Source organism: Rhizobium rhizoryzae (assembly GCF_011046895.1).
GTDB lineage: Bacteria > Pseudomonadota > Alphaproteobacteria > Rhizobiales > Rhizobiaceae > Neorhizobium > Neorhizobium rhizoryzae.
This window is the reverse complement of sequence record NZ_CP049250.1, coordinates 3,290,682-3,345,768: the sequence shown is the minus strand read 5'-3', so window position 1 is coordinate 3,345,768 and position 55,087 is coordinate 3,290,682. Positions and strand designations below refer to the sequence as shown.

At 59.2% G+C, this 55,087-nt stretch carries 59 protein-coding genes (2 of these 59 only partly in view); 36 read left to right on the top strand and 23 right to left on the bottom strand.

All coding sequences use genetic code 11. From position 1 onward, the window contains the following. The 3 genes from G6N80_RS22055 to G6N80_RS22045 all read left to right on the top strand — a co-directional run. Positions 1-1,321: the 3' portion of an MDR family MFS transporter gene (locus G6N80_RS22055; RefSeq protein WP_165136857.1), read on the top strand. It extends 194 nt beyond the left edge of the window; only the last 1,321 of its 1,515 coding nucleotides appear in the window; the start codon falls outside the window, past its left edge; the stop codon is at positions 1,319-1,321. 40 nt (positions 1,322-1,361) lie between these two features. Beyond that, on the top strand, positions 1,362-2,372 hold the full coding sequence (locus G6N80_RS22050) for a ligase-associated DNA damage response exonuclease (protein ID WP_062552946.1): 1,011 nt from the start codon (positions 1,362-1,364) through the stop codon (positions 2,370-2,372). Positions 2,373-2,625: 253 nt separating this feature from the next. Next, a complete protein-coding gene (locus tag G6N80_RS22045) occupies positions 2,626-4,275 on the top strand; it encodes a cisplatin damage response ATP-dependent DNA ligase (protein ID WP_165136854.1) in 1,650 nt (549 codons plus the stop codon). A gap of 43 nt (positions 4,276-4,318) precedes the next feature. On the opposite strand, the gene G6N80_RS22040 is transcribed toward G6N80_RS22045, so the two are convergent. Then, positions 4,319-6,541, bottom strand: coding sequence for a methyl-accepting chemotaxis protein (locus tag G6N80_RS22040; RefSeq protein ID WP_062552944.1), 2,223 nt, complete (start codon positions 6,539-6,541; stop codon positions 4,319-4,321). Positions 6,542-6,849: 308 nt separating this feature from the next. On the opposite strand from G6N80_RS22040, the gene G6N80_RS22035 reads away from it, so the two are divergent. From G6N80_RS22035 to G6N80_RS22020, 4 genes are all read left to right on the top strand, one after another. Then, positions 6,850-7,821, top strand: a complete 972-nt coding sequence (locus G6N80_RS22035; RefSeq protein ID WP_082547047.1) for an alpha/beta hydrolase family protein — start codon at positions 6,850-6,852, stop codon at positions 7,819-7,821. A 131-nt stretch (positions 7,822-7,952) separates the two neighbouring features. Beyond that, the gene (locus tag G6N80_RS22030; protein WP_165136851.1) at positions 7,953-8,771 is read left to right on the top strand and encodes a L,D-transpeptidase; all 819 of its coding nucleotides are present in this window, start codon (positions 7,953-7,955) and stop codon (positions 8,769-8,771) included. 479 nt (positions 8,772-9,250) lie between these two features. Continuing rightward, positions 9,251-9,964, top strand: coding sequence for a L,D-transpeptidase (locus G6N80_RS22025; protein ID WP_062552942.1), 714 nt, complete (start codon positions 9,251-9,253; stop codon positions 9,962-9,964). A gap of 144 nt (positions 9,965-10,108) precedes the next feature. Next, positions 10,109-11,038, top strand: a complete 930-nt coding sequence (locus G6N80_RS22020; protein ID WP_165137262.1) for a pyridoxal-phosphate dependent enzyme — start codon at positions 10,109-10,111, stop codon at positions 11,036-11,038. A 67-nt stretch (positions 11,039-11,105) separates the two neighbouring features. Here G6N80_RS22020 and G6N80_RS22015 read toward each other — a convergent pair whose 3' ends face one another. From G6N80_RS22015 to G6N80_RS22000, 4 genes are all read right to left on the bottom strand, one after another. Beyond that, positions 11,106-12,545 carry a D-alanyl-D-alanine carboxypeptidase gene (locus G6N80_RS22015; RefSeq protein WP_165136848.1) on the bottom strand — a complete coding sequence of 480 codons (1,440 nt, stop codon included), beginning with the start codon at positions 12,543-12,545 and terminating at the stop codon, positions 11,106-11,108. A 111-nt stretch (positions 12,546-12,656) separates the two neighbouring features. Next, positions 12,657-13,196, bottom strand: coding sequence for a hypothetical protein (locus G6N80_RS22010; RefSeq protein ID WP_165136845.1), 540 nt, complete (start codon positions 13,194-13,196; stop codon positions 12,657-12,659). Between the two features lie 431 nt (positions 13,197-13,627). Next, the gene (locus tag G6N80_RS22005; RefSeq protein ID WP_062552939.1) at positions 13,628-14,017 is read right to left on the bottom strand and encodes a hypothetical protein; all 390 of its coding nucleotides are present in this window, start codon (positions 14,015-14,017) and stop codon (positions 13,628-13,630) included. Between the two features lie 115 nt (positions 14,018-14,132). Next, positions 14,133-15,104 carry a YihY/virulence factor BrkB family protein gene (locus G6N80_RS22000; RefSeq protein WP_246251453.1) on the bottom strand — a complete coding sequence of 324 codons (972 nt, stop codon included), beginning with the start codon at positions 15,102-15,104 and terminating at the stop codon, positions 14,133-14,135. A gap of 111 nt (positions 15,105-15,215) precedes the next feature. Here G6N80_RS22000 and G6N80_RS21995 point away from each other — a divergent pair, with 111 nt between their 5' ends. Both G6N80_RS21995 and G6N80_RS21990 read left to right on the top strand, forming a co-directional pair. Next, positions 15,216-16,808: a helicase HerA-like C-terminal domain-containing protein gene (locus G6N80_RS21995; RefSeq protein WP_062552938.1), complete on the top strand. Its 1,593-nt coding sequence runs from the start codon at positions 15,216-15,218 to the stop codon at positions 16,806-16,808. Positions 16,809-16,889: 81 nt separating this feature from the next. Beyond that, complete coding sequence (locus G6N80_RS21990) at positions 16,890-17,645, top strand: hypothetical protein (RefSeq protein ID WP_165136842.1); 756 nt, start codon at positions 16,890-16,892, stop codon at positions 17,643-17,645. Positions 17,646-17,715: 70 nt separating this feature from the next. Here the strand turns inward: G6N80_RS21990 and G6N80_RS23590 are convergent, their stop codons facing one another. Next, a complete protein-coding gene (locus G6N80_RS23590) occupies positions 17,716-18,402 on the bottom strand; it encodes a calcium-binding protein (RefSeq protein WP_425503936.1) in 687 nt (228 codons plus the stop codon). 629 nt (positions 18,403-19,031) lie between these two features. On the opposite strand from G6N80_RS23590, the gene G6N80_RS21980 reads away from it, so the two are divergent. Genes G6N80_RS21980 through G6N80_RS21970 form a run of 3 tightly spaced genes read left to right on the top strand, consistent with a single transcriptional unit; the run spans position 19,032 to position 21,878 of the window. Continuing rightward, positions 19,032-20,615, top strand: coding sequence for an AMP-binding protein (locus G6N80_RS21980; protein WP_165136839.1), 1,584 nt, complete (start codon positions 19,032-19,034; stop codon positions 20,613-20,615). Between the two features lie 10 nt (positions 20,616-20,625). Next, positions 20,626-20,877, top strand: coding sequence for an acyl carrier protein (locus G6N80_RS21975; protein WP_162249528.1), 252 nt, complete (start codon positions 20,626-20,628; stop codon positions 20,875-20,877). Then, on the top strand, positions 20,874-21,878 hold the full coding sequence (locus G6N80_RS21970) for a hypothetical protein (RefSeq protein WP_165136836.1): 1,005 nt from the start codon (positions 20,874-20,876) through the stop codon (positions 21,876-21,878). The genes G6N80_RS21975 and G6N80_RS21970 overlap by 4 nt, the downstream gene beginning before the upstream one ends. A gap of 7 nt (positions 21,879-21,885) precedes the next feature. On the opposite strand, the gene G6N80_RS21965 is transcribed toward G6N80_RS21970, so the two are convergent. Further along, positions 21,886-22,188, bottom strand: a complete 303-nt coding sequence (locus G6N80_RS21965) for an alkylphosphonate utilization protein (protein WP_165136834.1) — start codon at positions 22,186-22,188, stop codon at positions 21,886-21,888. A gap of 128 nt (positions 22,189-22,316) precedes the next feature. Then, positions 22,317-22,667 (bottom strand): HNH endonuclease signature motif containing protein, encoded by a 351-nt coding sequence (locus G6N80_RS21960; protein WP_062552929.1) that lies wholly within the window; start codon positions 22,665-22,667, stop codon positions 22,317-22,319. Positions 22,668-22,778: 111 nt separating this feature from the next. On the opposite strand from G6N80_RS21960, the gene G6N80_RS21955 reads away from it, so the two are divergent. The 7 genes from G6N80_RS21955 (at position 22,779) to G6N80_RS21925 (ending at position 29,526) form a co-directional block, all read left to right on the top strand. Next, complete coding sequence (locus tag G6N80_RS21955) at positions 22,779-23,036, top strand: AbrB/MazE/SpoVT family DNA-binding domain-containing protein (protein WP_165136831.1); 258 nt, start codon at positions 22,779-22,781, stop codon at positions 23,034-23,036. Further along, positions 23,036-23,368: a type II toxin-antitoxin system PemK/MazF family toxin gene (locus G6N80_RS21950; protein ID WP_165136828.1), complete on the top strand. Its 333-nt coding sequence runs from the start codon at positions 23,036-23,038 to the stop codon at positions 23,366-23,368. Before G6N80_RS21955 ends, G6N80_RS21950 begins: the two co-directional genes overlap by 1 nt. 92 nt (positions 23,369-23,460) lie before the next feature. Further along, a complete protein-coding gene (locus G6N80_RS21945) occupies positions 23,461-24,747 on the top strand; it encodes an MFS transporter (protein WP_062552928.1) in 1,287 nt (428 codons plus the stop codon). Between the two features lie 102 nt (positions 24,748-24,849). Beyond that, entirely contained in the window at positions 24,850-26,370 is a 1,521-nt protein-coding gene (locus G6N80_RS21940) for an ABC transporter substrate-binding protein (protein ID WP_165136825.1), read from the top strand. A 5-nt stretch (positions 26,371-26,375) separates the two neighbouring features. Next, positions 26,376-27,302 carry an ABC transporter permease gene (locus tag G6N80_RS21935; protein ID WP_246718941.1) on the top strand — a complete coding sequence of 309 codons (927 nt, stop codon included), beginning with the start codon at positions 26,376-26,378 and terminating at the stop codon, positions 27,300-27,302. Next, positions 27,299-28,132, top strand: coding sequence for an ABC transporter permease (locus tag G6N80_RS21930; protein ID WP_165136819.1), 834 nt, complete (start codon positions 27,299-27,301; stop codon positions 28,130-28,132). Before G6N80_RS21935 ends, G6N80_RS21930 begins: the two co-directional genes overlap by 4 nt. After that, entirely contained in the window at positions 28,129-29,526 is a 1,398-nt protein-coding gene (locus tag G6N80_RS21925) for an ABC transporter ATP-binding protein (RefSeq protein ID WP_165136816.1), read from the top strand. The genes G6N80_RS21930 and G6N80_RS21925 overlap by 4 nt, the downstream gene beginning before the upstream one ends. A gap of 45 nt (positions 29,527-29,571) precedes the next feature. Here the strand turns inward: G6N80_RS21925 and G6N80_RS21920 are convergent, their stop codons facing one another. Genes G6N80_RS21920 through G6N80_RS21910 form a run of 3 tightly spaced genes read right to left on the bottom strand, consistent with a single transcriptional unit; the run spans position 29,572 to position 31,620 of the window. After that, positions 29,572-30,369, bottom strand: a complete 798-nt coding sequence (locus G6N80_RS21920; protein WP_062552923.1) for a VOC family protein — start codon at positions 30,367-30,369, stop codon at positions 29,572-29,574. A 29-nt stretch (positions 30,370-30,398) separates the two neighbouring features. Then, positions 30,399-30,869, bottom strand: coding sequence for a DUF1579 domain-containing protein (locus G6N80_RS21915; RefSeq protein WP_062552922.1), 471 nt, complete (start codon positions 30,867-30,869; stop codon positions 30,399-30,401). Positions 30,870-30,891: 22 nt separating this feature from the next. Beyond that, positions 30,892-31,620 carry a DUF899 domain-containing protein gene (locus G6N80_RS21910; protein ID WP_062553231.1) on the bottom strand — a complete coding sequence of 243 codons (729 nt, stop codon included), beginning with the start codon at positions 31,618-31,620 and terminating at the stop codon, positions 30,892-30,894. A 59-nt stretch (positions 31,621-31,679) separates the two neighbouring features. Between G6N80_RS21910 and G6N80_RS21905 the strand changes: the two genes are divergently transcribed. Continuing rightward, positions 31,680-32,126 (top strand): MarR family winged helix-turn-helix transcriptional regulator, encoded by a 447-nt coding sequence (locus G6N80_RS21905; RefSeq protein ID WP_165136813.1) that lies wholly within the window; start codon positions 31,680-31,682, stop codon positions 32,124-32,126. On the opposite strand, the gene G6N80_RS21900 is transcribed toward G6N80_RS21905, so the two are convergent. Continuing rightward, complete coding sequence (locus tag G6N80_RS21900; protein ID WP_165136810.1) at positions 32,119-32,880, bottom strand: RES family NAD+ phosphorylase; 762 nt, start codon at positions 32,878-32,880, stop codon at positions 32,119-32,121. The genes G6N80_RS21905 and G6N80_RS21900 overlap by 8 nt on opposite strands. Beyond that, positions 32,840-33,217 carry an MbcA/ParS/Xre antitoxin family protein gene (locus G6N80_RS21895; protein WP_165136807.1) on the bottom strand — a complete coding sequence of 126 codons (378 nt, stop codon included), beginning with the start codon at positions 33,215-33,217 and terminating at the stop codon, positions 32,840-32,842. The genes G6N80_RS21900 and G6N80_RS21895 overlap by 41 nt, the downstream gene beginning before the upstream one ends. Positions 33,218-33,348: 131 nt before the next feature. Between G6N80_RS21895 and G6N80_RS21890 the strand changes: the two genes are divergently transcribed. The 3 genes from G6N80_RS21890 to G6N80_RS21880 are packed head-to-tail and all read left to right on the top strand — an operon-like array spanning position 33,349 to position 34,509. Next, complete coding sequence (locus G6N80_RS21890; RefSeq protein WP_062552918.1) at positions 33,349-33,936, top strand: YqaA family protein; 588 nt, start codon at positions 33,349-33,351, stop codon at positions 33,934-33,936. 49 nt (positions 33,937-33,985) lie between these two features. After that, on the top strand, positions 33,986-34,240 hold the full coding sequence (locus G6N80_RS21885) for a type II toxin-antitoxin system Phd/YefM family antitoxin (RefSeq protein ID WP_062552917.1): 255 nt from the start codon (positions 33,986-33,988) through the stop codon (positions 34,238-34,240). Then, positions 34,237-34,509, top strand: coding sequence for a Txe/YoeB family addiction module toxin (locus tag G6N80_RS21880; RefSeq protein WP_165136804.1), 273 nt, complete (start codon positions 34,237-34,239; stop codon positions 34,507-34,509). Before G6N80_RS21885 ends, G6N80_RS21880 begins: the two co-directional genes overlap by 4 nt. Positions 34,510-34,527: 18 nt before the next feature. On the opposite strand, the gene G6N80_RS21875 is transcribed toward G6N80_RS21880, so the two are convergent. Both G6N80_RS21875 and G6N80_RS21870 read right to left on the bottom strand, forming a co-directional pair. After that, a complete protein-coding gene (locus G6N80_RS21875; protein ID WP_165137259.1) occupies positions 34,528-35,355 on the bottom strand; it encodes an aldo/keto reductase in 828 nt (275 codons plus the stop codon). Between the two features lie 92 nt (positions 35,356-35,447). Next, a complete protein-coding gene (locus tag G6N80_RS21870; protein WP_165136801.1) occupies positions 35,448-36,629 on the bottom strand; it encodes an MFS transporter in 1,182 nt (393 codons plus the stop codon). 107 nt (positions 36,630-36,736) lie between these two features. On the opposite strand from G6N80_RS21870, the gene G6N80_RS21865 reads away from it, so the two are divergent. The 6 genes from G6N80_RS21865 (at position 36,737) to arsB (ending at position 41,158) form a co-directional block, all read left to right on the top strand. After that, complete coding sequence (locus tag G6N80_RS21865) at positions 36,737-37,642, top strand: LysR family transcriptional regulator (protein ID WP_062552913.1); 906 nt, start codon at positions 36,737-36,739, stop codon at positions 37,640-37,642. A 90-nt stretch (positions 37,643-37,732) separates the two neighbouring features. Beyond that, a complete protein-coding gene (locus tag G6N80_RS21860) occupies positions 37,733-37,894 on the top strand; it encodes a hypothetical protein (protein WP_156379017.1) in 162 nt (53 codons plus the stop codon). A 183-nt stretch (positions 37,895-38,077) separates the two neighbouring features. After that, positions 38,078-38,965 carry a branched-chain amino acid aminotransferase gene (locus tag G6N80_RS21855; RefSeq protein ID WP_062552912.1) on the top strand — a complete coding sequence of 296 codons (888 nt, stop codon included), beginning with the start codon at positions 38,078-38,080 and terminating at the stop codon, positions 38,963-38,965. Positions 38,966-39,218: 253 nt separating this feature from the next. Further along, complete coding sequence (locus G6N80_RS21850) at positions 39,219-39,578, top strand: ArsR/SmtB family transcription factor (protein ID WP_062552911.1); 360 nt, start codon at positions 39,219-39,221, stop codon at positions 39,576-39,578. Positions 39,579-39,590: 12 nt separating this feature from the next. After that, a complete protein-coding gene (locus tag G6N80_RS21845) occupies positions 39,591-40,115 on the top strand; it encodes an arsenate reductase ArsC (protein WP_165136798.1) in 525 nt (174 codons plus the stop codon). A 5-nt stretch (positions 40,116-40,120) separates the two neighbouring features. Continuing rightward, positions 40,121-41,158 (top strand): ACR3 family arsenite efflux transporter, encoded by a 1,038-nt coding sequence (gene arsB / locus G6N80_RS21840; RefSeq protein WP_165136795.1) that lies wholly within the window; start codon positions 40,121-40,123, stop codon positions 41,156-41,158. A 48-nt stretch (positions 41,159-41,206) separates the two neighbouring features. Here the strand turns inward: arsB and G6N80_RS21835 are convergent, their stop codons facing one another. Both G6N80_RS21835 and G6N80_RS21830 read right to left on the bottom strand, forming a co-directional pair. Then, on the bottom strand, positions 41,207-41,722 hold the full coding sequence (locus tag G6N80_RS21835; protein ID WP_165136792.1) for a DUF4142 domain-containing protein: 516 nt from the start codon (positions 41,720-41,722) through the stop codon (positions 41,207-41,209). Between the two features lie 87 nt (positions 41,723-41,809). Beyond that, positions 41,810-42,139 carry a hypothetical protein gene (locus tag G6N80_RS21830; protein WP_062552907.1) on the bottom strand — a complete coding sequence of 110 codons (330 nt, stop codon included), beginning with the start codon at positions 42,137-42,139 and terminating at the stop codon, positions 41,810-41,812. Between the two features lie 178 nt (positions 42,140-42,317). On the opposite strand from G6N80_RS21830, the gene G6N80_RS21825 reads away from it, so the two are divergent. The 3 genes from G6N80_RS21825 (at position 42,318) to G6N80_RS21815 (ending at position 44,613) form a co-directional block, all read left to right on the top strand. Continuing rightward, complete coding sequence (locus G6N80_RS21825) at positions 42,318-42,920, top strand: superoxide dismutase (RefSeq protein WP_062552906.1); 603 nt, start codon at positions 42,318-42,320, stop codon at positions 42,918-42,920. A gap of 238 nt (positions 42,921-43,158) precedes the next feature. Then, a complete protein-coding gene (locus G6N80_RS21820; RefSeq protein WP_062552905.1) occupies positions 43,159-43,602 on the top strand; it encodes a c-type cytochrome in 444 nt (147 codons plus the stop codon). A 96-nt stretch (positions 43,603-43,698) separates the two neighbouring features. Then, positions 43,699-44,613, top strand: coding sequence for a c-type cytochrome (locus G6N80_RS21815; protein ID WP_062552904.1), 915 nt, complete (start codon positions 43,699-43,701; stop codon positions 44,611-44,613). 101 nt (positions 44,614-44,714) lie between these two features. On the opposite strand, the gene G6N80_RS21810 is transcribed toward G6N80_RS21815, so the two are convergent. From G6N80_RS21810 to G6N80_RS21800, 3 genes are all read right to left on the bottom strand, one after another. Next, entirely contained in the window at positions 44,715-45,281 is a 567-nt protein-coding gene (locus tag G6N80_RS21810; RefSeq protein ID WP_165136789.1) for a type 1 glutamine amidotransferase family protein, read from the bottom strand. A gap of 18 nt (positions 45,282-45,299) precedes the next feature. Continuing rightward, positions 45,300-45,788: a GNAT family N-acetyltransferase gene (locus tag G6N80_RS21805; RefSeq protein ID WP_165136786.1), complete on the bottom strand. Its 489-nt coding sequence runs from the start codon at positions 45,786-45,788 to the stop codon at positions 45,300-45,302. Between the two features lie 207 nt (positions 45,789-45,995). Next, positions 45,996-46,412: a MerR family transcriptional regulator gene (locus G6N80_RS21800; protein ID WP_062552901.1), complete on the bottom strand. Its 417-nt coding sequence runs from the start codon at positions 46,410-46,412 to the stop codon at positions 45,996-45,998. A 120-nt stretch (positions 46,413-46,532) separates the two neighbouring features. On the opposite strand from G6N80_RS21800, the gene dmeR reads away from it, so the two are divergent. Both dmeR and dmeF read left to right on the top strand, forming a co-directional pair. Next, the gene (dmeR, locus tag G6N80_RS21795) at positions 46,533-46,811 is read left to right on the top strand and encodes a Ni(II)/Co(II)-sensing transcriptional repressor DmeR (RefSeq protein ID WP_165136783.1); all 279 of its coding nucleotides are present in this window, start codon (positions 46,533-46,535) and stop codon (positions 46,809-46,811) included. 17 nt (positions 46,812-46,828) lie between these two features. Then, a complete protein-coding gene (gene dmeF / locus G6N80_RS21790) occupies positions 46,829-47,854 on the top strand; it encodes a CDF family Co(II)/Ni(II) efflux transporter DmeF (protein WP_165136780.1) in 1,026 nt (341 codons plus the stop codon). Between the two features lie 216 nt (positions 47,855-48,070). Here the strand turns inward: dmeF and G6N80_RS21785 are convergent, their stop codons facing one another. Next, complete coding sequence (locus tag G6N80_RS21785) at positions 48,071-48,355, bottom strand: hypothetical protein (protein WP_062552898.1); 285 nt, start codon at positions 48,353-48,355, stop codon at positions 48,071-48,073. 142 nt (positions 48,356-48,497) lie between these two features. Beyond that, entirely contained in the window at positions 48,498-50,111 is a 1,614-nt protein-coding gene (locus G6N80_RS21780; protein WP_165136777.1) for a GGDEF domain-containing protein, read from the bottom strand. Between the two features lie 447 nt (positions 50,112-50,558). Between G6N80_RS21780 and G6N80_RS21775 the strand changes: the two genes are divergently transcribed. Continuing rightward, on the top strand, positions 50,559-53,372 hold the full coding sequence (locus G6N80_RS21775) for a hypothetical protein (RefSeq protein WP_165136774.1): 2,814 nt from the start codon (positions 50,559-50,561) through the stop codon (positions 53,370-53,372). Positions 53,373-53,639: 267 nt separating this feature from the next. Here the strand turns inward: G6N80_RS21775 and G6N80_RS21770 are convergent, their stop codons facing one another. After that, positions 53,640-54,134: a hypothetical protein gene (locus G6N80_RS21770; RefSeq protein WP_165136771.1), complete on the bottom strand. Its 495-nt coding sequence runs from the start codon at positions 54,132-54,134 to the stop codon at positions 53,640-53,642. Positions 54,135-54,225: 91 nt separating this feature from the next. Between G6N80_RS21770 and G6N80_RS21765 the strand changes: the two genes are divergently transcribed. Beyond that, positions 54,226-55,087 carry the 5' portion of a hypothetical protein gene (locus G6N80_RS21765; RefSeq protein ID WP_165136768.1) on the top strand. The gene runs 1,850 nt beyond the window's last position, so the window shows 862 of its 2,712 coding nt (coding positions 1-862); the start codon lies at positions 54,226-54,228; its stop codon lies beyond the right edge, outside the window.

Below are 55,087 nucleotides of genomic sequence, written 5' to 3'. Positions count from 1 at the left end.
TGCCTTTCTGCTGGCTACCAGCGCCGTCATGCCGGTCTATGGCAAGCTGGGTGACCTGTTTGGCCGCAAATATGTGATGATCGGCGCCGTCACGCTCTTCACCATCGGGTCTCTGCTCTGCGGTCTCGCCTGGTCGATGAATTCGCTGATCGCAGCGCGCGTGTTTCAAGGGCTGGGCGGCGGCGGCATCATGGTCTCCATCTTCGCCATCAATGCCGATCTGTTCGAGCCGCGGGAGAGGGCGCGTTACCAGAGCTATTCCAGCCTCGTCATCATGGCCTCGGGCAGTCTCGGGCCACTGATCGGCGGCACCATGAGCGATCTTTTCGGCTGGCGCTCCATCTTCCTCATCAATTTGCCCATCGGCATCGTGGTTCTCGCGGGCCTCATCTTCCTGCTGCCGAACCGGCGCCCCAGCCGCCAGCCGAAGATCGATTATCTCGGTGCAATCCTCCTGGCAGTGGCCAGTACCTGCGTCGTGCTGCTGACGGATGGCGTTTCGCTGTTCGGCTCGATCTTCTCGCTCGGCAGTCTTGCCGTCCTCGCGCTTGGCGTTGTCTCCGCCATTGCCTGGGTCATGGTGGAGCGGCGCGTACCGGAACCGATCGTTCCGCTTCGCCTGTTCAAGGATTCCACCTTCTCGCTGTTCCTGATTGTCTCTTTGATGACCGGCGGCGTCGCCATCGGCATGGTCAACTATTTCGCGCTCTTCCTGCAAACCACGACGGCGCTGTCGCCCACGCAGGCAGGGCTTTTCTTCATCGCGGTCACGGGCGGCATCGTCATCGGCTCGCTGACGGCCGGTCGTCTCATTTCGATCACGGGGCGCTACAAGCCCTTCGTGGTGGCGGGCCTCGTGATGAATATCATCACGCTGCTGCTGTTCTCGCAATTGCATGCGGGAAGCTCGCTGGTCTTTGTCGGTATCATCATGCTGCTGCAGGGCCTGTCTGTCGGGCTTGGCCAGCAGGGGCCGATCATCGGTGTGCAGAACGCCACGCCCCGCGCCGATGTGGGATCGGCTACCGGTGCCGTCACGCTGACACGCATGGGCGGTGCGGCAATTGCAATCTCCGTCTATGGTGCGGTCATCGCTTCGCACATGCATGGCGTCAGCATTCCCGGCGTCGAGAATGCGGCGGCCATTTCGCCGGACCAGATGGCCAAGCTGCCGGACGCCGCGCGTCAGGCCATCGCCAACGCCTATGCCAGTGCCTTCGAGCCGATGTTCCTCACGGCGGCAGGTTTTGCCGTGGTGGGCCTCATTGCGGCGCTGATGTTGAAGCCCATTCGCCTGCCGGTGGCAGACAGGGCAAAATGATTCCCTTTCAAAGGGAGGATTTCTGCCTATCTTCAACGGCATGAAACCAGAGGCGCTGCTGCATCCCACGCCCGCCGGGCTCTATTGCCCGCTTGGCAAGTTCCACGTCGATCCTGTGCGCCCCGTCGAGCGGGCGCTCATCACCCATGGTCATTCAGATCACGCCCGTGCCGGCCACGGCAAGGTGCTGGCGACACGCCAGACGCTGGATATCATGGCGCTGCGCTATGGCGAGGATTTCACCCGCAGTGAGCAGGCTGCCGAGTGGGGCGAGGTAATCGATGTCGATGGCGTATCGGTCCACTTTCATCCCGCAGGCCACGTGCTGGGGTCTGCGCAGATCGCCATTGAACGGGATGGCCTGCGCATCGTGGTGTCCGGCGATTACAAGCGCGGCGTCGATCCCACCTGCGCGCCGTTCCAGCCGGTGCCCTGCGATGTCTTCATTACCGAGGCTACCTTCGGCCTGCCGGTCTTTCATCACCCCGATCCCAAGGCTGAAACGCGCAAACTGCTGGCCTCCATTCGCCAGTTCCCGGAGCGCACGCATCTGGTGGGCGCCTATTCGCTTGGCAAGGCGCAGCGCGTCATCCGCCTCATCCGCGATTGCGGCTATGACAAACCCATCTTCATCCATGGCGCCTTGGCCAAGCTCTGCGATTACTATGTGAGCCAAGGCATAGAGCTTGGGGAACTGCGCCCCGCGACCATCGAGAAGAAAGATCCATCTGCCTTTCATGGCGCCATCGTGGTCGGCCCGCCCTCGGCGTTTCAGGATCGTTGGGCACGGCGTTTCAACGAGCCGCTGATTTCGTTTGCCTCCGGCTGGATGATGGTGCGCCAGCGCGCCAAGCAAGGGGGCGTGGAACTGCCACTGGTCATTTCCGATCACTGCGACTGGCCGGAGCTGCTGGAGACAATTCGGGAAATCTCCCCGCAGGAAGTGTGGGTCACACATGGGCGGGAAGAGGCGCTGGTACGCTGGTGCGAGCTTCAGGGCCTGCCTGCCAAGCCACTGCATCTCGTGGGCTACGAAGACGAGGGGGATTGAGCTGATGAAATGTTTGATAGGCACCCCCCTCTGTCCTGCCGGGCATCTCCCCCTCAAGGGGGGAGATCGACTCGTGGCAACGCGTCGATCCAATTGGACGACAAAAGCTGTATTCGCCTTTCCACCTCGCATTCTTTATTCTGAGCGGGTCACCGTTCTGCCGATCTCCCCCCTTGAGGGGGAGATGCCCGGCAGGGCAGAGGGGGGTATTTCGTTCCAGCTTCCGTCATGCGCCATCGCGAAGGTTTAACCCATGAAATCCTTCGCAACACTGCTCGACCGCCTCGTTCTCACTCCATCGCGCAATGGCAAGCTGACCTTGCTCACCGATTATTTCCGCTCGACCCCGGATCCCGACCGTGGCTATGGGCTGGCGGCATTGGCCGGAACGCTGGATCTGAAGGCCATCAAGCCTGCACTGCTGAAGGAACTGGCGCTCGAAAAGCTCGATCCCGTTCTCTTTCAATATTCCTATGATTATGTCGGTGACCTCGCCGAAACCATATCGCTGATCTGGGATGGCGGCGAGAAGGAGCATGTCGGCGAGGCGGAGCAGCCGCGTCTTGGCGAAGTGGTGCATCGCATGAATTCGCTGGGCCGCACGGAAGTTCGCTCCGCCGTGCGCGATCTGCTGGATCAGCTCGATCACTCCAGCCGGTTTGCCTTTCTCAAGCTCGCCACCGGTTCTCTGCGCATCGGTGTTTCGGCGCGTCTTGCCAAGCAGGCGCTGGCCGAGATGAGCGGTCCAGATGGCCTGAAAAAAGACGTCACCGAAATCGAAACGCTCTGGCACGGACTTGAGCCGCCCTACGAGCCGCTGTTTGCCTGGCTGGAGGGCAAAGCGGAGAAGCCGGTGCTGGCAACGCCTGCCATCTTTCACTCCGTCATGCTGGCCAATCCCGTGGAAGAGGGCGATCTCGACAAGCTCAATCCGGATGATTACGCCGCCGAGTGGAAATGGGATGGCATTCGCGTCCAGATGTCGAGCTTCGGCGGTACGAAGAAGCTTTATTCCCGCTCCGGCGATGATATTTCCGGTGCCTTTCCGGATGTCATAGAGGCGATCAACTTCGAGGGCGTCGTCGATGGGGAACTGCTGGTCGGCGGCACGGCTCGCTCCAACAGCGCGACCCGCACCTTTTCCGATCTTCAGCAGCGGTTGAACCGAAAAACCGTCAACACCAGAATGCTGGAAGACTATCCGGCTTTCGTGCGCGCCTACGACCTGTTGTTCGACCGCGATGAGGATATCCGCGCACGCAGCTATATTCAGCGGCGCGAGGAGCTGGCAGAGGTCATCGAAAAAGCGCCGCATGACCGCTTCGACATTTCCCCGCTGATCGATTTCCAGAGCTGGCTGCAACTCGATCAGCTACGGCTCGCTCCTCCCGATCCCGTCATCGAAGGCGTCATGATCAAGCGGCGCGACAGCGTCTATCAGGCCGGACGTTTGAAGGGGCCTTGGTTCAAGTGGAAGCGCGACCCGTTCAACATTGATGCCGTCATGATGTATGCGCAGCGCGGCCACGGCAAGCGCTCCAGCTATTACTCGGATTTCACCTTCGGCGTCTGGGCGGAAGGGGAGGGCGGGGCTGAGCAACTGGTGCCGGTCGGCAAGGCCTATTTCGGCTTCACCGATGCAGAACTGGAAGTGCTGGACAAGTTCGTGCGCGATAACACGGTGGAGCGTTTTGGGCCGGTCCGGTCCGTCAGGGCCGAACCCGGTTTCGGTTTCGTGCTGGAAGTGGCTTTTGAAGGCATCAACCGCTCCACGCGCCACAAGTCGGGAGTTGCCATGCGGTTTCCGCGCATCTCCCGCTTGCGGATGGACAAGCTGCCGCGCGATGCAGACCGGCTTGTGACGCTGACGGCCATGGTGGATGCGAAAACCACGGCCGAGTGAGCTGTGACCGGACTTGGTCCGGATCGATGTCCACATCAACCGGTCAGGCTGCGCGTCGTCCACCGCTGGCGGTATCGGCTTGAACCTTGAAGCGTGCGACGAGTGATCTGAGGTGATCCGTTTCCTCCGCCAGGCGCGAGGTCCCGGCTGCCGCTTCCTCTACCATGGCGGCGTTCTGCTGTGTCATCTGGTCCATCTGGTTCACCGCATTGCTGACTTCCAGCAGCCCGGTGGATTGTTCCTGTGCCGCCTGTGCGATGGATGTCACCTGTGTCGCGACGCCAATGACTTTCTCCTTGATTTCCCGCAGCGCCTCGCCGGTGGAAACGACCAGTTTAACGCCAGCCTCCACCTCATGGGACGATTTGCTGATCAGCGCCTTGATGTCCTTTGCCGCTGTTGCAGAGCGTTGCGCCAGTTCGCGAACTTCCTGCGCCACGACGGCGAACCCCTTTCCGGCTTCGCCTGCGCGGGCGGCTTCAACACCGGCATTCAGTGCAAGAAGGTTGGTCTGGAAGGCGATCTCGTCAATCACATTGGTAATTTGGGCGATTTCGCTAGAGGCTTGCTCAATCCGTCCCATTGCCGAGGTCGCCTGCTCGACGACGCCGGATGAACGCTCGGCGAACTCGCGCGCTTCCGTGACCATCCGGCTGGAGGACTGAGCCTTCTCGGTCGAGGTACGGACCGCAGAAGTGATCTCCTGAAGTGCAGACGAGGTTTCCTCCAGCGCAGCCGCCTGTGTTTCGGTTCTGCGCGACAGGTCGTCGGAGGCGGAACGGATTTCGCCGGCTCCGCCATTGATCATGTCCGCCGCATGGCGAACCTCGTCCATCAGCGTGCGAAGCGTGCGCATGGTGTCATTGACGTTGGTTTGCAGATCGGCGAACGCACCCTGGAAGTTTCCGGACATGGAGGCCGTAAGGTCGCCATGGGCAAGCGACGCTACCACCCGCTGGGTCTCTGTCACGCCTGCATCCACGGATTCCACCAGCTTGTTCACATTGGTCGCAAAGGCATCGAGCGCCGGATTGTCATAGGATTTGGTGATGCGTTTGCTGAAGTTACCGGCAACGGCGGCATCGACAACGACAGCGATGTTGGATTGCAGGTCGGCGTTCTTTTCCTGAAGGGCGGTTTCCTGCGCCGTCAGTTCCCGCATACGGATGGCGTTCTGCTTGAACACGTCCACGGCGCGTGCCATTTCACCCAGCTCGTTGCGTTCGCGAAGGCCTGGTATCTGCGTCTCCAGATTGTTGGCGGCAAGGTCGCCCATGGCGCGTGTCAGGGCATGAACCGGCCTTGTCAGGCTGCGGGCCATGATCGTCGCAAGTATGACTGCCAGAACGAAGGCGCCGGCCCCCAGCACGACAGATGTAAGCACGCTCCTGTCCATCGTTGCTGCGATCGTTGATCCCAGGTTGGCCTGTTCCTGTTTCAGCGCAGTCGTGAAGTCGTCGATTGCCTTGGTCAGGCTGGGCCCGATCTTGTTCATGGTTCGATCAATGATGCGGTTGCGCTCGTTTGCCAGCTTGCGGCTTTCATCCACGCCCGCAATGTAGGTTACGATGTTCTGACCGACCTCGCTCATCGTGGCTTTTTGCTTGGCATCCTTGATCAGCGCTTCGACGCTGCCGATCTGGTCTCGCGCCTCGATGCCCGCATCCTGCGCGGCCTCGTAGTCACGTTCGGAGCCACTCGCCAGATATTTTCCCGCGTTCAACTGGATGGTGAACACCATGTGTTCCAGACGTCCGATCTCGAAAGCGGCCTCAACATTGCCGGCATCATTGAGCGCCGTGCTCAGCCTCGTCAGAGCTTTGATCAGGTCCGTCCCGAGATCTGCCTGCGCCGCAACAACCTTGTTCAAGTTTTCCTGGAGGCCCGCGACCTTCGAGAAATTTTCTCCATACTGCTTGGCCTGTTCGGCAAATCCAGAGATCGACGCCTTTTCCGCTTCGGTCCGAGCCTTGGCCATCATCCTGGATGCGGTGGCCCCTGCCTCCCCGAGATGGGATAGAAGATCTTTCTTCGTCGTCTCCATCTGGATCATTCTGTAGTTAAGGAAGGCGACCCGCGCCTCCAGCATGCTGCTCTGGATTCGGCTGCTTTCTGCAACCAGTTTCGACAGGTCCTCGTAGTCTGCCAGATGATCCTTCGAGGACATGCTCGACACGACCGACGCACCCGCAATGATGCACAACAAGGCGATAAAGAGCCCGAAGCCGCCATAAACCTTCTGAGAAATGTTTAAGTTATTGAGCATGTTCTCAATTTCCTACGATCGCGAATGTTCAGATGGTGTAAAAATGATTCTATACATGTTAAATTACAGATAACACTGGCATAATATATTATATATCTATTATACGTATCAATTTATACGTGCGATGCATCAATAAATTATTGGCACAAGATTCGAAAGTGTGCGGCGGAGAGGGTGATGAGCTCCAAACCGGCGGCGCCTATGCGGAAGCGGTGCTTGCATATCAGCTAGTTGTGAACGTCGACCGCTTGAGTTTCATCTCCGGCGCGCTAGCTTTTATTGCATCGCGTCATGTCTCGGGTCTGCCCATGCTCCTCAATCGCCGTGTCTTGCTTTCGGGTGTAGGTTTGAGCCTCGCTGCACCTTATCTCGCTCGCGCTCAGGTTCTGCCAGCGCCAGTAGGGCAAATCCCGCCAGCCGTTCAAGGCGCAGCAGCAGAGCGCAAGCCGGAATTTCCGATCCCCGAAGTGCCGCCGCTGGAGCGGATGGATTATGCGCAGGCCCGCATGCATTTCCGCACGCGGCTTCTGGTCAAGGGGCCTTCGCCGGAAACGTCCTCTCCGCTGGGCAAGCCGCCAGGCGCGCAGCGCATCACCTATGCGGGCGGACCGGACGGAAGTCTTCAGTTGGTCGCCTGGGTCAACGATTACGAGCCTTCGGACCAGTTGAGGCCCGGCGTTCTGTTCCTGCACGGGGGCAATGCGACCGGAGATGGACATTGGCAATTGATGAAGCCCTATGCCGATGCGGGTTTTGTCGTCATGCTTCCCTCCTTCCGGGGAGAGAACGGTCAACCGGGAGATTATTCCGGTTTCTACGACGAGACATCGGATGCGCTTGCTGCGGCGCGTCATCTGGAAAGTCTGCCGGGGGTCGACAAGAACAGGCTCTATCTGGCGGGTCACAGCAATGGTGGAACGCTGGCCCTGCTGGCCAGCATGGCGGAACCCATGTTCAAGGCATCGGTTCCCATGTCTGCCGGCGTCGATGCCTGGCGCTATTTTGGTCGCTTTGACGAGGAAATCCGCTTCGATCCGCATAACCCGCAGGAATTCATCATGCGCTCTTCCGTGTGCTTCGGGCATAGCCTGAAGTGCCCGACGCTTCTGTTGAGGGGTACGGAAGAGCGACCGTTCGACCGCAATCATCAACTGACCATCGAGCGTGGGCGCGCAGCGGGCATGCGCGTCGATCATCGTCTTCTGCCGGGAAACCACAACGGCGTCGTTCCCGGTGCCGTGGTCGAAAGCATCCGCTTCTTCAAGGAATATGGAGCCTGATGCATGGCCCCCACAGGTGTGACGCGGTTTCGCGGCACCGCCATGTGTTCAAGAACTGATTGCATACGCCAGCCTCGCGAAAGTTGGGGCTGTCATGATCGCGCCCGACGTCATCTGCCGGAAGCGATCTCATGCCGCATCATCCTCGCCAGCCCAAGCTCCTGTCCACGCTCGCCGCATTGATGGCAACCTCCACCATGCTGTCGGGCTGCATTCTGGTGACCGATACCAGCCGCATGAACCCGGATGTCTTCGTGCAGGAAACGGCGCCGGTGTTCTACAATCCATCCTCGCCGCCTGAACCGCAGCCGCAGCCCACGCAGAAGCAGCAGGCCATTCCGCAGAAACGCCAGCTTTACCAGACGCAGTTTCACCAGACCTATGGCATGCCGGTTTCGAACCCTGTGCATCGCACCTATTACGCCGGCATCCGCGATGACGGGCACACGCTTCCTGCCATTCCCTATAGCCGCGTGGATGCCCGCTATCTGCGACAGGAAGTGGACTATCAGACGATGGAGGCGCCCGGCACCATCGTGGTCGATACGAAGCAACGCTTTCTCTATCTGGTTCAACCCGGTGGCAAGGCGATCCGCTACGGCGTCGGTCTCGGTCGCGATGGTTTCGCCTGGACGGGCAGGGGCACCATTCAGTGGAAGGCGAAATGGCCGCGCTGGACACCGCCACAGGATATGGTTGAGCGCCAGCCGGAACTGCGCCAGTTTGCCGCCGCAGAAGGCGGGGCTCTGCCGGGGTTGAACAATCCGCTCGGCGCGCGCGCCCTCTATATCTTCAAGGATGGTAAGGATACCCTCTACCGCGTCCATGGAACGCCCGACTGGCAGTCGATCGGCAAAGCCACCTCATCCGGCTGTGTGCGCATGTTCAATCAGGACGTGATCGATCTCTATGACCGTGTCCCTGCCTCCAGCCCAATTGTGGTCATCTAGAGCGGAATTCGACCTGATTGGATCAATTCTGTTGGCCCAAACCGGTTGTTCCACGAGGAGAAGGGCGAGCGGCGTAGCCGTAGCATACGCCCAAGCCCTTCGACAAAGTGGACGGCCGGTTTCGGCCAACCCTCTGGGCAGCATGTATTTTCGCCATTACCTTCGGCTTTCGCCTCGGACGTATATCCCGATATGCCCATCGGCAAAATCCTTGATCCTGATGAAAATCCATTGCTGCAGAATGATTCAATCAGGTCGAACTCCGCTCTAACACAACAGGCACTCATATTGTGGTTCTATGATCACACCCGGCTCACGTTAAGGTGCTGGATGCAACACTATCTCCTAAATTAAGGCGCCTTATACTTCTTCTGGCCACAATCGGGGAACCATTGTCGCGATCATCCGTTGGTTGGCGTTTTTTGGAGTACCGCCCGGTGTTCCAACCGCCGTTCTAGTGAAGAAGTATATCCGGCCTCATGACAACTGATCTTTTAAGCCGCCGCCGCCTCCTGAGCTTGCTCGCCGTCGGCACTGCATCCACGCTCGCGGGTTGCGCATCCTCCGGTCCACAGCGTTTCACGCCCATCGCGGCCGCTTCGCCCGCTTTCGCTCCCGCTCTCCCACCCGGCCGCTCGCCGGAACTGGACGCGACCTATGGCGAAATCGTCGATGGCGGCTTCGTCATTCCGGCGGTTCCCTACTGGAAGATCCCGCCGCGCTTCTATCGCCAGCGTGTGCCGAACGAAACCGGCGAACCGGCAGGCACCGTGGTGGTGGATACGCAGCAGCGCTTCCTCTATCTGGTCGAATCCGGTGGCCAGACTGCCATGCGCTACGGTGTAGGCATTGGCCGCGAAGGCTTTGCCTGGCAGGGCGAGGGCGTCATCCAGTGGCGTCAGAAATGGCCGAAATGGACGCCGCCGTCCGAAATGGTCGCCCGTCAGCCGCAGCTCGCCAAATATGGTCCGGGCACGGGCGGCATGGAGCCAGGCCTGATGAACCCACTTGGTGCGCGTGCGCTCTACATTTTCCAGAACGGCAAGGACACGCTCTATCGCCTGCACGGAAATCCGGAATGGAACTCCATCGGCAAGGCCGTGTCATCCGGCTGCGTGCGCCTGATGAACCAGGACATCATCGATCTCTACGAGCGCGTGCCCAACAAGGCCCGCATCATCGTCTGGCAGTAAGCTGGAACTCGATTGCAATCAGACTGAAACCCTCGGCAGGCGCCGGGGGTTTTTTGTTGGATGTCTGTAGACAAGCCTGTATCCATTGCCTCGATCGTTCTCGATCCGCTTTGTCCATCATCCTTGAAACGTCGCAAGGTTTCCATGCCCTTACACATCAATACGCCTCTGCTTGAATCGCGCGCCCTGTCGCTGGCCGCCGAACGTCCGGTTCTTTTGAAGATGGATGCCCTGCAGCCAGCCGGTTCCTTCAAGATCCGTGGCGTCGGTGCGGCTTGTGAACACCATGTTGCACGGGGCAAACGGCGGTTCATATCCTCTTCCGGCGGCAATGCCGGGCTGGCCGTTGCCTATGCGGGACGCAAGCTGTCGGTGCCGGTTACCGTCTATGTTCCGGAGACGACGACAGAGCAGGCAAAGGCTCTCATCCGGCTGGAAGGTGCAGAGGTCGTGGTTCATGGAGCCTCCTGGCAGGAAGCCAACGAGCTTGCGCTTCAGGCCATGGGAGAGGACGCTGCCTTCATCCACCCCTTTGATGATCCGCTCCTGTGGCAGGGGCACGCGACCGTGATTGATGAAGTGGTCCAAGCCGGAGCCGTTTTCGATGCCGTCATCCTGTCGGTCGGCGGTGGCGGCCTTCTGTGCGGTGTTGCCGAAGGGCTGGCACGCAACGGCCTGGGCGATGTTCCCATTATCGCGGTCGAGACGCACGGCGCTGCCTCCCTTTCGGCGGCGCTCGACGCTGGGGAGTTGGTGCAACTGCCTGCCATCACCAGCATCGCAACCTCTCTTGGCGCGCGCAAAGTCTCCGACCACGCATTTCGGATCAGCCAGAACAGGCCTGTTGAAAGCGTGGTGGTAGATGATCGGGCAGCGGTCGGGGCCAGCCTTCGCTTCGCGGATGATCATCGGGTGGTTGTGGAGCCGGCTTGCGGAGCAGCATTGACGGTTGCCTATTCCGCGCCGATATACGGGCCCGGCTATGAACGTTTGCTGGTCATTGTCTGCGGCGGTGCAACAACCTCTATCGACAAGCTGAAAGACCTAGCCGCCACCTTGCCGCATCACCGCTGAACGAAACTACAAAAAAAGGCGCCGATCCGGCGCCTTTTTCATGTCATGTGTTGCTGAGGCATAGCTCTCAACCGCCCGCTGGCACCACCTGGCATGCGAACTTGGCGGATGACAGAAGCTTGCAGGCCGATTGTGCCGCCGCCTGATTGGAGAAGCCGGAGAAGCGGGCGCGGTGCAGGGTGGAAGAGCCGCTGTGAACCGTTTCCGTGTAGGGCGTCAGGTTCTGGAACTTGCCGTCGAGCTTGTCCATCGCGCGGCCCAGCAGGCTGATGGCTTCGCCTTCGTTGCCGGTGGCACCGAGCTGCACGCGCCAGCCGGGAGCGGCGGCGGTCTTGAAGGGCAGGTCTGCCGGTGGCGCGAGATCCGATTTCGAAGGCGCAGCATAGCCAAGGCTTGCAGAGGATGGTGAGACGGACGCGACCTGTGTCGGAGCCTGTTCCGGCTGGCTGCGGACAGGTGCGGCTGGCACCGGCTGATAGCGCTCGGCCACAATCGGGCGAACCGGTGCAACGGTAGCCGCAGGCGGTGCGGACATGACAGGAGCCATGGCAGGGGAGGCGGGTCGCGGAGGCTGCGTCGTTGCCACTTCCTGCGCCACCACCGGCATCGGCACATTGTTGCGCGGCAGGCGCGTCGGGAAAAGTGGCGCCGGGCTGCTGGGCGCTTCCGCCACAAGGCCTGCACCAGCGCGTGTACCGGCCTTCGGCATGGCCTTGTCCAGCAGCGAAGCCATTTGCGCATCGCGGGCGCGAGCGGTGCGGCCGCCCAGCACGACGCCAATCACGCGGCGGCCGTTGTCATTTACGGCGCTGACGAGGTTGAAACCGCTGGCATTGGTGTAGCCGGTCTTGATTCCGTCCATGCCCTTGTAGCGATACATCAGGTTGTTGTGGCCACGAATGGTTCTGCCGCGAAAGGCAAAGGACTGGGTAGAAAACAGGCGGTATTCCTGCGGGAAGTCGCGAATGAGCGCCAGCCCGAGCCGCGCCATGTCGCGCGCTGTTGTCACCTGTTGGCTGTCTGGCAGGCCGGAGCCATTGCGAAACACGGTCCGGCTCATGCCGAGCTGGCGCGCCTTGCGCGTCATGGCAGCAGCGAATTTGTCTTCCGATCCATAGAGGTGATCGCCAATTCCTTCCGCCACGTCATTGGCGGATTTTATGATCATGCCCAGAACCGCCTCGCGCACCGTGTAGGTTTCGCCCTGTCTGAGGCCCAGCTTGGTCGGCGTGGTGCGCGCGCCATTGGCCGACATCACGATGCGCTGGTCCCAGCGCAGGCGACCGTCATGCAGCGCCTCGAACACCATATAGAGCGTCATCATCTTGGTCAGCGAGGCCGGATGGTTCAGCGTATCGGCGTCCTCGGCATCCAGAACCTTGCCGCTATTGGCATCCATGATGAAATGCGCATATCCCGCCAGTGCAGGCGTGGACGCGGCAACCGCCAGCGTCAGAACCATTGCCTGCGTCGCGCGTCGCCACATGGTGCGCACCCATCCACTCATCGAAAACCCCCGAATTGCCAGTCCTGCTACCATATTGGGCAAAAGCGGCGGAAAATTAGATACAATTTTAGTTTTTCAAATTGTGGTTAACAGGGGGTTTCTGAGGGAGAATTAGAAATTGGGCTTCGATCGTAGTTCCAGAGAGAGGGGATCGAGCTCCTGCATTGTCAGCCGCGCATTCAGCTGCCGTGCCGCCTTGCCTGCTGCCAGCCACTTCATGGCCTGGGAGAGATTGAGGCGTGTCTTGCGCCCCCCGTCGCGCGCAATTTTGCCGAACGTATCGGCCAGCTCATCGATACGGTAGAGCCCGCCCAGGCTGGGAAGCGGCATTTCGGCGCGCTTCTGCAGAGCCTGACGCTTCACATTCAATTTCTTAGCCACGTCTGCAAGGCTGACGAGATCTGGACGAAACTCGCGCAGACGGGTTCCCGCAGGCAGGTTTCGCAATATGTTCTTCGCAGCGGATAGAATGGCATCGGTAGCATCCGTGCCTTCTGCCTCCAGTTCCACGCCCAGCAGCTTTGGATTGCCGGTTCCGATGACCGCATCTTCGTATCCGGCAGCAAATACTGCATCAGAGAGCGAATAGGCATCGTTTTCAGTGGAGGGGAGTTCGAACACCAGTTCGAATTCAAAGACTTCACGTGTCATTCATCGTCTCCTTCTCCGCCTGTTTGATGCAAGCCAGCGCCTTCTGTTTCAGCTTGGCCGCATGGTTTGACGGATTCTGCGGGGTCGAATTGATTGTCATCTGGCAATATTTGTTGTCACGGCAGTCCCTTGCGTTGGCCGGGCACCGCAAAAGGCCCCAGCATGGCCGCCGCCCCGAACCTCGACAGTCCACCCCAACGCTTCCAGCTCACAGAGAACCGTCTCAACGTCCTTTTTCGGATGACGACTACGCATTCATAAACCTCGAAATACAAAGTTGTCAATCGACAACATTATCAATTGCTTCTTTAGGTTGAATAAATTATACTGGCTGTGAATATCAGTTGTGCAAAGTCTCTTCAATCGCCCATGAAAAACGCCGACCTGCACAGGCAAGTCGGCGTCTTGAAATACAGATAGAAAGCGTCGCGTCAGACGAACTGGCTGAGGCCCGGAACCGAACCCACAACCTGGTCCACGGTTTCAGAACCGGCATGTTCGCGGGCAACGGCGATTGTTTCGCGTGCGAGCGACGTGATCTCTCCCATGCCGAGGCCGAGGCCCATCAGCTGCTGGCCAAGTGCCATGACACCGCCGCCGAGGCTTGCCATCAGTCCGCCCAGAAGTCCGCCGCCACCGGCACCTTCACCGTTGAACTTGGCAACCAGTTCCGGCGCGCCGGGAATGGCTTCGATCATGCGGGCAACGGCGCCATCATCGGCTTCGCGCTGCAGAAAGCCCAGCATCATGCCCACGGCCTTTTCGGCGACATCCGGTGCGATACCAACATTGTCCGCCACGCGGGTGACCAGCTCGTTCATCAAACTCTCCTCAAGGTTTTTTGACGTTCACGTCAAAGTAAAGAAATCCGCGGTCGCTGGCAAGGTGGGCAAGGGGTTGTGCCACAGCAGTTTTGCGGGAGGAGGGAAGGATCCGTCAAGTCAGCGTTTCGCCTACCGTATCTGCCATGACGGCACCTCGCTGGCCGAGTGGCTTCGGGTTCCCGGTGGTGGAATCCATCGCCGTCTGGTGTTCCAGTTCCGCGTTCAGTTCGGCACCAAGGATAACGATGATTGCTGAAATCCACGTCCAGAACAGAAAGCCGATCAGCGCGCCCAGCGTGCCATAGGTCGCGTTGTAGTCCGCCACATGCGAGAGATAGAAGGTCACGCCAAGAGAGCCGAGCAACCAGAACAGTGCCGCAAACGCTGCACCCCAGGTCAGCCAGCGCATCTTGGCCGGTTCGCGGCTGGGCCCATAGCGATACAGCATGCAGATGCCGATCGTGGCCAGCACCAGCAGCAACGGCCAGCGCAACAGGCTGAGCAGCATCTCTGCCGTTTCATCCAGATGCAGAAACGCAATCATGGCCGGAACCACGCCAAGTGCCACGATGATGATGATGGCCGCCAGAATCCCGCCAAAGGTAAAGGTCAGCGACACAAGGTTCAGCTTGAAGAAACTGCGCTTCTCTTCCTCGCCATAGGCAATGTTCATGGCCTCGAACAGCGCCTTGATGCCGTTGTTCGCACTCCACAGCGCCACCAGAAGACCGAAGATGAGGCCGAAGCTCAGCGCACTTTTCTGTTCTGTCGCCAAGGCCTTCAACTGATCGATGAAAATGTTCAGGCCGTCGGAAGGCATGACCTGTGCGAGAAACAGAATGCGGTCGGCAATCGTCGTCGGGTCGGCCACGAAACCATAGACGGAAACGAGAGCGCCCATGGCCGGAAACAGCGCCAGAAGCAGGTAGAAGGTCACACCTGCCGCCACCAGCATCACGCGATCCTGCGTCAGCGAGACATAGACGCGGTACAACACATCTTTCATGCCCTTGAAGGGGATCTGGCCCGGATGCTCCGCATGCCGCCCATGTTCGCGTTCCGCTGCCGTCATCATATCCACCATGGCTTTGCCCCTTCTCGCCTTACCCCCGCGTCCTGTCAGGCGTTGCCGTTCCGCAAACGGCAGCCTATACATTTGCAAACACTTGAACGTTCATAACCGGGAGGCAGTTGCATGGATGACGCGGGAAAACTTTTTCTGGGCGGCAGCCGCAAACCGGATGACACGCTGAAGAAGGCGGAATACCTGCATCTGAAGTTCGGCAACCGCCATGGTCTTGTGACCGGCGCCACGGGAACGGGCAAGACGGTGACGCTGCAGGTCATGGCCGAAGGGTTTTCCGCGGCGGGCGTTCCCGTCTTCTGTTCGGATATCAAGGGAGATCTGTCCGGCATCGCCGCCATGGGTGAGCCGAAAGATTTTTTGCTGAAGCGCGCCGAGCAGATCCAGTTCGCCGACTATGACAACGCCGCCTTCCCGACGATTTTCTGGGATCTCTATGGTGAAAAGGGCCATCGCGTTCGTACCACCATTGCGGAAATGGGGCCGCTGCTTCTGGCCCGCCTGATGGATGCGACGGAAGCGCAGGAAGGCGTCCTCAACATCGCCTTCAAGATCGCCGATGAGGGCGGTCTGCCGCTTCTGGACCTCAAGGATCTTCAGGCACTCCTCACCTATATGGGAGAGCATGCGGGCGAGATTTCGCAGCGTTACGGCTTCGTGTCCAAGGCATCGGTCGGCTCCCTCCAGCGTGGTCTGCTGGTGCTGGAACAACAGGGCGCAGAACACTTCTTCGGCGAACCGGCGCTGAAGATCACCGATATCATGCGCACCAGCCAGGATGGGCGCGGCGTCATTTCCGTGCTCGCCGCCGACAAGCTCATGATGAACCCGCGTCTCTACGCCACCTTCCTGCTCTGGCTGCTATCGGAACTGTTCGAGGAACTGCCGGAAGTGGGCGATCCGGAAAAGCCGCGTCTCGTCTTCTTCTTCGACGAGGCGCATCTTCTGTTCTCTGAAGCGCCGAAAGTACTGCTGGAACGGGTGGAGCAAGTGGTTCGCCTCATCCGTTCCAAGGGTGTGGGCGTTTATTTCATCACGCAGAACCCGCTCGATGTGCCGGAAACGGTTCTCGCCCAGCTCGGCAACCGCGTCCAACATGCACTGCGTGCCTATACGCCGCGCGAGCAGAAGGCGGTGAAAACGGCAGCCGATACCTTCCGCGCCAACCCGGAATTCAAGACGGATGAGGCCATCACCCAGCTTGGCACGGGTGAGGCGCTGGTCTCGACACTGGAAGGCAAGGGCGCACCCTCCATGGTAGAGCGCACGCTGATCCGCCCTCCGGCAGCCCGCATCGGACCGCTGACCGATGACGAGCGTCGCAAGATCCTGAACACCAGCCCTGTCGCCGGTCAGTACGACAAGGATATCGACCGCGAATCCGCCTTTGAAATTCTCATGGCGCGTGCTGAAAAGGCGGGCAAGGCACCGGTGCCAAAACGCGCGGAAGTGGAGCCGGAAGCGGCACCCGCACCGAGAGAAGATAGCGCCGCAGGCCGCTGGTCGCTTCCCGGCTTTGGCAATGATGAGGCAGAGGAAGAAGAAGCGCCGCGCAAGAAGGCAGGAGCAGGGCGAGCCGGCTATCAGCGCGAAACGGTCATCGAAGCAGCCATGAAAAGCGCTGCCCGTTCCGTGGCAAGCCAGGTGGCAAACCAGATCGGTCGGGCCCTGGTGCGCGGCATTCTGGGCAGTTTGAAGCGGTGATGACTGCCCACGGTTGTGCAAGGATAGGTTGACGCAAGGCATGGAGACTATCCTTCCGGCATATTAGGAAGGAGAGTTTTGATGACTTCAGTAGCATCAACTTCATATTATGCTTCACTCTCATACCGCGCCAATACAGCCTCATCGAACAGAGCCCCTGAAAGCGCGTATGACGCCTTGTACAGCAATCAGCAGCGTGAAACGAAACCGGAGGTCAAGATTGCGGTCGACGCGTCAGGTTCTGGAGTTCCAATCGACACCACACCTTCAACGGCAACAACCAATTTTCAGGGAAAACTATTTGGGATTTCGTCCATTTGGAGCGTAAGCGATCTGCAAGAAATAAAGCCTGATTGGGAAAATCCGGAAGGTCTTTCTCAGCAAATGCTCAAAGGCTTTGAGGAAGGTCTTAATCATCGATATACCCACATGCCGGAGCCGCCAGACCCGTCGCAATGGGGTGGAACAAGACCCTATGCAGAGATCGTCGTGAAGGGCAAGGTCGTTGCCACGATTGACAATCAGGGAATTGCTGTTTCGAAAGATCCTGCCTGGAGCGAGCGTTACAGGGATGTCATGGGCAGTTTGAATGGCACTGTTGGCCCGGATCTGGCTGAAAGAACGGCAAAAGCCATCGCCAAGGCTCTCGGCGGTCGTGTCGTCAAACAGGAGACGGCATTAACACAGGCTCAATTCGAAGCACTTCCGCAACCGGAAATACCAAGGCCATGGATTGACTATGACGCCATGTATGCGGATCCAGAATACGCCCAGCTTCAGGAGATGAAGCAAAAGCGACAAGACTATCTTGAGCAAATGCAAATCGGCGATGCCTAGAAAGTTGATTTGCTGAAAAAATCGAGGAGAGCTGATGTCTCCTCGATCTCTGTTTTTTCAAATTGGTTGTTTAAGCTGCCAGTAGGCCTGTCAAATCATATGCTGGACCAGCGCCACTTGAGGTAGCCACCACTTCGACAACGTAGTGGCTCCCGAGGAAGAAGTTTTCAATCACTACAGAGCTGTTGAGGATATTATCAACTGCGTCTGCGTTAGAGAAAATTACGAGGTCATTGCCGATCCTATTCAGACCGAGGTCGTTAGCCGCGTAGCTAACGTATAAGACGTCTTCCGTGTCAAAAGCTCCATCTGTCCGAGCAGCTCCCGTATTCGTCACGCCGTCGTTTATGCGGTCGAAGCCTTGTCCGTTAAAGTAGTAATGGTCATTCCCTGATCCGCCCCACATCCGATCATCGCCAGCTTCGCCTCTAATGGTATCGGCACCTTGATCACCATAAAAAATGTCATTGCCAGTGCCACCCCAGAGCTGATCGTTTCCAGCTCCGCCTATGAAGACATCATTTCCAGCGCCACCATACATGATGTCGTTGCCGCCATCTCCCGCAAGCGTATCGGTGCCCGCTTCACCGTACAATGTATCATCGTCCGCTCCGCCATTGAGGGAATCGTTTCCATCGCCTCCATAGAGGATATCGACCCCGTTTCCGCCATCGAGCAGGTCATTACCGTTGTAACCATAGTGTGTGTCATTGCCCTCACCACCATAGAGGCCGTCATTATAGACGCTTCCGTGAATGGTATCGTTGCCGCCTAGTCCGTTGACAGTGAGCCATGCCTGATCAGCTGGCCAAATCGAAGGGGGGCATACGAATAGGCTCGATAATCCAGGGTGTTGTTGTTGTTATCTCCACTGAAACTTGGCATTCTATTCTCCTTGGTGACCGGCGAACCATTTCGCCGGTTTCGAGCGGGCGTGGCAGGTGTGCTGTCCAGGCTTTGACCTGCTGCGCCCGAAGTCTTGCTGCTGCTTTCAAGCAGCGACATCTTTGCGACCTTTGGGTCGGCAAATCGGCGAGCTCATCATAATGTTGAATGCAACCGACATACAATCGATTTTGAGGTGTCTCTACAATTTAAGAGGGTATTCATTTGGTTGATTTGGATTTTCGCCTAAGAAGGCGCCGCCCTTTCCGTGGCCAGCCAGGTGGCAAACCAGATCGGCCGGGCGCTGGTGCGCGGCATTCTGGGCAGCTTGAAGCGGTGAGGGTTTCGTCAAAGTTGTATTAACCACACTCGCTGAACACGCATTCGTCATCCCGCGATCCGTATCGCGGGTGGATCCGGCAAACGTGATGTTTAGGGAATCTCGCTAGAACGCTGCTCACAACTTCATGGCAACCAAGGCTCTGGGCGGAGGCGGATCTGGTGGTGGACTTCAATAGTGCGAGCGGTTTCTTCCGGTCCACCGTGGCGCATGCGGACCGGTTATTCTATTCGGATGCCACCCGCAATGTGAGTTATGGCGAGATGGGGGAGGCGGTCCGCCGCTTCGCGGGCCATTTCTCTCGGAGCGAACGCCCGAAGCGGATCGGTATACTCGCAACCCGCAGTTTTGAAGCCTATGCGGGCATTCTGGCCGCTGGCTTTGCCGGTGCCGCCTATGTGCCCATCAATCTCAAATGGCCGGAAAGCCGCATTGTCACGCTTCTCGGCCTCATGGAGCTCGATGCGCTGGTCGCCGATGTCAACGGCGCGTCTCTGTTAACGCCGGATGTGCTGGCTGCTGCGCCCGATTGCATCGTGATTGCCGATGCCGCGAAGAAGCCCGCGCCCTCCCGCTCGGGCCAGCATATCGTGCATGTATCGGAGGTCGAGGCTGAACCTCTTTCCCAGCCGCTACCCGTGGAAGCCGACGATATCGCCTATATCATCTTCACATCCGGCACGACGGGTCTGCCCAAGGGTGTGATGATCTCTGCCGGATCGCTGGCGAATTATCTTGCTGAAAGCCGTAGCTGGACGGCGCTGACGCCGGACGATCGCCTTGCCGAAACCTGTGACGTCACCTTCGACCTGACGGTGCACAACCTTTTTCTTTGCGTGGAGGCGGGTGCCTCGCTCCATATTCTCTCTTCGCTGGAAATGATGGCGCCGGGGCGCTTCGTGCGGGCGCGGGAGATCACCGTCTGGATGTCGGTGCCAACGCTGATTGCCATGATGCGGCGCAATGGCTCCCTGAAGCCCGGCATCTTTCCGAGCCTTCGCCTCTCCATCTTCTGCGGTGAACCTTTGCCGGTGGCCGCGGCTGAAGCCTGGGCGGCAGCAACGCCCAATGGCGTGGTGGAAAACATCTACGGCCCGACGGAAGGCACCGTCATCTGCATGCGCCAGCGGCTGACAACCCCGCCCGCGGAAACAAAGGGGCGCGGCATTCTGGCCATCGGCAAACCCTATGACAGCATGGAAATCGCGATCCTCGATAGCGAGCAACAGGTGCTACCGGATGGCGTTCCGGGTGAAATTGCTCTGTCCGGCCCGCAATTGGCAATCGGTTATCTGGGCGCACCGGAACAGACGGCGGATCGCTTCCGCACTATTCGTGGCAAGCGCTGGTATCTGACGGGTGATCTGGGCATGCGGGATAAGACCGGCACCTATCATCATCTCGGTCGTACCGATAACCAGGTGAAGCTCAAGGGCAACCGCATTGAGCTGGAAGAGGTGGAGGCGCATCTGCGAACGGCCGCCGAAACGGATGTGGTGGCGGTTGTCGCCTGGCCGGTGGTGGATGGCTCGGCGCAGGGGCTGGTGGGCTTCTGCTGTAGTGACAAAGCCGCAAGCGAGATCGAGGCGGCGATGCTGCAATCCTTGCCGCGCTACATGGTGCCATCAGAGATCCGCATCCAGAACAGCTTGCCGGTCAATATCAACGGGAAAGTCGACCGGCGCGCCCTGTTCCAGCAGTTGGAAGAGGCAATAAAGGCAGCAAGATCCGATGCAGCCGAATGAAGGAAAAGACATGAACGAGACGCCAAACGCATCCATTCGGGCAATGGTGATGAACCTTCTCAGCGAGCGGGGTATCGCCGAAATCACCGGCACTGAGCCCCTGTTTTCGTCGGGACTTCTGGATTCCGTGGCGGCGACGGAGGTTCTTCTGGCGCTGGAAACCGATTTCGGCGTCGATCTGTCGGATGAGGATTTCGACATCACCCAGATCGACACGCTGGCAAGCCTCGAACACTTCGTGGGCTCCCGGACGCCTGCATGAAGCTTCGCCCAATCGATCCGTCCCAGGCTTCTGCTGCTGCCGCGCTGCTTTCAGCCGGTTTCCCCTCTCTGTCTCATTCGGAATGGGCGGAGACGGTGCAAAAACTGCTGAACTACGCAGCAGGCCGGAGCGATGGCGTGATTGGCCAGATTGCGGAGTTGAAAGGGCAGGATATCGGCATCTGCCTCATGATCCCGAGCGCGCCCGAGGCGTCGGACGGGAAAGTTCGCAAGCGCATCAATGTCGCTGCTTTCTATCTGGCTCCCGGCCATGAATGGAGAACGACGCTCTTCATGCGGCGTCTCCTGACCGAGACGGATGTCGAATACACCGATCTGACGGCCTCTGCCTCGATGCGCGATATCAATCGACGTATCGGCTTTGTCGATCACTCCGAGGGCATGATCATCGTCGCAACGCCCATGGTCTCCATGCAGCCTGCAGCATCCGGCATTCGCCTGCTCTCGCTGAAAGAGGCAGAAGCGGAAGCTGTTGCGCTGTCTGATAACGATTGGCAGGTTTTGCACGATCATCAGGCGCTGGGTTGCGCCGCCTTTGTGGTGGTGGCGGAGCAGGGCAGGGCGCATCCGCTCATCCTGGCACCCAGTTCACGGAAAGGAATTCCGGGCATGCGGGTACTGCTGGCGCGGGATCGCGCTCTGTTGCGGTCGGTTCTTGGGCCTCTTGGCCGTTCCATGGTCCTGGGCGGCAAGACCTATATCGAGTTTGATGGAGCCGAGGCGGATATGCCTGCGGGCGCTCTGTTCCGACCGTCTGCCGCGCCCGTCCAGTCGACCCGCCATGAGGCGGGAACGGCGATAGATCACACCTATTCCGAATTCGCCTTCATACCGCCAACGCGACTGCGGGCGGCGGTTCGCATCTACGAACATCGCATTCGCACCGAGGCGCACAGCCTGTCGCTGCAGGCCACCAGTGCCGCTATCTCCCACCCCGCCACCGGCTTTGCGCTCAAGGTGGCGGAGATTTCGGGTCTTTGAAAGCCGGTTACCGCTTGCGAACAAATTCCGTCCGCAGCACGAGACCCTTGATCGCATCGTAACGGCAGTCGATTTCTTCCGGGTTGTCCGTCAAGCGGATGGAGCGAATAACAGTGCCTTGCTTCAGGGTCTGTCCGGCGCCCTTGACCTTGAGGTCCTTGACCAGCACGACGCTATCGCCATCCGCGAGAACATTGCCGGAGGCATCGCGTACTTCTGAAGCCTTCGCCGCTTCGGCTTTCAGTTCCGAAGCCGGACGCCAGTCGCCGGTCGCCTCGTCATACACATATTCATCGTCATCGGCGGCCATGGCGCTCATCCTTCATTGGTAAATCTGATGAGGGGCCTTAAGCCGCGGCAGACCTCGCTGTCAAAACCTCATCGGGGAATTGACAGGAAAAGCAGCCCGTTTCTGGCTTTTGTCAAATTGTAAGACACTCACCAGCGGTTCTGACCCTTTTCCTTGCGGCGATTGCTGCGGCGGGTTCCATCGAAGAATCCGGGTGGCTTCCTGGCGACCCACGCCGCGAATTTCGCCATTTCCGGGTGGGACAGCAGGGCTTCCGCACTGGCATAGGTAGTTTCAAGTTCGACTTCAGAAAACAGGGCATGGATCTGCCGGTGGCAGATGCGGTGCAAGGTCTGGGTAACCCGCCCGCCACGACTTTTCGGCACGAGGTGATGCTCGTCGCGCTGGTCTTCGGGAATGTCACGGCCGCAGATCGGGCAGATCACCTCCTGCGGCGGCTTGTACCATTCGGGAACCTTTTCCCTGTGCTTTCTGGCCATGGTCGATCCTGACTTCTTGCCGAATATATGGTTTCGGATGACAGGCCTTGCAACCGCCTTGGCATATCGCAGGCAATATGTTATATAAATATATAACTTGAGGAATAAGACATGTATACGACCAGTCTTCGTAAGGTGGGCGGCTCAATAATGCTGGCGGTGCCGCCTGCATTATTGGATACGCTCCATCTGACCTCCGGAGCGAAAGTAGGACTGTTGATTGAAGACGGGCGGTTGATTGTGGAACCCGCCGCGAAGCCAAACTATACGTTGGAAGAGCTTCTGGCGCAGTGTGATCCTGAAGCGGCTCCTCCTGCGGAAGACAGAGAATGGCTTGATGCCGAACCCGTGGGCAACGAGTTGCTCTGATGAACCGCGGCGACATCTTCATCGTCTCGCTTGACCCGACATCGGGTCATGAGCAGCAGGGCACGCGTCCCGTGCTGATCGTCTCTCCCGCAGCCTTCAATCGACTGACGCGCACACCGATCGTATTGCCGATCACCAGCGGCGGAAACTTTGCACGCGTCGCAGGCTTTACGGTGTCCTTGATGGGTGTCGGCACGCGCACCACCGGTGTCATTCGGTGTGATCAGCCGCGTGCGTTAGACATCGGTGCGCGTCATGGTCGGCGTGTCGAAGCCGTTCCGGATGCAATCATGGATGAAGTTCTGGCACGGCTTGGCACCCTTATAGGCTGACCCCATCGCACCAATTTCATTGACCTTGCGGCAGGTTCCGGCTCTACACCTTTCTGCCCCTTGTTCTAAGTGCTGAGGGGTGGAGACATGGCATGGATCAGCAATCCTCTCACCGAACAGCGCCTGAAGATGATGAGCCGACCGCTACCGGCTGGCGTCAGATTCTTGGTGCGCCTTACGGTCTGCGTCTGCTTGCCATTTCAGCCGGTATCGGCCTGCACGCCTTCAACGAGGTGGCGATTGCCCCGGTTCTGCCCATTGCACTGGAGGCGCTGGGCGGCATTGCCTTCCTGCCATTTGTCTATGCGGCCTTCTTTGCCTTTGTGATTGTCGGCGGGTTGTCAGCCTCGCCATTGCGGCGACGGTTCGGCGCGCGCCTGGCGCTCTCCGGGGCAGGGGTCATCTATCTGGTGGGAATCTTCATCCAGTTCACCGCCCTCAATGCGCCCATGCTGCTGGCGGGTCGTGTCGCGCAGGGGCTGGCCGATGGCTGGATTGTCGCTCTGTCCTATTCGCTGATTGCCGATCTCTTTCCGCCAAAACTTGTGCCACGCATCTTTGCCGTGGAGGCCGTGCTCTGGGCCGCAGCCGCCGTGCTGGGGCCGTTCGCGGGTGGGCTGACGGTAGAGCATGTGGGTTGGCGCGCAGCGCTGGCGGTCAGTGTTCCGGTTGTTGCCCTGTTCTTCATCGTCATGCCCTTTGCCCTGCCGAAGGAGAAACGCGCCGAGACGCCCGTGACGCCGCACAGGCTCATCCCGCCGCGCCTGTTCACCGTCTCGTCCACGGTCGGCTGCGGCAGCTGGCTGCTGTTTCTGATGATGAGCGCGCAAAGCGTCTCCACCGTATTCCTCGCCTATACGCTGCATCACCGGCTGGGGCTTGCTCCGGTCAAGGTCGGGCTGGTTCTCATCACGCTGTCGATGAGCTGGAGCGTGGCGGCCATACCCATCGGCGGGATCGACAATCTGGCCATGCGCCAGCGCATCATGCGCATTGGTCCGCTTTTGCAGATCTGTGGCGCGGCCCTCGTCTCGAGCGGGCTTTACACGCTCGTCCTGCCTTTGGTTCTCGTCGGTCAGGTGTTCAACGGCGTAGGCTTTGCCATGGCTTTTGCCAGTGCCAGCCATGCCGTCATCGAAGATGCGGATCCCGAACACCGCATGACGACAAGTGCCCTTCTGCCCTCGCTGGAAACCAGCGGCTTCGTCTTCGGCTCCAGCGTCATCGGCGGGCTGGCATCCCTGTTTGGCGCGCAGGCCCAGCTTTCGGCACAGACCCCGACATCTGCGATCTTCTATCTCTGGGGTGCGTCCGCCTGTCTTTCGGGACTGGCCTTCTTTGCGGCCAAGGGCGTGACGGTGAAGCTGCGCCAGGACTGACAGTCCGCAATCGCCATCCACATTTTCCCGGATTTCACCCCATGGACAACGCCTGATTTGCTGTTTATGAGCAATGTAATTGTATAACATTTATGGTGACTCATGTTCAGAAACCTCATGGCAGGCGTTGCTGTCAGTCTTCTCTTTGCAAATTCATCGGTCTTCGCGGCGGAAGATCGCGTGGTGGATGTGGTTGCGCCCTTCGAGATCACCGGTCTCGATCCGGCAAAATCCGGTGATGTTTTCCTGCGCATGGCGATTGTGGAAACGCTGGTCGAGGCGGATGCGCAGGGCAATCCTGTCCCCGCACTGGCCAGGCAGTGGACTGTTTCGGAAGACGGCAAGACGTGGACCTTCACGCTTCAGCCGAATGTCCGCTTCCATGATGGGTCCGCGCTGACGGCAGAAGCGGTTGCCTCCGCGCTCAACATTGCCCGCGCCAAGCCGGGTCTTCTCAGCAAGGCGCCGATTGAGGCCATCACGGCAGAAGGCGAGGCGGTGGTGAAGATCACGCTTTCGAAGCCTTTCGCGCCGCTTCTGGCTTTCCTCGCCGAAAGCCGTGCCCAGATCCTCGCGCCCGCATCCTATGCTGGCGCTGATGTCAAATCCATCATCGGCAGCGGCCCCTTCAAGCTGACAAAGCTGGAAGCACCGCAAAGCCTCGCGGTCGAGCGCTTCGATGGCTATTGGGGCGCAAAGCCTGAGATCGAGCAGGCCCGCTATCTGTCCGTCAGCCGCGCTGAAACCCGCGCCCTGATGGCCGAAAGCGGTGACGCGGATTATGTCTTCAACCTCGATCCGGCCAGCCGTACCCGCCTTGCCAAGAGCGACAAGGTGAAGCTGCTTTCGGTGTCCATTCCCCGCAGCGTGCTGATCAAGCTCAATGCCGGCCATGCTTTCCTGAGCGATGTGAAGGCGCGCGAGGCTTTGAGCCTTGCCATAGATCGTGAAGGTCTCGCCACCGCCATCCTGCGTTATCCCGCAGCGGCCACGCAGCTTTTCCCGCCAAGCCTTGGCATCTGGCATGATGCATCCCTTTCTCCGCTCAGCTACGATCCGGAAAAGGCTGAGGGCCTGCTCGCCAGCCTTGGGTGGAAAAAGGGCCCCGATGGCATTCTGGTCAAGGATGGCAAGCGTTTCGCGCTGACCCTCACCACCTATCCGGATCGCCCCGAACTGCCTCTGCTGGCGGCGGTCCTGCAGGAGCAGTGGAAAGAAATCGGCGTCGAGGTGACGATCAATTCGACCAATTCCAGCGAAATCCCCGCCAGGCACCAGAACGGCACGCTGGAACTGGGGCTGATGGCGCGCAACTTCGCCCTCGTGCCGGATCCGATCGGCACCATGCTCTCCGATTACGGCCCGACGGGTGGCGATTGGGGCGCGATGAACTGGACGAACGCAAGCTTCCAGCAGGCGCTCGACGGGCTGACGCGCATTGCCGATGCCAGCCAAGGCGAGACGCTTCGTCATCAGGCGGTTGCGGCGATCCAGGCAGACCTGCCGGTCATCCCCGTTGCCTGGTATCAGCAGACAGTTGCCGTCTCGCCAAAGCTGGAGAAGGCTGCCATCGATCCGTTCGAGCGCACCTTCGGTCTTGAAACCATGCGGTGGGGCAAGTGATGCGAATGATCCTAAACCGTCTGCTTCAGGCGGTTCTGGTTGCCTTCACGGTGGGGCTCCTGACCTTCATCATGATCCGGCTTCTGCCCGGCGATGTGGCGTATCGCATCGCCGCGGGGCGCTATGGCTATGATGTCGTGGATAGCGCGGCGGCAGCAAAAGTGGTTGCCGAACTGGATCTCGACAGACCTGCCATCGAGGCCTTCGGTCTGTGGCTCTATGATCTGGTGCGACTCGATCTCGGCACCTCGCTGGTCAGCGGGGAGCCGGTTTGGGATGAGCTTGTGATGCAGCTTGGCCATACGCTTCAACTGGCTGTCTCGGCCATTCTGCTATCGCTGTTGATCGGCCCGCCACTTGGCATTCTTGCCGGTCTCAATCGCGGCGGCTTTCTGGATCGCGGCCTGATGCTGGTATCGACTGCGTTGAGGGCTTTGCCGCAATTCGTGGTGGGTCTGGGGCTCATCGTCATCTTCGGGCTTATGCTCAACCTGTTGCCGACGGCTGGCCATGCCCATGGCAGCCATCTTGTCCTGCCAGCTTTCACGCTGGCGCTCGGGCTTGCGGCTGTGTCCGCTCAGGTGGCGCGGGATGCCATGGCAGAGGTGGCGCAATCGCAGTTCTACCGCTTTGCCCGTACCAAGGGCCTGCCGGAATGGCAGGTCTTTCGCCGCCATGGCCTGCGCAATGTGGCGGTGCCCATCGTCACCTATCTTGGTGTGCAGTTCATCTATCTGGTGGAAGGCGTCGTCGTGGTGGAAACCCTGTTTGCCTGGCCGGGCATTGGCCACGCGCTGGTGCATGCCATCTTCGGGCGCGATGTGCCTGTCATTCAGGGCGCCGCCCTGGTCATGGGCCTGATGTTCGTGGTTCTGAATGCGGCGGTCGACGGGTTTTGCTACATCATCGATCCGCGCCGGAGGGATGCATGAGCAGTCTCGTTTCCACGCAAACTCCCGCCTTGCGGTTCTCCCTGCGCAAGTCGCTTGGCCTCTTCATACTCGCAGGTCTCGTGGTCTTTGCTTGCTTGCCGTTGATCATTGGCGGCGCCGATCCGCTGAAGCAGAGCCTGCGGCTTTCGCTACAGCCGCCATCCTCTGCCGCATGGTTCGGTTACGATCATCTGGGCCGCTCCATGGCTGCACGGCTGGCTGCGGCCTTGCGTCTATCGCTGGGGCTGGCGCTGCTTTCGGTCGTCACGGCCATGGTGCCGGGCATCCTGCTTGGCGTTCTGGCAGCATGGCGCGGCGGCTTCATTGATCGAGCCATCGGTGCCGTGTCGGAATCGCTTCTGGCATTGCCCGGCCTTCTGCTTGTCCTGATGCTCACGGCCATCGTGCCGGATAATCCGGCCATGCTTTACCTTGGCATTTCGCTGGTGCTGTGGATCGAATATTTCCGCGTGACGAGGGCACTGGCACGTCCCATCCTCAATTCACCTGCGGTGGAAGCCTCGCGCCTTCTGGGCTTCGGTCCGCTCTATATTCTCAAGCGACATGTCTGGCCGGAAATCTCGGCTATCCTCCTGCGGCTCGGTGCATTCGGTGCTGCTTCCGCGATCATGGCCATTGCCGCACTTGGTTTCGTCAGCGTCGGCGTTCGTCCGCCCACGCCTGAACTCGGGCTCATGATGATCGAGCTTCTGCCTTACTATGAGGAAGCACCGCATGCGCTGCTGCAGCCCATCGCCGTGATTTTCCTGATGGTTCTGGCCCTGCAATTGCTGGCGGGCAGGCAAGATTCCGGAAAGGAAACGGCATGAGCACGCTGATGGAAGTGCGGGATGCAGCCGTCCATACGACAGAGGCACAGTTGGTACAGCCCTTTTCCTTTGCGCTGGAAGCGGGCCGTCCCTTCACCATTCTGGGCGAAACCGGATCAGGCAAAAGCCTGCTGGCGCAGGCGGTCATGGGGCTGCTGCCAGAGGGTTTGATGGCGTCCGGCCAGCTCAGCATCGAGGGTGAAACGCTCGATCTTGGCCGTCCCGGCAGCCAGAAGCGGCTCTGGGGGCGAAAGGTCAGCATCCTGCCGCAGGAGCCGTGGCTGGCGCTGGACCCTATCATGGCGGCGCAAGCGCAGGTGGAGGAAGGCTATCGTTTCCTGCGCAACGAAGAGAGTGATGTGGCCCGCAGGTCTGCCACGCGCGACCTTCAGCAACTGGGTGTCGCGGAGGCGAGGCGAAAGCTTCCGGGCCAATTGTCTGGCGGCATGGCGCAGCGCGTGGCCTTTGCCGCAGCCCGGGCGGGCGGTGCGCGCATCGTCATTGCTGATGAACCGACCAAGGGGCTGGATGTTACCCGCCGCGATGAGGTGATCGACCTTCTGATGCGGGAGGTGAGGGCAGGCGGATGCGTGCTGGTGATTACCCATGATCTGGCACTTGCCCGCCAGATGGGCGGCGATCTCGCCGTCATGCTGGAAGGCCGGATCGTGGAGCAGGGGGAGGCGCTGGAGGTTCTGGCGCATCCGGCGCATGACTATACCAGGCGTCTGATCGCCGCCGATCCTGAAAACTGGCAGACACTGGATGTCGAAACATCCAGCGCAGGCGCGCCGATTCTTGAGGCGAAAAGCATAGGCAAGACACGCGGCGGCAAGCAGCTGTTTTCCGGCGTCGATCTCACGATCCGTCCGGGTGAGATCATCGGGGTGACGGGACCGAGCGGGTCCGGCAAAAGCTCGCTGGGTGACATTCTCCTTGGCCTGCTGAAACCGGATGCGGGTCAGGTGCAGCGGGCAACCGGGATCTCGATCCATCGCTACCAGAAGCTCTATCAGGATCCACCAGCGGCCTTTCCGGCGCGGGCCACACTCAAGCAAAGCCTTGCCGATCTCGTGGCTCTGCATAGGCTGGAAGAGGTGCGCATCGCACCCCTGATGCAGCGTTTGCGGCTTGCAGAACATCTGCTGGATCGCCGGCCGGATCAGGTCTCCGGCGGAGAATTGCAGCGTTTCGCCCTGCTGCGGGTGTTGCTGCTCGATCCCGTTTTCCTGTTTGCCGATGAACCAACGTCGCGGCTCGATCTCATCACGCAGCAGGAAACCGTGGAGCTTCTGGTGGAACTGGCGCGTGAACGCGGCTGCGCTCTGCTGCTCGTCAGCCACGATACGGCGCTGATCGAAAAGACCTGCGACCGCACCATCTCGATCGGCTGATAAAGTCATGGCCGCCGAACGCGTTTGCGGCGGCCATGGTTCGCCTTACGATCCGGCAGACACCAGCGAAAAATGCGCGCCTTGCGGATCGATGGCATTGATGATGAAGCTGCCACCCGGCACTTCCTGTGGCCCGAAGATGACCTTGCCGCCAGACGCTTCGATGGTGGTCACGGCCTGCTGCACGGAAGGCACGTTCACGTAATAGGCCCAGCACGGCACCGGCACCTGCGGCGGCCTTGTCATCATCCCGCCGATCGGCTGGCCGTTATGGGCAAAGATCAGGTATTTGCCCATGTCGCCCATATCCATGGCGTGATCCAGCGCCCACCCGAAAACCTTGCCATAGAAGGCGAGCGCCTCTTGCGCCTCACCCGCATAAAGCTCGTGCCAGCCGAATGTCCCCGGCGTTCCCATGGCAGCCATGGGCGGCGGGTTGTCCATTGGCTTGGGTGTCATGATGCAGATCACCGCCCCGTGCGGATCGGCCACCACGGCAAAGCGACCGACATCGGGAATGTCTTCTGCTGGCCGGCGAACGGAACCGCCTTCGGCTTCGAATTGCCGGACAGTCTCATCCACGTCGTCCACGCCCACATAGCCGGTCCAGTTCGGCGGCATATGGCCTGCCATCTCGGGTGGGATTGTCATGAAGCCCGCAACACCGCAGTCCTCGTCACCTGCGCGCGTATCGAAAATACCGTATTCGAAACTGTCCGCCCCTGGCATGGGCATGCGTTTGGCACTCCAGCCCACGACCTTTGCATAGAAATCGCTGGCGGCCTGCATGTCGGTGGTCATCAATTCGCACCAGATGAATTTTCCATGGGCTGTCGATGGCATGTCATCTCCTCTTGTGGGGCAGGGGAATTTCAGGAAAGGCGGCGGTACTCGGCCCGCATGAACTCATTCCAGCTTCCATCCGGCTGGCGGGCGCTGGAGGTAAAGACACGGGTGTCATCATCCGTGAAGGTAATCTGCTCCCGATAATCCTGCATGACAGCGGGATCACCGAAACTCGGGCCGTTGGTGTAGAGGCTCAGGCTCTGGCCATCGGCGGAAAGCTCCCCTTCATACACCCACATGTGTTCCATCATGCTGCCGATCCAGCTTCCGGTGTATTTACCGGTCCTTCCATCATGCCCGAGCGTCAGCTGGGTGGTCGCTTCCTGCCCGTTGGGCATCCGGCCCTGGCCCTCCGCCAGAAACCATATGCCATGCAGAGAGCGCACGGTCTCGACCCAGTCCGATCCGTCAGACATCTCGGCCGCTGACACCTGCCAGCGTCCGACGAGCCGATTGAGAAACGCGTGTTCCTCGCGGGGTTGCGGCATTTCCATCATGTCGGTCTCCTCCCGTAGTCTGTTAATGGCAGCAGCCACCGGTTTTCGGCGCCGTCTCATATTCGTCATGGCGCTTGATGAAGTTCATCGTTTCGCTTTCATTGCGGCCAAGCGGTGCCGTATCGAGGATCATCATGGTCGCCAGCCATTCCTCGCCGCCGCGCGCATAGGACGAATAGGTATGGAAAATCTGGCCCTGCCCATCACGATAGAAGGCGGATTGACCGGGCAGTTCGTCATGCGCCTGCGGCGTCGGGGTCTCACGGAAATTGTAGAAGACAGAGCCTGATGCGAGCTGTTCGGGTGTGAACGACACGCCGAAATCATAGTTGAAGCGCGATCCGAAGGATGACACCCAGGGGAATTTCCAGCCCATGCGGCGCTTGTAGGCTTCGATCTTCTCCAGCGGCGCGCGCGATACGCACACCAGTGTCACATCATGGTGGTTCAGATGCGCAAGCGTGCCGTCCAGATGATCGGCGAGGAAGGAGCAGCCCTCGCACCCTGCCTCCCAGTCCGGCCCGAACATGAAGTGATAGGTGATCAGCTGGCTGCGTCCGTCGAACAGGTCGCTGAGGCTCTTCTCGCCCGTCGGCGTCTGAAAACGGTAATCCTCCTCCACCTTCACCCAGGGCAGCGCCATCCGCTCGCGGTTGATGGCATCACGCAGACGGGTCATTTCCTTTTCGCGAACCAGAAGCTGCTTGCGCGCCTCCAGCCATTCCTCGCGGCTTGCCACTGCATGCTCCATCGCTGCCTCCTCAGACTGGATCATCTTGACAAATAGGTTGATATCAACATATATAAGCCATGTCAAATGAAGTTGTGATTCCTTTTTCGACAACCATTCATGTTCGCGATACCTGCCTGTGTCTGCATGCGCAGCGGGCGGCACGTGCCCTGGCGCGCCGGTTCGATAATGCCCTGCGGCCCGTCGGTCTCACAAACGGGCAGTTTTCCATGCTGATGTCCCTGAACAGGCCGCAACCGGCAACGATGAGTTCGGTCGCCTCGGTACTGGATATGGACCGCACCACTCTGACGGCAGCCCTGAAACCCTTGCAGCGGCGAGGGCTGATCGATGTCTTGACCGACCCTAAGGATGCCCGCAGCCGGCTGCTGAAATTGACGGAGGAGGGGCTGCTTCTTCTTCAGCGCGCTTTGCCGATCTGGACGGCAACCCACGCACAGGTGGATGAGGATCTGGGTGAGGGCGGCTCCGAGGCGCTGCGGCAGGGAATGGCCAGGATCAGGTGAGGCGGCTGGCGATCCGCGGATCCTGCGCAAAATCATCCAGCCGAAAACCGATGCGCTGGCGCGGGAAGTCGCAAAGCGCCTGCACATGGCGGGCGGAGAAATGAATGCGCCAGCTCTGGCGCTCCACCGGCTCGCGCTTCGCAAAGCCTTTGGCCGTCAGGAGCGCGATGTTCATGCCACGGGCCGGATCGCGCACCGAGCGGTACAAGAGAGCCTCGATGCCTGCCGTTCGTGCGCTATCCGCCAGCGTCTGACAGGCGCTGTACTCTGTCGGATGCGTCCAGAGCAGATCGTCCTCGGACAGTGGCGGCGCTGAAAGGTCGAGACCTGCCTGCGTGCTGATCTCAGCTGCAAAGGCAGTATAATCGGCAGCATTCGCCGGAAGTGGCGTCAGCGGAGATTCGGCAAAGAACAACAGTCGGTAAAATGCCATCTCCGCCACAGCGGTCGATACGGCTTTGGCTGCGTAGAAGACGCCCGGAGTTCGGCCCGCACGGCGAAAGCGGGAGCCATGGGGGTAGATCGCACCGTAGCGAAACGGCGTGGCCAGCAGATAGTCCAGTCCGATTGCCTCCGGCGGAAGAACGGGCTTTGTGGCCTCCAGCAGGCTTTCCAGAAGCGCCTGTTCATCCACCGTATCCACCAGTTTCATGGTCGATACCTGATGCTGCGCTTCCACCAGTCGCCAGAAGCGGCCCTCGATGGGCTGTGCTTCAGACGAGAGCGCGTCGGGCGTCCAGATAGGCAAGGACATCGGTCAAACCTGCAATCGTGAGAATACGGTCGATCGGCACGCCACCGAGCGCGCTGTTTTCGTTGCGCATCCAGGCGCGGGCCACGCCTTCGTCGCCCCCGGTGATGGCATCCAGCGAGCGAAATAGGCGGATGAACAACAGGGCCAGTTCGAACGACTTCTCCTCCGGTGAAAGTGTCAGGTCACCGCGCTTGAGGCGCGAGATCGAGGCCTCGGATAGGCCCAGAATGCGACCCAGCAGACGCCCCCGTATTTCCAGCCGCTCGCAGGCGCGCAGCACCGCTTTTGACACCACGACACTGGCGGTTGACGAGTTTTCTCTTTCTGGCGAAACCATTGTGCTCAATCCTTTCCACTGAAAGGTAGTGTGGCTTCCAATCTTTGGCAAGTCCCATCGTCAGGGGCAATCACCTTGCAACGCCGTTCATCACCCTCTAAGGCGGCGGGGTCATTCTTCGAGGAATTCCCATGCTGCGCAAACTCTACGCCTGGACCATGGCGCTCGCTGCCCGCAAGGCTGCCGCGTGGTGGCTCGCCATCATCGCCTTCGTGGAAAGTTCCTTCTTCCTCGTGCCCGCCGATGTGCTTTTCGTACCCATGGTACTGGCGAGGCCAAAGCGCGCCTATCTCTATGCGGCCATCGCAACGGCGGCATCGGTGCTGGGCGGAATCCTGGGCTGGATGATCGGTCATTACGCGTTCGAGACGATCGCAAAGCCGGTTCTCGCTCTCTACGGCAAGCTCGATACCTTTGATGAACTGGCCGCGTCCGTGAACTGGGAAACGATCCTCCTGCTGCTCGTCACCTCCGGTGCCGCGCATCTGCCACCCATCAAGGTGGTGACCATTCTTTCGGGCGTCGCAAATTTCAGCCTGTTCTGGTTCATCGTCTCGGCCATTGTCGCTCGTGGCGCGCGCTTCTTTGCGCTGGCCTGGCTTCTGAACCGCTATGGCGAGGAAATGCGCCACTTCATCGAAAAACGCCTCAGCCTCATCACCGGCATCGCGGCCGTTCTTCTCATCGCGGTGTACCTGGCCTACCACTTCCTGCGTTGACGTGTTGCCATAATATATGTACAGATTTCTGTACATAAAAAGGTGACCTATGCCTCACGTTCGCTTCACGGAATTCCGACAGAACTTCGCCTCGCATTTTGATGCGGTGCTCGAATCGCGAGCGCCGCTTCTGGTGACGCGTCAGGGAGCGGAATCCGTGGTCGTCATCGCGGAAGGCGAATTTGAGAGCATGCAGGAGACGCTGCATCTTCTCTCCAACCCTGCGAACGCGGATCGCCTGCGTGAGAGCATGGAGCAGTTGGCTGGGGGCAAGGTGATCGAGCGGGATCCGACCGGCGAATGAAACTGGTCTGGACCGAACAGGCCTGGGCTGATTATGAATTCTGGGTTGAGAGTGATCAGGCAGTGGTCCTGCGCATCCATCAACTGATCAAGGACATGAAACGGTCGCCCTTTTCCGGGATAGGTAAGCCGGAACCGTTGAAAGGCAGTCTCTCCGGTTTCTGGTCCCGCCGCATCACTGCGGACCATCGCATTGTTTATAATGTTGCAGGCGCCGGAGAAGACCAGCGCCTGCAAATCATTCAGTGCCGATATCACTACGTGAAGTGAGATCGACCGCTCCCCCGCTCAATCCCAATGGGGCGGGCGCAGGTGACCGGGGTTGACGATGCGGCCGTCGGGCTTGGCAAGCTTTGAAATCTCGCCCATTTCCGCGTCCGTCAGATCGAAATCGAAGATGTCGAAATTCTCCTGAAGGCGCTCCACGGTCGCCGTTTTGGACAGCGCGATGACATCCTTCTGCTGTACGGCCCAGCGCAGCGCCACCTGTGCCGCCGTCTTGCCATGGCGCGAGCCGATGTCTTTCAGCACCTCGTCCTTCGGCACGCGGCCATCCGCCATCAGATAGTAAGCGGTCAGGGAAATGCCGTGTTTGCGGGCCGCTTCCAGCAGTTTCGACTGGTCGAGATAGGGGTGGAGTTCCACCTGGTTGGTGGCGATCGGCGCATCCGAAAGCTTTGCCGCTTCCTCCATCATGGCGATGTTGAAGTTGGAAATGCCGATATTGCGCACCTTGCCCGCCTTTTTGACGGCGTTGAGGCTCTCCATGCGGCTGGCCAGCGGCACATCGCTTTGCGGCCAGTGCAGCAGAAGCAGGTCCACATGGTCCGTCTTCAGCTTCTTCAGGCTTTCATCCACGGATGCGGCAAAGGCATCGGGTGCAAATTTGTCGACCCAGACCTTGGTGGTCAGGAAAATGTCGCCGCGGGCCACGCCGGATTGCTGGATGGCAGCGCCGACCTCGGCCTCGTTGCCATAGATCTGCGCCGTATCGATGTGGCGGAAGCCAAGCTCGATCGCCTTGGGAACGACGCGCATGACATCTTCGCCCGGCATGCGGAAAGTGCCGAAGCCGAGCGCCGGGATGTTGGCGCCATTGGCGGTAACGGTCTCAATCATATGTACCTCGTCAAACATGGTGGTGAAAAAGGGGCCTTTCGGAAGGCCGGAATGGAACCCGTTGTAACTTGGGTTCCAGATCCGTCAGGTCAAGCCGTGGGTCTCGCAACGGCAACCTCGGGCGCATCCTGGCTGCCGCGCATGGCAAGCCACGCAACGATTACGGCAAGCACCGGGAAAACAACCGCGACATAGGGCACGGCGGCCAGACCCGGCCCATGGTCGATGGCATAGCCACCGGCCCAGGCGCCCAGTGCATTGCCCAGATTGAAGGCGGCAATGTTGAAGCTGGACACTAGCACTTCGCCTGCACCCTTCGCCTTGCCCATCACCCACATTTGCAGCGGCGCAACGGTGGCAAAGGCGGCGATGCCGGTCAGGCCAACGATCAGCACGCTGGACCAGCCCGAGGCGAAGAAGAGCGGCATGAGCCCGAGCGACAGGCCAAGCGCGATCAGCGTGACCGTCAATGTCCTGCCGAGATTGCGATCAGCCAGTTTTCCACCCAGAATATTGCCGATGATCATGCCGCCGCCGAATACGAGAAGAATGGGCGAGACGGCGCTGTCCGAAAGACCGGCCACCTGTGTCAGAAGCGGCGCGATATAGGTGAAAACGGTAAAGACACCGGCATAGCCGAACACCGTCGTGGCAAGGCCCAGCAGAACCGGCAGGCGGCCAATGGCACGCAGGTCCGCCCGCCAGTCTGTGACGTCAGGTGCTTGGTCGTCCTTCGGCAACAGGGCGGCGATGACCAGCAACGCGGCGATGCCCACGAGACTTACGGCCCAGAAGGTGGAGCGCCAGCCCAGTGTCTGGCCAAGCCAGGTGCCGAACGGAACGCCCAGGACGTTCGCAACCGTCAGGCCGGTAAACATGACCGCAATGGCGCTGGCACGCTTGTTTTCTGCAACGAGGCTGGTTGCCACCACGGAGCCGACGCCGAAGAAGGTGCCGTGCGCAAGCGCCGTCACCATGCGGGCTACCATCATCAGCGAATAGCTGGGGGCAATGGCGCAGACAATGTTGCCGATGATGAAGATGACCATCAGGCCGAGAAGTACGCGCTTGCGCGGCATGCGCGCAGTCAGGATTGTCATGATAGGCGCACCGAAGACCACGCCAAGAGCGTAGCCGGAAATTAGCAGTCCGGCCTGCGCAATGGATACGCTAAGGTCAGCCCCGATTTCCCGCAGCAATCCCATGATCACGAATTCGGTGACCCCGATTCCGAAGGCGCCCGCAGTCAGGGCGTAGAGAGCGATAGGCATAATCGAACTTCCTATTGTTCGAATGAAAGGATGTCCGGGAGATAGCCTTGCTGGTTCTTGTGAACTAGAATGCCGGATAGAACATCACCTGTGACATAGAGGCACAAATGGCGCGACTGGATGTCAACCGCTCGGCGGAAATGGAGGTCTATGTGGCCGTGGTGGAGCAGGGCGGCTTTTCAGCTGCTGCGCGCGCACTTTCCCTGACGCCGTCTGCCGTCAGCAAGCTGATCTCTCGTCTGGAGAGCCGCCTGAATGTTCGGCTGATCAACCGTTCCACGCGCCAGTTCCGGTTGACGCCGGAGGGCCGGGAGTTCTACGAGCGATCCGCCTCCATTCTCGCCAGTATCGAGGATGCGGAACGTGCCGCGGCTTCTGCCGTGGAAGCGGTGGGCCGCATTCGCCTCAACACCAGTTCCGTCTATCTGGCACACCGGCTCAATCCGCTTCTGCCGAAGTTTTTGGCACGCTTTCCGGGCGTAACGCTCGATATCGCCCAGACCGATACGGTGGTAGACTTGATGGCCGACCACACGGATATCGCGGTTCGCACCGGCCCGCTGAAGAGTTCCAGTCTCATTGCCCGCAAGCTGGGCGAGACCCGTCTCACGGTGGCGGCGTCTCCCGCCTATCTGGAGCGGCATGGAACCCCGCTCCACCCGGATGAGCTCTCCCGGCACAATCTTCTCCGATTCGGCTATAGCCGTAGTGTCCGCGACTGGCCGTTCCGCGAGAGAGATATCGAAATCGCCGTCACCCCATCCGGTCGCGTGCAGGTCAATGATGGCGAAGGCATGCGCCAACTCGCGCTGGCGGGAATAGGCATCGTGCGCATGGGCTCGTTCGTGGTGGCGGACGATATCCGGGCGGGGCGACTCGTGCCTCTGCTGGAGGAGTTCAATCCGGGCGACCGCGAAGAATTCTACGCCGTCTATGTCGGCCAGAAAGGCCCGCTTCCCTCGCGTATCCGCGCACTTCTCGATTTTCTGGCGGAGCATGGCCGCGTCGAATGAGGTGGCATTTGACGCAACGCATGGCAAGCACCGAATTTGTGCCGCATAAGCATGCGAAGACGCGTGTTCGATGAATGAGAAACGAGGCCTATGCGTATTACCTGGTTCCTGTTGCTTGTGGCTCTCATCGCCATTGTCATGAGTATCCCGATGATCGACCGCCAGTTCAGCTCGGCAAGAATATCCGGCCAGAACTCCGGCCAGGATTCTCCACTCCTGCCGCAGCCGCAACAGCATCAGCGCCAGCCGTGATGGTGATCGATCACTCAGGCTGATAGGTCTATGTGTGCGCCTGACCGATGGAGGCGGGAAATGTCCGGATTTTCCGCTTTGGCGCAATTTTCTTTCAATCAAAAAATCAGCGGCAAAAAATTCTTGACCCTCCCGTCTCACGGGCATTCAGTGGCGTGAAAACGGTATCCGAGGAGAAGAAAAATGTCCGTCAACACAGCGCCCCGCAGCACCACCTGGACCTTCGTCGATGGCGAATGGATCAGCGGTAACCCGCCGCTCATCGGCCCGACATCGCATGCCATGTGGCTGGGCTCCACGGTGTTTGACGGCGCGCGTTGGTTCGACGGCATCTCGCCGGATCTCGATCTGCATTGCCAGCGCGTCAATCGCTCCGCCATCAACATGGGCATGAAGCCCACCAAGACGCCGGAAGAAATCGAGCATCTGGCGCTGGAAGGCGTGAAGAAGTTCGATGGAAAGACCGCCATCTACATCAAGCCCATGTATTGGGCCGAGCATGGTTCGCCCTTCTCCGTCGTCGCTGCCGATCCGGAATCCACCCGCTTCGCGCTCTGCCTGTTCGAAGCACCCATGCATACCGCCCAGCCCAGTTCGCTGACGGTATCGCCCTTCCGCCGGCCGAACCCGGAAGTCGCCATGACATCCGCCAAGACCGGCAGCCTCTACCCCAATAGCGGGCGCGCGATCATCGAGGCAAAGAACCGCGGTTTCGACAATGCCCTGATGCGCGACATGAACGGCAATGTGGCGGAAACGGCGTCCTCCAACATCTTCATGGTCAAGGACGGTGTCATCATGACGCCGGTTGCCAATGGCACCTTCCTCTCAGGGATCACCCGTTCGCGCGTCATCGGCCTGTTGCGCGCCGCCGGTCACGATGTGCGCGAATGCACGCTGACGGTGGAGGATTTCAAGGCCGCCGACGAGATCTTCACCTCCGGCAACTATTCCAAGATCGTGCCGATCAACCGCTTGGACGACCAGCAGTTCCAGGAAGGCCCCATCGCTCGCAAGGCACTGGAGCTTTACATGGACTGGGCAAAGTCGGGCAAGAAAGCCGCGGCTTGAGCAAGGGTTTGGAGGCGCCTGCGCGGCGCCTCAGACTGCTGACAATTCTGCCTACCACCCGCGACGTCATCCTCGGCCTTGTGCCGAGGATCTACTGACGTCCAACAAAATCAAGCGTTTGTAGATGCTCGGGACAAGCCCGAGCATGACGGAAACTCGCTGAAAGCCCTTTATGAATAAACTGGCGCTACCACGAGTCGCCTTCCTCGCTTTCAGCATTGACACGCCCAAACATATCCATTAATCCGGATATATGGATGAGAAAAACGTAATTGATGCGCTTGGCGCACTGGCGCAGTCCACGCGGCTGCAAACCTTCCGGCTCCTGGTTTCCAGAGAACCGGAGGGCATGGCGGCGGGTGAAATTGCCAAAGCGCTGGATGTGCCGCAAAACACCATGTCCGCCCATTTGTCCACGCTGTCGCAGGCTGGTCTGGTTCTGGCCGAACGTCAGGGCCGCTCCATCATCTATCGCGCCGATCTCGATGGATTGCGTGCCGTGACATTGTTTCTGCTGAAAGATTGCTGCGGCGGAAACTCCCAGATCTGTGCTCCCATCATCGCCGAACTCACGCCCTGCTGCGCGCCGGGTGCAAACACCAAGACCTGCTAGAGACCGGATATCATGACCGAAAAAATCTATAGCGTGCTGTTCCTCTGCACGGGCAATTCAGCGCGCTCTATTCTGGGCGAGGCCATTCTCCAGAAAGAAGGGCAGGGGCGTTTCCGTGCCTTTTCCGCCGGCAGCCAGCCCAAGGGCGAAGTCCATCCGCTGGCCCTGAAAACGCTTGCGGCGCTGGACTACCCGCATGAAGGGTTTCGCTCGAAAAGCTGGGATGAGTTCGCGGAACAGGGCGCGCCCGTATTCGATTTCATCTTCACTGTCTGTGATAATGCAGCAGGGGAAGCCTGCCCGGTCTGGCTTGGTCATCCGGCAACGGCGCATTGGGGCATCGAGGATCCGGCTGCCGTGGAAGGCACCGAGGTTGAAAAGCTGCAGGCCTTTGCCGAAGCCGCCCGTTTTCTGAAAAATCGCATTGCCGCCTTCGTCAATCTGCCTCTGTCCTCTCTGGATAAGCTCGCGCTTCAGGCGAAGCTGAAGGAAATCGGCGCCCTGGAAGGCGCTACCTCCGGTAACGGTAAAGGCTGAGCATCGTGTCGACCTTCGAAAGATATCTCACCCTCTGGGTCGCCCTGTGCATTGTTGTCGGCGTGGCGCTCGGTCATGCTTTTCCGGCAGTGTTCCAGGCCATCGGTGCGCTGGAAGTGGCAAAGGTCAATCTGCCGGTTGCGGTTCTCATCTGGCTGATGATCATCCCGATGCTGTTAAAAATCGATTTCGCCGCCTTGAGAGAGGTCGGTCAGCACTGGCGTGGTATCGGCGTTACGCTGTTCATCAACTGGGCGATCAAGCCCTTCTCGATGGCGCTGCTCGGTTGGTTCTTCATCGGCTGGCTGTTTCGACCCCTGCTTCCGGAAACGCAGATAGACAGCTATATCGCCGGCCTCATCCTGCTGGCGGCGGCTCCCTGCACAGCCATGGTGTTCGTCTGGTCGAACCTCACCAAAGGTGAGCCGCATTTTACGCTGAGCCAGGTAGCGCTGAATGACGCGATCATGATTGTCGCCTTCGCGCCCATCGTCGCCCTGCTGCTCGGTCTGTCCGCTATCACCGTGCCGTGGGATACGCTGGTCCTGTCGGTCGCGCTCTACATCGTCATTCCGGTTGTCGTTGCGCAGGTTATCCGTCGTGCGTTGCTGGCCGGGGGTTCGGCGGATGCGCTGGACAGGCTGCTGGCACGTCTTGGCCCGCTGTCGCTGGTAGCGCTGCTCGCTACACTCATCCTGCTCTTCGGCTTTCAGGGAGAACAGATCATTGCCCAGCCGGGCGTCATCGCGCTGCTTGCCGTGCCGATCCTCATTCAGGTCTATCTGAACTCGGGTCTCGCTTATCTTCTCAACAGATGGTCGGGCGAGAAGCACTGCGTAGCCGGCCCCTCGGCGCTGATCGGGGCATCGAACTTCTTCGAGCTGGCGGTCGCCGCAGCCATCAGCCTGTTCGGCTTCCACTCAGGGGCCGCTCTTGCAACGGTCGTCGGTGTGCTGATCGAGGTGCCGGTCATGCTGACCATCGTCTGGATCGTCAACCGCTCGAAGGGCTGGTACGAAGCCTCGCCCCGCGTCGCGAGATGAATCTCTTTCCCCGCCTGCCGTCGTGACAGGCGGGGAAATGTTGTTCACTCAGCCGAGCGAGTTCTGGATCGTCTTCAGCATGGCAAGATGCGTTTCGATGGCCGGTACGGCCACCGTCGAAGCACCTCGCGCCATCTCGTCCTTGCCGGAGCGGGCGTAGTCCTTGTGGATCGCCAACAGCTCCTCATGGCCCTTAATCTGGCCTTCGATGTACATCTTGTCGAATTCCGCACCCTTGGCTGCCTGCAGCTTTTGCAGCATGGCCTTGTGCTTGTCGTCGAGGCTGACTGCACCGGGTTTCGAGCCGAACGCTTCGGCGACCGCCGCCTGTTCACGAATCTCAAGCTGGGCGAAAGTTTTGACTGCCGGGGAAGAGGCGTTCTGAGCCGCCAGCTTGCTGGTTTCGGTGGCGAATTCGCCGCCCATCAGCGCCTTCATCTTGTCCTTGCCCATGGCGCTGCCCTTCGCGCCTGCTGCCTGACCTGCGCCCTGCGCAAGCACATGGGTCGCAAGCGGGAAGGCGCTGGCAACTGCCATTCCGGCCAGAATGTTGCGTCTGTTCATGATGTCTCTCCTGAGTTTTCCCGCTTGCGCAACAGGCAGCAGGCCCTAAGAGTTCCATCGGTTTCTGTACGGTAGCAGACGGTATGCCTACCGCTTCGGCGTAACCTTCACCTGGTCTGCAGAAAGCTCCGAGCCCACTTCGGCCTTCTTCGTCTTCTTGTCGAACACGCAGATGGTGGAAATAGTCTGTTTTGCCCCCTTGGCCTTGCCGCTGACGAGCGCCAGGCCATAGCTCTCGCTGCCATAGGGATCCACCACGCTCACCGGTTTCTCGATGAGCCGCGATGCCGCCTTGCCGCAGGCCGCCTCCACCTCCTTCGCAAATCCCGCCCAGGCATCGTCCGAGGAGGCATGAGCTGCAAGCGTCGACGCGCACAGCAGGAGGCCGGTTGCGAAGACGACGGTTGGTTTTGTCATAAGAATCTCCTGAAAATTTTCCGGCGTGACGAAGCCTGAGGAGGGAGCAAAACTTTGCTGGAGTCAAATGGCGGATGTGCCGAATTTTCCCCTCTGGCCGGTTGCCTATGGCCGCGCGGGAACCTATGTTCCCGCTCAACCTGATATCCAAAGGTTCTGCCGAAAAAGGAGTAAGATTATGGCCTTCGAACTTCCTGAACTCCCTTACGACTACGAAGCCCTGCAGCCCTTCATGTCGAAGGAGACGCTGGAATACCACCACGACAAGCACCACAAGGCCTATGTCGACAACGGCAACAAGCTGGCTGCTGAAGCCGGTATGGCAGACCTGTCTGTCGAGGAGGTCGTCAAGAAGTCCTTCGGCACCAATGCCGGTCTCTTCAACAATGCTGCCCAGCACTACAACCACATCCATTTCTGGAAGTGGATGAAGAAGGATGGCGGCGGCAACAAGCTTCCGGGCAAGCTGCAGGCTGCAATCGACAGCGATCTCGGCGGCTACGACAAGTTCAAGGCAGATTTCATCGCTGCCGGCACCACGCAGTTCGGCTCCGGCTGGGCCTGGCTGTCGCTGAAGGATGGCAAGCTCGTCATCTCCAAGACCCCGAACGGCGAAAACCCGCTGGTTCACGGCGCGTCCCCGATCCTCGGCGTCGACGTCTGGGAACACTCCTACTACATCGACTATCGCAATGCGCGTCCGAAGTATCTGGAAGCCTTTGTCGACAGCCTGATCAACTGGGATTACGTGCTGGAAATGTACGAAGCCGCTTCCAAGTAAGCGCGAACCATCGCAGGTTGAAGCCCGGCGGGAGCCATCGCTCTGCCGGGCTTTTTCGCTTTCCGTCATGGTTTACAGCCGGTGAAAACCTGAGCTTTCGCTACATTTTGGCGCAGCGGTTCACAACTTTGTGTGCGCCGAAAAACGCCTTTCTTTCAACGTGCTGGCGTGTAATCTGCGGCTGTTGTCGAGACGCTTCGGGGATGGCCTGTCGCGTCACAAGCGAGAGGGAAAATTCATGAAGTTCCGCACAGCCATTGCCGCCACCATGGCCATCTGTCTTGGCGCCGCTGCAGCCATTGCAGCCGATGAACCGCAGGCCGTCCGCCAGGCGCAGATGAAGCAGATCGGTGCTTCTGTCGGCGCGCTCGGTGCGATTGCCAAGGGTGAAAAGCCTTACGACGCTGAAACGGTGAAGAAGGCACTTTCCACCATTGCCGCTGACGCCAAGGATTTTCCAAACCACTTCCCGGCTGGTTCCGAAACCGGTGGCAACACGGCTGCAGCGCCCGCCATCTGGCAGAACATGGATGACTTCAAGGCGAAGTCTCTGAAGCTTTCCAAGGAAGCTGAAACAATCCTCGCTTCCATGCCGGCTGATCAGGCAGCGGTAGGTGCTGCTCTGAAGACGCTCGGCGGCGAGTGCAGCGCCTGCCACCAGACCTACCGTCTGAAGCGCTGATTGAGTTAATTCGCCATGGCCTGATCGTGATGTTCAGGCCGTGGCAAGCTTGCCTGGCTTTAACCAGGCCAGTTATCGGAAATTGAGAGAGCGTTCATGGCGTCCACCCTGACAAAGATTATTCTCGGCTGTCTGGTCGTGGTGGCAGGCGGCGGTGCCGCGGCCTATGCTCTTACCAAGCCGAAGCCGCATCCGGCCGAATATTGGGCCAATCTGGGCAGCCCGGATGTCGCCAATGGCGAGAAACTGTTCTGGGCAGGCGGCTGTGTCAGCTGTCATGCCGCAACGGGTGCCAAGGGCGAAGATCTCAAGGTCCTGTCCGGCGGTCACGCACTGCCGACGCCGTTTGGCACCTTCAACGTTCCCAATATTTCGCCGGACCCCAAGGCGGGCATCGGCAACTGGACGCTGGCGCAGTTCGGCAATGCCATGACGCGCGGTGTCGGCCCGGAAGGTGAACATCTTTATCCGTCATTCCCCTACAGTTCCTATGCGCGCATGACGCCAAAGGACATCAACGACCTCTTCGGCTATATCAAGACGCTGCCCGCCAGCTCCAATGTCGCGCCCGCGCATGATCTCGGCTTCCCCTTCAACATCCGCCTTTCGCTCGGCGGCTGGAAACTGCTGTTCCTCGATGACAGCCCACGCGTTCAGATCGCCAATGCCAGCGATCAGGTCAAGCGCGGGCAATATCTCGTGGAAGGCCCGGGCCATTGCGGCGAATGCCACACGCCGCGCAATGCGCTGGGCGGTCTGGAAACCGGCAAATGGCTGGCCGGTGGCCCGAACCCGGAAGGGCAGGGCAAGATCCCCAACATCACGCCCGGCTCCACCAGCATGGGCAAATGGAGCGAGGATGAGATTGTCAGCTATCTGGAAACCGGCTTCACGCCGGAATTTGACAGCGTCGGCGGCTCCATGGCGGAAGTGCAGCAGAACATCGCGCATCTGCCCAAGCAGGATATCCAGGCCATCGCCGCCTATCTGAAGGCCGTGCCGAAGCAGTAGCGACAACACGGTATCGGAAGCTTTGAGCAGACGTGCAGAGCACCTGACACTGCTCATTTTCACCTGATCCGTTCAGCCGGGACGCCGTCGGCGGGGCAAAATCAGGAGAATTCAGCCGCAAAACCGTTCAGTTCTGCCTCGGCCTCTTCGGTCCAAAGCCCGAGCGCCTTGAGGACTTCGCGCGCAAAGGTGAAGGGGGAGGTGCCGGGGGCGGTGATGACGCCCTGATCGCTCACCGCCTGCGGTTGGTTCTGATAATGGGCTTCACCGTGATACCCGCCATGGGCCTGATGGGAGGTGAGGCTATTGCCGGTGTGGCGAACGCTGTCAAGAATGCCGCTTCGCGCCAGAACGCTCGCCGCCGCGCAAATGCCTGCCACCACTTTCCCCTGCGCGCGGAACTGGTGGATCAGTTCGTTGAACGCAGGCGCTTCACCTTTTTCCCAGATGAGACCGCCGGGTATGACCAGCGCATCGAAGAGTGCCGGATCGAGGCTGGCATAGTTCGTATCCACCAGTACCCGCAGCCCGCCCATGGAGGTCACCGGGCGGCCATCGGGTGAAGCGGTGACGATCTCGACGCCCAGATAGCCGCGCGCGGCTGCCATCAGCAGCGCTGGCTCCCAATCGGCATAATCTTCCGTCAAGGCAAGGGCGATACGGGTCATCCGGAAATCCTGATTTTCTTAGGCGAGAGCCTGCATATAGCGCATGCCTGTCACCGGGCGCGGCACGAAGTCCATCTGCTCGTAGAAGCGATGGGCGGCGAAATTGCCGGTCGCCGCCGAAACGGAAAGATAATCGCAGCCCTGCGCAATGGCGCAATCGCGCGCGCGGCTCACAAGGTGCTGGCCAATGCCGTGGCCGCGATGACCATCGCGCACGAAGAGGTGGTGCAGGTCCATGCCGCGCTTGCCTTCCTGCGCCCGGTAAAGGGGCACCAGAATGGCGTAGCCGATCAGTTCTTCGCCCGCATCTGCCACAAGCGCCTGGATCCAGGGCATAGGGCCGAAGAGATCGCGCTGCAGCTTGTCGGGCGTCATGGCCGCCGCATCGCCGTGATGGGCTGCGAGAAGCGCAATCATATGGTTGAGCTCGGGCAGATCGCGCGGCTTGGCAACGCGGATATTCACGACGGCGGGGCGGACGAGGGAAATTTCAGTATCTTCGGTCATTGCGGCATCCTCTTCTAGGGTGTGGTGCCGTCAGGTGCCGTTATCTTACAACAAAGCCGCCTGACGGCGGCTTGTTGACATTGTGATCTGTCGAGCCGCCCGTTACCGGTAGGCCCAAAAATACATGGCAGCGATTTGTGCGTGTACGATCATCATGCGAAGATCAGTGCGATACAATCGGTTCAAAGTCAAGCGGCTTTCAGTCTCTCAATGCTCGTGATCGCAAAGACCGTGATCCGACAGCGAGCGAATGACATAGCATTCCTCCACAGTATGCCCGCCGCTGCAATGCGAGACGATGCGCTCCAGCTCACTCTCCAGCTTTTTCAGCCGGGCAATCTTGTCGCGCACATCGTCAAGATGTGCCGCGGCAATCCGGTCTGCCCCTTCGCACGGCGCCTTGGGATGCTCGCTCAGCGCAATCAACTCACGGATCATGGCAATCTCGAAGCCGAGATCGCGCGCATGGCGAATGAAGGCAAGCCGCTCCAGTTCATCGCGCCTGTAGCGGCGCTGATTGCCTTGTGTGCGTTCTCCTTCCGGCATCAGTCCCATCTGCTCATAATAGCGGATGGTCGGAACCTTGACGCCCGTGCGTCTGGACAATTCGCCGATGGAATACATGAGCGCCCAAAACCTCTAGTCTCTAGAGGGTACATAAAGGTTTCCTCACGAAATGCAAGATCGTCCTCGCAAAGTGCACTATGATCTGATAGGGTACCCCCCTACCTTACAGGATTGATCATGTCGCATACTCATCGCAGCAAGGACAAACTGGTTGCCCGCATTCGTCGGCTGAAAGGTCAGATGGAGGCGGTGGAGCGGGCGTTGGAGAGCGAGCAACCCTGCGGGGATGTGTTGCAACTTCTTGCCTCCATTCGTGGCGCTTTATCCGGCCTGACGGTGGAACTGATGCAGGAGCATCTGAGCGAGCATGTGGTGCAGGCTGAAACGGATGCGGAGCGCCGTCAGGCGGCCAGCGAACTGGCAGAGGCACTGCGCACCTATATGCGCGGCGAATAGGAAACGAGAGGCGGACAATGGCTGTTCACTTTGAAGATGCGAAGCACGAACACGTGTTTCTGGGTCAGAACCATGCGCGCAACGAACGCAAGGTATGGTGGGTCATTGCGCTCACGGCCAGCATGATGGTGATCGAAATCGTGGCGGGCAGCTGGTACGGGTCCATGGCGCTGCTGGCCGATGGCTGGCACATGTCCACCCATGCCGGCGCCATGCTGATTGCGGCACTTGCCTATTGGTATGCGCGGCGCGAGGCGCGCAACAGTCGCTACACGTTCGGCACCGGCAAGCTGGGAGATCTCGCCGCCTTTGCAAGCGCCATTGTTCTGGCGCTGATTGCGCTGCTGATCGCTGCAGAGAGCCTCGTTCGACTTGCCAATCCGGTGGAAATCGAATTCACGCAGGCCATCCTGGTTGCTATCGTTGGCCTTGCCGTCAATCTGGCAAGCGCATGGCTGCTGCGCGACGAGCCGCACCATCATGGCCATAGCCATCATCACGAACATGACGGTGGCCATCATCACGATCACCACGATCACCATGGCGATCACGCACATGATAGTCATCACGATCACCATGGCGGCCACGCGCACCATGGTCATGCGCATCACGGCCATGCGGAAGATCATAATCTGCGTGCCGCCTATCTGCATGTTCTGGCCGACGCCCTGACATCCGTCCTTGCCATCGGCGCACTTCTCTTCGGTCGTGCCTATGGCTGGATCTGGCTCGATCCGCTGATGGGAATTGTCGGCGGTCTGGTCATTGCCCGCTGGTCCTACGGGTTGATCCGCGATACCTCTCGCGTCCTTCTCGATGCGGTGCCGGAAAAGACCGAGCTTGCCGAGGAAATTCGCGAGCGGCTGGAAACGGACGGAAACCGCATTGCCGACCTGCATTTGTGGCAGGTGGGGCCGGGGCATCACGCGGCAATCCTCTCGATCGTCGCGCGGGAGCCGGAAGAGCCGATGACCTACAAGGAGCGCCTTCGCGATCTGACGACGCTCTCTCATGTCACGGTGGAAGTGGCGCGCGCCGCTTGAACGGACCGGATATTCCTAACTGCTGACGATCTTGTCTATCCTACGCGACGTCATTCTCGGCCTTGTGCCGAGAATCTACTGACGTCCAATAACATCAGGCGGTCGTAGATGCTCGGGACAGGCCCGAGCATGACGGAAAATAGCTGAAAGCCCTTTGTAAACAATATGAAGACAAGGGCGCAGTGGCCGGGCGTTTGAACTGTGTTGAGCCGCTGATCAGAATTCGGAATAGATATCTTCGATCTGCGAAACCGTGTGCGTGCCGGTCTGGATCAGCGGCGCCGCCGGTGCCTTTGGCGGCTCGTCGCCTGTCTTTGCACCCTCAACTGCCCAGAGTGCATTGGCCAGCGAAGAGGAAAGCAGCGTGCTGCTGCCGGTGATGCCGCTCAAGGAAATCCGGCTCGTTTCCGTGGTTTGAGGTAGGGCTTCCTCGGCCTTCCGCTCTGCCTTGTAGGGGCGAGCTGAATAACCGTAGCCATTCATTCCGCTGTCGATCTGCATCGCGTTGACCTGAAGTATGGTTACCTAAGTTAACCACTTCTTAATACGCGAAGCTTGCGCGAGGCTTGCGTGGTGCGCGCGGAGCAGGTTTGGACGGTTGACTTCTTTTCAGGCTTGCCGGGTGGTGCTTCGGGTCCAGCACTCAGCGCGAAAGCGCAAGGCTCTTCTTGTCCGGCTGCTGCAACCCGGCATAATCGCCGAAGGTTACCATTCGGTTTCGACCGGCGGCCTTTGCGGCGTAAAGGGCGGTATCGGCAGCCTTCACGGCCTCTTCCATGGAGACCTCGTCCATCAGCGCGATGAACAGCCCGCCGGAGAAGGTCAGCGCCAGATCCGTCACGCCGGGGATCTCGGTCGCGGACAGTCGCTCCTGCCAGCGGGCGGCATGGGCAAGCGCCTCCGTCCGCGTGCAATCGGGCAGGATGACCAGAAACTCCTCGCCACCCCAGCGGAATGCCTGCCCTTGTGCACCCAGATCTTCCGTCAGCATGGCGGCAAACAGCTTCAGCACCGTATCGCCTGTCTGGTGGCCATACCGATCGTTGAACAGCTTGAAATGGTCGATATCGACAACGGCGACTGCCACGCGCTCCCGCGCCAGATTGCCCTGGAAGAGGGCGGGCAGAATGTCCTGCGCATGGCGCCGGTTATAGAGCCCGGTCAGGTGGTCGCGGGATGCTTCCTCCTTCAGCAGTGTCTGCAACAGGACGTTTTCGTGCAGGCGCGCTTCAAGATCGCGGGAAAGCGCGGCCATGCGTTCTTCCGCCGCCTTGCGCAGCGAAATATTCCGCATCACGATCATGCGTCCGCCGCGGCGTCCCCAGGGTGTCAGGGAGTGCGCGGAGATCTCGAAAATGCCGTAGCCGCCAAGTGTCAGTTCGCTGCGCTCGCCCTCGCTGGAGGCCGGAGCCTCGAGAATGGCCCGAAACTCCGGTTGCATGGACAGCGAACTGCCGATCGCCTGGCGCGGCATGCCGGGCAGGGCGGAGGCGGCTGGGTTGAGCTCGAGGATACGGTTCTCCGCGTCAAGCACGATCACCGGGTCCGGCAGAACCTCGAAGATCGCGTCACGGCCGATAGGGGGTAGTACGAACAACTGTCCGAACAGTTGCGCGCCCAGCATGAAGGCACCGGTTGCCGCAAAGATGAAGGGTGTCGGGTCGTCGTTGAAAATGGTGAAGCCGTAGGCCGTGTAGGACACGTTGCCGACCAGCGGAAAGAAGGCCGAGGCCAGGAGCGCCCATAACTGCCAACGATGAATGCCGCGGGCGCGGATCGTCAGCGTCAGGCCCAGCACGAAGGCAATGGCCATGGCCGAATAGGCAAAGATCATGGCGGCCGGATAAAGCCAGCCATGTTCGAACAGCATCGTCGTCTCGTCGATCAACCGGATATACATCCAGCTGTGCCAGTCGTTGGTCAGTGCGAGGATGCCGAAAGTGCTGCTGATAAGCCCGATGGCAACGAGCTGCCACACCTTTTCGACGTCCCGCCCGCGCGCATAGGTCAGGAAGCTCAGTGACCAATAGAGCGGCGTACCGATAATGCCGAACCAGGCAAATTTGCAGGCCCAGATCTTGAAATCGAGATCGCTGGAGGAGTGCCGCGCAAGAACAGCCGCCGTCCAGGACAGCGCGAAAAGAATGGAGAGGGTGAATGCCTTGCGGCCGGGTGCATCCGGCGCGCGGATGGCGCCTAGAATGATGAGAACGGCCAGCACCATCACGGAGATGAGTAGCCAGATTGACGTCTCCAAGTGTCCACCTCATGCCGACCGGAGCGCCGGTTCGTGCCGACACTCATGAAATCCGAATCAAACTATAACGCGTTTGCTTAACGACTGGTTGTTGATCGATCAGATCTGGTGCGTTGCGTCATCAGACAATATTACAATAATTACTTCCTAATAAGCTAATCTAAACTTGCGGAAATGCAAATTGTCAACGATTTGCTATTTACATTTATGCGAAGATAAAATGTAATCTATGCGGGGAATGAGTATTAAAACATCATGAAATAATAATCCTAATATAAGGGGGGAGGCCGGATGGCTATGATTTCGCTTAATAATAACGAAGCGAAAGTGTCTTCGCTGCGCACTGAAGAAAAAAAGGAAGAGACCGCGCCAGCGATACAGGAAACACAGCAGCCCCGGAAAATAACTCCGCCCGCCAGCAGCCGTAAATTTATATCGTATGAAGGTTTGAAGCGCCCTGAGGGTTCTTCCAGACAGACCTCATCGGAAACCAAGAAGCCCGAAGCCAAAAAGCCGATCAAACCGGCAGATCTGCAGCCGGATCCTGATCAGCGTACGGTGACGACCGTGGAAGGGCGCGTGCTGGGATATGACGAGAAGTTCAATCCGGTTACCGACGTGTCGATGAAACGCAACATACCGGAAAACAAGCTTGAAAAGCAGAAAGTCGACAACGTCGAAGCGTCAAGTTCTCTATCCAAGATAATTAATACGGTTTCTGGAAACGAGCGTCTGAACCAGGAATTTTTCAACTATCTCGATCAGAAATATGCAAACGCCCAACGTCCGCCTGAAGGGATGGATGTTTATCAGAACCCGCAGAATTACTCTCCGGAACAGAAGCTGGCGAGATATGTCGACCTTGTGAAGGTCAAGGCTCAATTCGAGGCCTACAAGGAAGCGCGCCTGAAACCGCATACCGGTCAGATGCGCACCATCCTCAACCAGCCGGAGGTGGAAAAAGATATCCAGCAGGCCATGGAAACGCTCATGGAGGATCCGACGGTCGCGGGCCTGTTGTCGAGCGAATATCTGCAAGGTAGCCGTGAAATCCTGGAAGGAAAGCGGTTCCAGGAAGACACGAACAAATACGATCAAGCCTATACCGATGCGGTCAACCATCTGCGCACGGACCTTCAGGACCAGTTCAAGAGCCAGATCGTAGATGGGGGTATTTTCCGCGATGGCGTGGCGCGCGGGGTCAATGAGCGCACGATTCTGATCAATTACAATACGGCTCTGCAATCCTTCGGCAGTGTTCTTGGAGCCGACTATATTGCTCCGTTTCAAGACACGATCCAGAAGCACTACACCGAGTTTTACAGCAACAAGGTCGAACCCTTGCTGCCGGATACGGCTGGCAGCCTGAATGCTCTGATCCTCAATGCGACGTCAAACTTCAATGTACCGGAAGCGCAACGGGACAATGTCGGCCTTGTCACACCCACCATCGATGGTCAGGCCTACAAGGAGCTTGGTCTTGCGCTGAAGACAGACGGCTTCATGCAGGTGCTTGGCGGCTTGAAGATCGATCCTCAGACGCAGAAGGATATGAATGCGGCTGGTCTCGATCCCGGCATACCGAAGGATGGATTCACGGCTGCCTTCCTTCCCACGGTAACCAATATTGCCACGCAGGTTTTCGGCACCTCTGCAGCGAAGAAGGCAGACCGAGAGAGCTTTACCAGCACTGTTCTGAAGGAATTGCGGCCCTTGATGGAGCGGCTCGATGGCGGCGTCGATCCCATTACCTTCGGCGGCCTGGCGGAGCGGGTGCGTCTGTCCCTGCGCCGGAGCGGCAGCCCCATGGCGGCCTACGGCAATGAGGTGACGACTGCGCTGAACGGCTTGATGCGTGGCGCCAACCTCACGAGCAACAAGCTGCTGGACGGGATGTATGGCGCGGGCACTGGCTTTGCGTTGAAAGACGTGCAGGCGCTGACCATGCTGGCCGTGGGCTATGAAGGGAAGGGACTGGCTGAGACGAAAAATCCTGAAGGTGTTCTGCGTGATGGAAGCGGAGACAACAGCGGGGTTGCGAAAAAGGTTTTCGGCACCGAAAACCGGATGTGGGATTCCGGCGCGCTTCAGCGGTTCGGGACCGAGGGACTTGAGTATTACGCCAATAAATTCAGCGGTGATGTTCGAACGCTTCTGCCAAATAGTGTGGTTCACAACCCCCTCATCGATGCAACGGCCTATGGCAAGAAGGCTGTCGATGAGGTTCTTCAGAACTATGCGCTTGCCGTTGGAAAAGGGCTGTTCGGCAATGATGAGGCGGCCGTGAAGGAATATGCCACAAATGTCGTGCGCATGACCTACAACCTCAATTCGGCCTTGAAGCCGGGCGGATCCCTGGACAAGACGTACAACCTGGCGATGGAACTCGCCTCCCTGGAAAGAGGCAACTTCTTTGAAGGGTCGGTCAGCGTGGATGATCAGCTGAAGACCATGGCCAAATACTCCACGCTATTCCTGAGTGCCACGCGCACGATCCATGGCGGTGTCATGGGGGCAGGCAGCTTCGATCCCAGCAGTCTCGCGTCCCAGATCCTGACGAGTGCTCAGGGCATGTCTCACGTCATGGACTTTGTCGGCTCCAAGATCAAACCCTCCATAGACGCCAAAATCCTTTTGAACATTGGCGAATACGCGGATGCCGCAAAGCAGCTTGCCCGCACGACCTTCGTAAAGGGCAGTGGTGTCTTGAGTGGCCTCATAGACGTTGCCTGGTTGCCCGTCGATATCTTCACTTTTGTGCGAAACCTGAAGGCTGGCAACCTGGACACTGCGGAGAAGATCTTCAACGGTATCATCATTGGGACAGATGCCGGCGTCGCCGTGGACGGAGCCGTTGCGATAGCCCGCACCGTTATCCCGGCAACCGTTCTGCAGAGTTCACGCTTTGCGTTTCTCTTTACGGGAACCGGGGGCGCAATCATGGCCGGGCTGGGCGCGGCATTCAATCTCATCAATGCTGGCGCTTTGATCGGCCTCGCCATCTGGCAGAACATCAAGGCTGAAAAGGAATATAACAAGGCAGGGGACAGGCTCGATGCAAACCTCAAGCCCCTCACGGATAATACAACGAGTGACAACCTGAAGTTATATCCGGAGGCAGGTGATCCCTGGGGTGGGGATTCCATGCGACAGAGGCTTTATCAGATGCATCTGGATAACATGTACAAGCACGACCTCACGCCCTTCGACTGGGCTGCCGTGCGGGATGCCAACCGCAAGAGATACGAGGCCGCGGCATGATCTCCTGCCAAAAATAGCGCAGGGGAGTTTGACGAGAAAGCGCCGGCGGGATTGCTGGGCAGAAGCCTGACGGCGCTTCTGCTTCCCTGTGCTCTCGTCCTGCAGCTCTTTATCAGGCCCTACTTTCAGTAAAGCATGGTGGTTCAGTCGCTGAACGGCGACTTTACCACCTGTTATAGCCGCCGCAGCCCGCGCAGATCATCCCACCCGCCGCAAAAGTAAAATATCATACTATTGCTATAACAATTTTGTTATTGAATCAGTAAATCACTGAGAATCAATGCATTTTAAATTGATAAACAATAAAAAACGCCAATTGAAAAGGAAAATATATTTAATAAAATTTTTCTTACATAAATAATACAGTAAAGAGGTGGAATACATGCGAATTTCGCCATCGGGGACAGCTGCACAGAAAACAACATTGGAACGTGAAAAGGAAACGGCCACATCGTCTCGGGATACAGTGTCGACCACCCCCCGCAAGATCGATCCGCTGGGCAAGTCCGGGCCGGACGGCAGATCCGGATCTGGTAGTTCCGGATCCGGCAGTTCAAGTTCCGGGGGGACGACAACCGGCTCCTCATCATCGGCAGGCGCCTCGACGTTGAGATCCGGCAGCAGCACCACGGTGCGGACGCTTTCAACGACTGCATCAAGGACGCCGGGTTCGGGGGCTTCGGGCTCGGGCAGTTCAGGCCGCGGACAGGCGTCTACGCTCTCCTCGAACAGTGCATCAGGCGACAGGAGCACTCTTTCCATCGATGCGACCGAGCCGACCTCCGCCTCTGCCAGCCTCACCAGCACGACGTCTGAGGGAGTTGGTACGGAAACTGATTCCGGCGCGGGCGGGGTGACCTCCGGCCGAGTGGTTGGTTATGACGAAAAAGGCAATCCTATTACGGAGGATTGGCTGAAATCGCAGATACAGCCCAGCAAGCTGGAGCAGCAGAAGGTCGATTCCGTCGAGGCCTCGAAATCCATGTCCGAACTCATCGGCAAGGTGACCGGTTCGGAGCGGATCAACAAGGAATTCTTCGCCTATTTGGACGGCAAATATTCAGGCGTGGTGCGCGCGCCCGATGGTATGGACATCTACCAGAACCCGCAAAACTATTCCGCTGAACAAAAGGTCGCCCGTTATATCGATCTGCTGAAGGTCAAGTCCCAGTTCGAGGCCTATCGCGACGCGCGCCAGCAGGAAAACACCGGCAATTCAAAAACGATCCTGAACGAGCCGGAGGTGCTGAAGGATATTCAGCAGGGCATGGAGACATTGCTGGAAGATCCTGCCGTTTCAGGCCTTCTGGCTTCCGAATATTTGCAAGGGACGCGCGAGATCCTGGAAGGGAAGCGCTTTCAGGACGATGAGGCCCAATACGATCAGGCCTATACCGATGCGGTTGAGAAACTTCGCACGGATATAAACGCGCAGTTCAAGGCGGATATCCTCGATGGCGGTATTTTCAATGGAGGGGCTGCGCGCGGCGCCAATGAACTGTCGATATTGACCAATTACAATTCGGCACTGAAGGCCTTCGGTAGCGTGCTGGGTGCTGCGGAAATTGAAAAGCATCAGGATGTAATCAATAACAGCTACAACGAATTCTATACGTCGAAGATCGAGCCGCTGCTGCCAGACTCATCTTCTTCCTATACCTCGATGCTTCTGGCTTCTATTCAGAACCTCAATGTGCCCGAGGCCCTGAAACTGA

Bases quoted from the DNA above. Each gene is read 5' to 3' on its own strand.
- G6N80_RS22050 (WP_062552946.1), top strand. From the start codon at position 1,362: ATGAAACCAGAGGCGCTGCTGCATCCCACGCCCGCCGGGCTCTATTGC.
- G6N80_RS22045 (WP_165136854.1), top strand. From the start codon at position 2,626: ATGAAATCCTTCGCAACACTGCTCGACCGCCTCGTTCTCACTCCATCG.
- G6N80_RS22040 (WP_062552944.1), bottom strand. From the start codon at position 6,541: ATGCTCAATAACTTAAACATTTCTCAGAAGGTTTATGGCGGCTTCGGG.
- G6N80_RS22035 (WP_082547047.1), top strand. From the start codon at position 6,850: ATGCTCCTCAATCGCCGTGTCTTGCTTTCGGGTGTAGGTTTGAGCCTC.
- G6N80_RS22030 (WP_165136851.1), top strand. From the start codon at position 7,953: ATGCCGCATCATCCTCGCCAGCCCAAGCTCCTGTCCACGCTCGCCGCA.
- G6N80_RS22025 (WP_062552942.1), top strand. From the start codon at position 9,251: ATGACAACTGATCTTTTAAGCCGCCGCCGCCTCCTGAGCTTGCTCGCC.
- G6N80_RS22020 (WP_165137262.1), top strand. From the start codon at position 10,109: ATGCCCTTACACATCAATACGCCTCTGCTTGAATCGCGCGCCCTGTCG.
- G6N80_RS22015 (WP_165136848.1), bottom strand. From the start codon at position 12,545: ATGAGTGGATGGGTGCGCACCATGTGGCGACGCGCGACGCAGGCAATG.
- G6N80_RS22010 (WP_165136845.1), bottom strand. From the start codon at position 13,196: ATGACACGTGAAGTCTTTGAATTCGAACTGGTGTTCGAACTCCCCTCC.
- G6N80_RS22005 (WP_062552939.1), bottom strand. From the start codon at position 14,017: ATGAACGAGCTGGTCACCCGCGTGGCGGACAATGTTGGTATCGCACCG.
- G6N80_RS22000 (WP_246251453.1), bottom strand. From the start codon at position 15,104: ATGGTGGATATGATGACGGCAGCGGAACGCGAACATGGGCGGCATGCG.
- G6N80_RS21995 (WP_062552938.1), top strand. From the start codon at position 15,216: ATGGATGACGCGGGAAAACTTTTTCTGGGCGGCAGCCGCAAACCGGAT.
- G6N80_RS21990 (WP_165136842.1), top strand. From the start codon at position 16,890: ATGACTTCAGTAGCATCAACTTCATATTATGCTTCACTCTCATACCGC.
- G6N80_RS21975 (WP_162249528.1), top strand. From the start codon at position 20,626: ATGAACGAGACGCCAAACGCATCCATTCGGGCAATGGTGATGAACCTT.
- G6N80_RS21970 (WP_165136836.1), top strand. From the start codon at position 20,874: ATGAAGCTTCGCCCAATCGATCCGTCCCAGGCTTCTGCTGCTGCCGCG.
- G6N80_RS21965 (WP_165136834.1), bottom strand. From the start codon at position 22,188: ATGGCCGCCGATGACGATGAATATGTGTATGACGAGGCGACCGGCGAC.
- G6N80_RS21960 (WP_062552929.1), bottom strand. From the start codon at position 22,667: ATGGCCAGAAAGCACAGGGAAAAGGTTCCCGAATGGTACAAGCCGCCG.
- G6N80_RS21955 (WP_165136831.1), top strand. From the start codon at position 22,779: ATGTATACGACCAGTCTTCGTAAGGTGGGCGGCTCAATAATGCTGGCG.
- G6N80_RS21950 (WP_165136828.1), top strand. From the start codon at position 23,036: ATGAACCGCGGCGACATCTTCATCGTCTCGCTTGACCCGACATCGGGT.
- G6N80_RS21945 (WP_062552928.1), top strand. From the start codon at position 23,461: ATGGATCAGCAATCCTCTCACCGAACAGCGCCTGAAGATGATGAGCCG.
- G6N80_RS21940 (WP_165136825.1), top strand. From the start codon at position 24,850: ATGTTCAGAAACCTCATGGCAGGCGTTGCTGTCAGTCTTCTCTTTGCA.
- G6N80_RS21935 (WP_246718941.1), top strand. From the start codon at position 26,376: ATGATCCTAAACCGTCTGCTTCAGGCGGTTCTGGTTGCCTTCACGGTG.
- G6N80_RS21930 (WP_165136819.1), top strand. From the start codon at position 27,299: ATGAGCAGTCTCGTTTCCACGCAAACTCCCGCCTTGCGGTTCTCCCTG.
- G6N80_RS21925 (WP_165136816.1), top strand. From the start codon at position 28,129: ATGAGCACGCTGATGGAAGTGCGGGATGCAGCCGTCCATACGACAGAG.
- G6N80_RS21920 (WP_062552923.1), bottom strand. From the start codon at position 30,369: ATGCCATCGACAGCCCATGGAAAATTCATCTGGTGCGAATTGATGACC.
- G6N80_RS21915 (WP_062552922.1), bottom strand. From the start codon at position 30,869: ATGATGGAAATGCCGCAACCCCGCGAGGAACACGCGTTTCTCAATCGG.
- G6N80_RS21910 (WP_062553231.1), bottom strand. From the start codon at position 31,620: ATGGAGCATGCAGTGGCAAGCCGCGAGGAATGGCTGGAGGCGCGCAAG.
- G6N80_RS21905 (WP_165136813.1), top strand. From the start codon at position 31,680: ATGTCAAATGAAGTTGTGATTCCTTTTTCGACAACCATTCATGTTCGC.
- G6N80_RS21900 (WP_165136810.1), bottom strand. From the start codon at position 32,880: ATGTCCTTGCCTATCTGGACGCCCGACGCGCTCTCGTCTGAAGCACAG.
- G6N80_RS21895 (WP_165136807.1), bottom strand. From the start codon at position 33,217: ATGGTTTCGCCAGAAAGAGAAAACTCGTCAACCGCCAGTGTCGTGGTG.
- G6N80_RS21890 (WP_062552918.1), top strand. From the start codon at position 33,349: ATGCTGCGCAAACTCTACGCCTGGACCATGGCGCTCGCTGCCCGCAAG.
- G6N80_RS21885 (WP_062552917.1), top strand. From the start codon at position 33,986: ATGCCTCACGTTCGCTTCACGGAATTCCGACAGAACTTCGCCTCGCAT.
- G6N80_RS21880 (WP_165136804.1), top strand. From the start codon at position 34,237: ATGAAACTGGTCTGGACCGAACAGGCCTGGGCTGATTATGAATTCTGG.
- G6N80_RS21870 (WP_165136801.1), bottom strand. From the start codon at position 36,629: ATGCCTATCGCTCTCTACGCCCTGACTGCGGGCGCCTTCGGAATCGGG.
- G6N80_RS21865 (WP_062552913.1), top strand. From the start codon at position 36,737: ATGGCGCGACTGGATGTCAACCGCTCGGCGGAAATGGAGGTCTATGTG.
- G6N80_RS21860 (WP_156379017.1), top strand. From the start codon at position 37,733: ATGCGTATTACCTGGTTCCTGTTGCTTGTGGCTCTCATCGCCATTGTC.
- G6N80_RS21855 (WP_062552912.1), top strand. From the start codon at position 38,078: ATGTCCGTCAACACAGCGCCCCGCAGCACCACCTGGACCTTCGTCGAT.
- G6N80_RS21850 (WP_062552911.1), top strand. From the start codon at position 39,219: ATGGATGAGAAAAACGTAATTGATGCGCTTGGCGCACTGGCGCAGTCC.
- G6N80_RS21845 (WP_165136798.1), top strand. From the start codon at position 39,591: ATGACCGAAAAAATCTATAGCGTGCTGTTCCTCTGCACGGGCAATTCA.
- G6N80_RS21835 (WP_165136792.1), bottom strand. From the start codon at position 41,722: ATGAACAGACGCAACATTCTGGCCGGAATGGCAGTTGCCAGCGCCTTC.
- G6N80_RS21830 (WP_062552907.1), bottom strand. From the start codon at position 42,139: ATGACAAAACCAACCGTCGTCTTCGCAACCGGCCTCCTGCTGTGCGCG.
- G6N80_RS21825 (WP_062552906.1), top strand. From the start codon at position 42,318: ATGGCCTTCGAACTTCCTGAACTCCCTTACGACTACGAAGCCCTGCAG.
- G6N80_RS21820 (WP_062552905.1), top strand. From the start codon at position 43,159: ATGAAGTTCCGCACAGCCATTGCCGCCACCATGGCCATCTGTCTTGGC.
- G6N80_RS21815 (WP_062552904.1), top strand. From the start codon at position 43,699: ATGGCGTCCACCCTGACAAAGATTATTCTCGGCTGTCTGGTCGTGGTG.
- G6N80_RS21810 (WP_165136789.1), bottom strand. From the start codon at position 45,281: ATGACCCGTATCGCCCTTGCCTTGACGGAAGATTATGCCGATTGGGAG.
- G6N80_RS21805 (WP_165136786.1), bottom strand. From the start codon at position 45,788: ATGACCGAAGATACTGAAATTTCCCTCGTCCGCCCCGCCGTCGTGAAT.
- G6N80_RS21800 (WP_062552901.1), bottom strand. From the start codon at position 46,412: ATGTATTCCATCGGCGAATTGTCCAGACGCACGGGCGTCAAGGTTCCG.
- dmeR (WP_165136783.1), top strand. From the start codon at position 46,533: ATGTCGCATACTCATCGCAGCAAGGACAAACTGGTTGCCCGCATTCGT.
- dmeF (WP_165136780.1), top strand. From the start codon at position 46,829: ATGGCTGTTCACTTTGAAGATGCGAAGCACGAACACGTGTTTCTGGGT.
- G6N80_RS21785 (WP_062552898.1), bottom strand. From the start codon at position 48,355: ATGCAGATCGACAGCGGAATGAATGGCTACGGTTATTCAGCTCGCCCC.
- G6N80_RS21770 (WP_165136771.1), bottom strand. From the start codon at position 54,134: ATGGAAAGAGTGCTCCTGTCGCCTGATGCACTGTTCGAGGAGAGCGTA.